The sequence below is a fragment of the Mesorhizobium sp. M0633 genome (assembly GCF_040320645.1).
Classification (GTDB): domain Bacteria; phylum Pseudomonadota; class Alphaproteobacteria; order Rhizobiales; family Rhizobiaceae; genus Mesorhizobium.
Genome location: NZ_JAMYQC010000027.1, coordinates 54,347 through 102,853 on the forward strand (window position 1 = coordinate 54,347; position 48,507 = coordinate 102,853).

Annotated in this window: 53 protein-coding genes, 1 tRNA gene and 2 pseudogenes (1 of these 56 running past the window's edge); 30 read left to right on the plus strand and 26 right to left on the minus strand. The window is 63.1% G+C overall.

The window, feature by feature from the left end; translation table 11 throughout:
- Positions 1–161: the 5' portion of a bifunctional diguanylate cyclase/phosphodiesterase gene (locus NKI47_RS24825; RefSeq protein WP_352593914.1), read on the minus strand. Its footprint begins 2,272 nt before the window's first position; 161 of the gene's 2,433 nt are visible here — the first part of the coding sequence; the start codon lies at positions 159–161; the stop codon falls past the left edge of the window.
- A 296-nt stretch (positions 162–457) separates the two neighbouring features.
- Between NKI47_RS24825 and ugpB the strand changes: the two genes are divergently transcribed.
- The 4 genes from ugpB (at position 458) to ugpC (ending at position 4,666) form a co-directional block, all read left to right on the plus strand.
- Positions 458–1,768 carry a sn-glycerol-3-phosphate ABC transporter substrate-binding protein UgpB gene (gene ugpB, locus NKI47_RS24830; protein ID WP_352593915.1) on the plus strand — a complete coding sequence of 437 codons (1,311 nt, stop codon included), beginning with the start codon at positions 458–460 and terminating at the stop codon, positions 1,766–1,768.
- Between the two features lie 81 nt (positions 1,769–1,849).
- Positions 1,850–2,734 carry a sn-glycerol-3-phosphate ABC transporter permease UgpA gene (gene ugpA, locus NKI47_RS24835; RefSeq protein WP_352593940.1) on the plus strand — a complete coding sequence of 295 codons (885 nt, stop codon included), beginning with the start codon at positions 1,850–1,852 and terminating at the stop codon, positions 2,732–2,734.
- A gap of 8 nt (positions 2,735–2,742) precedes the next feature.
- Positions 2,743–3,591 carry a sn-glycerol-3-phosphate ABC transporter permease UgpE gene (ugpE, locus tag NKI47_RS24840; protein ID WP_352593916.1) on the plus strand — a complete coding sequence of 283 codons (849 nt, stop codon included), beginning with the start codon at positions 2,743–2,745 and terminating at the stop codon, positions 3,589–3,591.
- 7 nt (positions 3,592–3,598) lie between these two features.
- A complete protein-coding gene (ugpC, locus tag NKI47_RS24845) occupies positions 3,599–4,666 on the plus strand; it encodes a sn-glycerol-3-phosphate ABC transporter ATP-binding protein UgpC (protein ID WP_352593917.1) in 1,068 nt (355 codons plus the stop codon).
- Positions 4,667–4,688: 22 nt separating this feature from the next.
- On the opposite strand, the gene NKI47_RS24850 is transcribed toward ugpC, so the two are convergent.
- From NKI47_RS24850 to NKI47_RS24860, 3 genes are all read right to left on the minus strand, one after another.
- Positions 4,689–5,771 carry an ABC transporter ATP-binding protein gene (locus NKI47_RS24850; RefSeq protein ID WP_352593918.1) on the minus strand — a complete coding sequence of 361 codons (1,083 nt, stop codon included), beginning with the start codon at positions 5,769–5,771 and terminating at the stop codon, positions 4,689–4,691.
- A complete protein-coding gene (locus NKI47_RS24855; protein WP_352577202.1) occupies positions 5,768–7,351 on the minus strand; it encodes an ABC transporter permease in 1,584 nt (527 codons plus the stop codon). The genes NKI47_RS24850 and NKI47_RS24855 overlap by 4 nt, the downstream gene beginning before the upstream one ends.
- Positions 7,352–7,520: 169 nt before the next feature.
- Positions 7,521–8,528, minus strand: a complete 1,008-nt coding sequence (locus NKI47_RS24860; RefSeq protein ID WP_352577252.1) for an iron ABC transporter substrate-binding protein — start codon at positions 8,526–8,528, stop codon at positions 7,521–7,523.
- 202 nt (positions 8,529–8,730) lie between these two features.
- Here NKI47_RS24860 and NKI47_RS24865 point away from each other — a divergent pair, with 202 nt between their 5' ends.
- Positions 8,731–9,273 (plus strand): sigma-70 family RNA polymerase sigma factor, encoded by a 543-nt coding sequence (locus tag NKI47_RS24865; RefSeq protein ID WP_352570551.1) that lies wholly within the window; start codon positions 8,731–8,733, stop codon positions 9,271–9,273.
- 1 nt (position 9,274) lies between these two features.
- Complete coding sequence (locus NKI47_RS24870) at positions 9,275–9,913, plus strand: NrsF family protein (protein ID WP_352593919.1); 639 nt, start codon at positions 9,275–9,277, stop codon at positions 9,911–9,913.
- 8 nt (positions 9,914–9,921) lie between these two features.
- Here NKI47_RS24870 and NKI47_RS24875 read toward each other — a convergent pair whose 3' ends face one another.
- From NKI47_RS24875 to NKI47_RS24905, 7 genes are all read right to left on the minus strand, one after another.
- On the minus strand, positions 9,922–10,800 hold the full coding sequence (locus NKI47_RS24875; protein ID WP_023721073.1) for a 3-hydroxybutyryl-CoA dehydrogenase: 879 nt from the start codon (positions 10,798–10,800) through the stop codon (positions 9,922–9,924).
- A gap of 114 nt (positions 10,801–10,914) precedes the next feature.
- A complete protein-coding gene (locus NKI47_RS24880) occupies positions 10,915–11,844 on the minus strand; it encodes an electron transfer flavoprotein subunit alpha/FixB family protein (protein WP_023677946.1) in 930 nt (309 codons plus the stop codon).
- Between the two features lie 155 nt (positions 11,845–11,999).
- Entirely contained in the window at positions 12,000–12,749 is a 750-nt protein-coding gene (locus NKI47_RS24885) for an electron transfer flavoprotein subunit beta/FixA family protein (RefSeq protein WP_023677947.1), read from the minus strand.
- Between the two features lie 208 nt (positions 12,750–12,957).
- Positions 12,958–13,761: a rhomboid family intramembrane serine protease gene (locus NKI47_RS24890; protein ID WP_352570548.1), complete on the minus strand. Its 804-nt coding sequence runs from the start codon at positions 13,759–13,761 to the stop codon at positions 12,958–12,960.
- A gap of 50 nt (positions 13,762–13,811) precedes the next feature.
- Complete coding sequence (locus NKI47_RS24895; protein ID WP_023677949.1) at positions 13,812–14,393, minus strand: cob(I)yrinic acid a,c-diamide adenosyltransferase; 582 nt, start codon at positions 14,391–14,393, stop codon at positions 13,812–13,814.
- A gap of 29 nt (positions 14,394–14,422) precedes the next feature.
- The gene (locus NKI47_RS24900) at positions 14,423–14,614 is read right to left on the minus strand and encodes a twin transmembrane helix small protein (RefSeq protein ID WP_023677950.1); all 192 of its coding nucleotides are present in this window, start codon (positions 14,612–14,614) and stop codon (positions 14,423–14,425) included.
- Positions 14,615–14,637: 23 nt separating this feature from the next.
- Positions 14,638–15,504, minus strand: a complete 867-nt coding sequence (locus tag NKI47_RS24905) for an SDR family oxidoreductase (protein WP_352577194.1) — start codon at positions 15,502–15,504, stop codon at positions 14,638–14,640.
- Between the two features lie 57 nt (positions 15,505–15,561).
- Between NKI47_RS24905 and NKI47_RS24910 the strand changes: the two genes are divergently transcribed.
- Positions 15,562–16,416: a YihY/virulence factor BrkB family protein gene (locus tag NKI47_RS24910; protein ID WP_292656768.1), complete on the plus strand. Its 855-nt coding sequence runs from the start codon at positions 15,562–15,564 to the stop codon at positions 16,414–16,416.
- Here NKI47_RS24910 and NKI47_RS24915 read toward each other — a convergent pair.
- Positions 16,383–17,273 carry a DMT family transporter gene (locus NKI47_RS24915; RefSeq protein WP_352593920.1) on the minus strand — a complete coding sequence of 297 codons (891 nt, stop codon included), beginning with the start codon at positions 17,271–17,273 and terminating at the stop codon, positions 16,383–16,385. The two genes, NKI47_RS24910 and NKI47_RS24915, sit on opposite strands and share 34 nt — an antisense overlap.
- Positions 17,274–17,422: 149 nt before the next feature.
- On the minus strand, positions 17,423–18,298 hold the full coding sequence (gene gluQRS / locus NKI47_RS24920; protein ID WP_352593921.1) for a tRNA glutamyl-Q(34) synthetase GluQRS: 876 nt from the start codon (positions 18,296–18,298) through the stop codon (positions 17,423–17,425).
- A 122-nt stretch (positions 18,299–18,420) separates the two neighbouring features.
- Between gluQRS and NKI47_RS24925 the strand changes: the two genes are divergently transcribed.
- Together NKI47_RS24925 and NKI47_RS24930 are read left to right on the plus strand one after the other, a co-directional pair.
- Positions 18,421–19,062, plus strand: coding sequence for a DNA-3-methyladenine glycosylase family protein (locus tag NKI47_RS24925; protein ID WP_352593922.1), 642 nt, complete (start codon positions 18,421–18,423; stop codon positions 19,060–19,062).
- Between the two features lie 129 nt (positions 19,063–19,191).
- On the plus strand, positions 19,192–19,749 hold the full coding sequence (locus NKI47_RS24930; RefSeq protein ID WP_023677956.1) for an HNH endonuclease: 558 nt from the start codon (positions 19,192–19,194) through the stop codon (positions 19,747–19,749).
- 151 nt (positions 19,750–19,900) lie between these two features.
- Here NKI47_RS24930 and NKI47_RS24935 read toward each other — a convergent pair whose 3' ends face one another.
- Together NKI47_RS24935 and NKI47_RS24940 are read right to left on the minus strand one after the other, a co-directional pair.
- Positions 19,901–20,419 (minus strand): disulfide bond formation protein B, encoded by a 519-nt coding sequence (locus tag NKI47_RS24935; protein WP_352593923.1) that lies wholly within the window; start codon positions 20,417–20,419, stop codon positions 19,901–19,903.
- Positions 20,420–20,448: 29 nt separating this feature from the next.
- A complete protein-coding gene (locus NKI47_RS24940) occupies positions 20,449–21,036 on the minus strand; it encodes a YqaA family protein (protein WP_023677958.1) in 588 nt (195 codons plus the stop codon).
- A gap of 373 nt (positions 21,037–21,409) precedes the next feature.
- Between NKI47_RS24940 and NKI47_RS24945 the strand changes: the two genes are divergently transcribed.
- The 3 genes from NKI47_RS24945 to NKI47_RS24955 all read left to right on the plus strand — a co-directional run bounded on the left by NKI47_RS24945 (position 21,410) and on the right by NKI47_RS24955 (position 24,419).
- Positions 21,410–23,209, plus strand: coding sequence for an ABC transporter ATP-binding protein (locus tag NKI47_RS24945; RefSeq protein ID WP_352593941.1), 1,800 nt, complete (start codon positions 21,410–21,412; stop codon positions 23,207–23,209).
- 187 nt (positions 23,210–23,396) lie between these two features.
- The gene (locus NKI47_RS24950; protein ID WP_352577190.1) at positions 23,397–24,176 is read left to right on the plus strand and encodes a CPBP family glutamic-type intramembrane protease; all 780 of its coding nucleotides are present in this window, start codon (positions 23,397–23,399) and stop codon (positions 24,174–24,176) included.
- Between the two features lie 158 nt (positions 24,177–24,334).
- Positions 24,335–24,419: transfer RNA gene (locus NKI47_RS24955), tRNA-Leu, on the plus strand.
- A gap of 376 nt (positions 24,420–24,795) precedes the next feature.
- Here NKI47_RS24955 and NKI47_RS24960 read toward each other — a convergent pair.
- Positions 24,796–25,227: a winged helix-turn-helix transcriptional regulator gene (locus tag NKI47_RS24960; protein WP_352456668.1), complete on the minus strand. Its 432-nt coding sequence runs from the start codon at positions 25,225–25,227 to the stop codon at positions 24,796–24,798.
- 150 nt (positions 25,228–25,377) lie between these two features.
- On the opposite strand from NKI47_RS24960, the gene NKI47_RS24965 reads away from it, so the two are divergent.
- Both NKI47_RS24965 and NKI47_RS24970 read left to right on the plus strand, forming a co-directional pair.
- Complete coding sequence (locus tag NKI47_RS24965) at positions 25,378–26,196, plus strand: antibiotic biosynthesis monooxygenase (RefSeq protein WP_352570538.1); 819 nt, start codon at positions 25,378–25,380, stop codon at positions 26,194–26,196.
- A gap of 149 nt (positions 26,197–26,345) precedes the next feature.
- Positions 26,346–27,083: an SDR family NAD(P)-dependent oxidoreductase gene (locus NKI47_RS24970; RefSeq protein ID WP_245274743.1), complete on the plus strand. Its 738-nt coding sequence runs from the start codon at positions 26,346–26,348 to the stop codon at positions 27,081–27,083.
- Between the two features lie 94 nt (positions 27,084–27,177).
- On the opposite strand, the gene NKI47_RS24975 is transcribed toward NKI47_RS24970, so the two are convergent.
- The 5 genes from NKI47_RS24975 to NKI47_RS24995 all read right to left on the minus strand — a co-directional run bounded on the left by NKI47_RS24975 (position 27,178) and on the right by NKI47_RS24995 (position 31,747).
- Positions 27,178–27,384 (minus strand): hypothetical protein, encoded by a 207-nt coding sequence (locus NKI47_RS24975; protein WP_023677964.1) that lies wholly within the window; start codon positions 27,382–27,384, stop codon positions 27,178–27,180.
- A 182-nt stretch (positions 27,385–27,566) separates the two neighbouring features.
- On the minus strand, positions 27,567–28,043 hold the full coding sequence (locus tag NKI47_RS24980) for a hypothetical protein (protein ID WP_352593924.1): 477 nt from the start codon (positions 28,041–28,043) through the stop codon (positions 27,567–27,569).
- Between the two features lie 205 nt (positions 28,044–28,248).
- Positions 28,249–28,857 carry a hypothetical protein gene (locus NKI47_RS24985; RefSeq protein WP_352593925.1) on the minus strand — a complete coding sequence of 203 codons (609 nt, stop codon included), beginning with the start codon at positions 28,855–28,857 and terminating at the stop codon, positions 28,249–28,251.
- A 209-nt stretch (positions 28,858–29,066) separates the two neighbouring features.
- Positions 29,067–30,347 carry a GNAT family N-acetyltransferase gene (locus tag NKI47_RS24990; RefSeq protein WP_352593926.1) on the minus strand — a complete coding sequence of 427 codons (1,281 nt, stop codon included), beginning with the start codon at positions 30,345–30,347 and terminating at the stop codon, positions 29,067–29,069.
- Positions 30,347–31,747: a lipopolysaccharide biosynthesis protein gene (locus tag NKI47_RS24995; RefSeq protein WP_352593942.1), complete on the minus strand. Its 1,401-nt coding sequence runs from the start codon at positions 31,745–31,747 to the stop codon at positions 30,347–30,349. Before NKI47_RS24995 ends, NKI47_RS24990 begins: the two co-directional genes overlap by 1 nt.
- 270 nt (positions 31,748–32,017) lie before the next feature.
- Between NKI47_RS24995 and NKI47_RS25000 the strand changes: the two genes are divergently transcribed.
- The 4 genes and pseudogenes from NKI47_RS25000 to NKI47_RS25015 all read left to right on the plus strand — a co-directional run bounded on the left by NKI47_RS25000 (position 32,018) and on the right by NKI47_RS25015 (position 33,593).
- On the plus strand, positions 32,018–32,203 hold the full coding sequence (locus tag NKI47_RS25000; RefSeq protein ID WP_352456662.1) for a hypothetical protein: 186 nt from the start codon (positions 32,018–32,020) through the stop codon (positions 32,201–32,203).
- Positions 32,204–32,256: 53 nt separating this feature from the next.
- Positions 32,257–32,414, plus strand: a pseudogene (locus tag NKI47_RS25005) (IS1380-like element ISCARN79 family transposase); the annotation flags it as partial.
- Positions 32,415–32,462: 48 nt separating this feature from the next.
- Entirely contained in the window at positions 32,463–32,618 is a 156-nt protein-coding gene (locus NKI47_RS25010) for a hypothetical protein (protein WP_352456661.1), read from the plus strand.
- 24 nt (positions 32,619–32,642) lie between these two features.
- Entirely contained in the window at positions 32,643–33,593 is a 951-nt protein-coding gene (locus NKI47_RS25015) for a 2-hydroxyacid dehydrogenase (RefSeq protein ID WP_352456660.1), read from the plus strand.
- 287 nt (positions 33,594–33,880) lie between these two features.
- On the opposite strand, the gene secA is transcribed toward NKI47_RS25015, so the two are convergent.
- Entirely contained in the window at positions 33,881–36,613 is a 2,733-nt protein-coding gene (secA, locus tag NKI47_RS25020) for a preprotein translocase subunit SecA (RefSeq protein WP_352593927.1), read from the minus strand.
- Positions 36,614–36,866: 253 nt separating this feature from the next.
- On the opposite strand from secA, the gene NKI47_RS25025 reads away from it, so the two are divergent.
- Positions 36,867–37,784, plus strand: a complete 918-nt coding sequence (locus NKI47_RS25025; RefSeq protein WP_352456658.1) for a peptidylprolyl isomerase — start codon at positions 36,867–36,869, stop codon at positions 37,782–37,784.
- Between the two features lie 69 nt (positions 37,785–37,853).
- On the opposite strand, the gene NKI47_RS25030 is transcribed toward NKI47_RS25025, so the two are convergent.
- The gene (locus NKI47_RS25030; RefSeq protein ID WP_352593943.1) at positions 37,854–38,510 is read right to left on the minus strand and encodes a TetR/AcrR family transcriptional regulator; all 657 of its coding nucleotides are present in this window, start codon (positions 38,508–38,510) and stop codon (positions 37,854–37,856) included.
- Positions 38,511–38,620: 110 nt separating this feature from the next.
- Between NKI47_RS25030 and NKI47_RS25035 the strand changes: the two genes are divergently transcribed.
- Positions 38,621–38,857 carry a putative antibiotic biosynthesis monooxygenase gene (locus NKI47_RS25035; protein ID WP_352593928.1) on the plus strand — a complete coding sequence of 79 codons (237 nt, stop codon included), beginning with the start codon at positions 38,621–38,623 and terminating at the stop codon, positions 38,855–38,857.
- A 3-nt stretch (positions 38,858–38,860) separates the two neighbouring features.
- On the opposite strand, the gene NKI47_RS25040 is transcribed toward NKI47_RS25035, so the two are convergent.
- Positions 38,861–40,087: a caspase family protein gene (locus tag NKI47_RS25040; RefSeq protein WP_352593929.1), complete on the minus strand. Its 1,227-nt coding sequence runs from the start codon at positions 40,085–40,087 to the stop codon at positions 38,861–38,863.
- Positions 40,088–40,266: 179 nt separating this feature from the next.
- On the opposite strand from NKI47_RS25040, the gene argJ reads away from it, so the two are divergent.
- The 5 genes from argJ to NKI47_RS25065 all read left to right on the plus strand — a co-directional run bounded on the left by argJ (position 40,267) and on the right by NKI47_RS25065 (position 43,445).
- Positions 40,267–41,508 (plus strand): bifunctional glutamate N-acetyltransferase/amino-acid acetyltransferase ArgJ, encoded by a 1,242-nt coding sequence (argJ, locus tag NKI47_RS25045; protein ID WP_352593930.1) that lies wholly within the window; start codon positions 40,267–40,269, stop codon positions 41,506–41,508.
- Complete coding sequence (locus NKI47_RS25050; RefSeq protein ID WP_352593931.1) at positions 41,508–42,287, plus strand: GNAT family N-acetyltransferase; 780 nt, start codon at positions 41,508–41,510, stop codon at positions 42,285–42,287. Before argJ ends, NKI47_RS25050 begins: the two co-directional genes overlap by 1 nt.
- Positions 42,284–42,706 (plus strand): (deoxy)nucleoside triphosphate pyrophosphohydrolase, encoded by a 423-nt coding sequence (locus NKI47_RS25055; protein ID WP_023677979.1) that lies wholly within the window; start codon positions 42,284–42,286, stop codon positions 42,704–42,706. The genes NKI47_RS25050 and NKI47_RS25055 overlap by 4 nt, the downstream gene beginning before the upstream one ends.
- A 127-nt stretch (positions 42,707–42,833) precedes the next feature.
- A complete protein-coding gene (locus NKI47_RS25060; protein WP_023677980.1) occupies positions 42,834–43,139 on the plus strand; it encodes a hypothetical protein in 306 nt (101 codons plus the stop codon).
- A 126-nt stretch (positions 43,140–43,265) separates the two neighbouring features.
- Positions 43,266–43,445: a Flp family type IVb pilin gene (locus tag NKI47_RS25065; RefSeq protein WP_023677981.1), complete on the plus strand. Its 180-nt coding sequence runs from the start codon at positions 43,266–43,268 to the stop codon at positions 43,443–43,445.
- A gap of 50 nt (positions 43,446–43,495) precedes the next feature.
- On the opposite strand, the gene NKI47_RS25070 is transcribed toward NKI47_RS25065, so the two are convergent.
- Positions 43,496–44,368, minus strand: a complete 873-nt coding sequence (locus NKI47_RS25070) for a methyltransferase domain-containing protein (RefSeq protein WP_352593932.1) — start codon at positions 44,366–44,368, stop codon at positions 43,496–43,498.
- A gap of 54 nt (positions 44,369–44,422) precedes the next feature.
- Between NKI47_RS25070 and NKI47_RS25075 the strand changes: the two genes are divergently transcribed.
- From NKI47_RS25075 to NKI47_RS25090, 4 genes are read left to right on the plus strand one after another with little or no spacing between them, the layout of a single operon-like run.
- Positions 44,423–45,223, plus strand: coding sequence for a ComF family protein (locus NKI47_RS25075; protein WP_352593933.1), 801 nt, complete (start codon positions 44,423–44,425; stop codon positions 45,221–45,223).
- A 37-nt stretch (positions 45,224–45,260) separates the two neighbouring features.
- The gene (gene grxC / locus NKI47_RS25080; protein ID WP_023677983.1) at positions 45,261–45,530 is read left to right on the plus strand and encodes a glutaredoxin 3; all 270 of its coding nucleotides are present in this window, start codon (positions 45,261–45,263) and stop codon (positions 45,528–45,530) included.
- A gap of 10 nt (positions 45,531–45,540) precedes the next feature.
- Positions 45,541–46,407, plus strand: coding sequence for a carbon-nitrogen hydrolase family protein (locus NKI47_RS25085; RefSeq protein WP_352593934.1), 867 nt, complete (start codon positions 45,541–45,543; stop codon positions 46,405–46,407).
- Positions 46,404–46,829: a DUF1178 family protein gene (locus tag NKI47_RS25090; RefSeq protein WP_352593935.1), complete on the plus strand. Its 426-nt coding sequence runs from the start codon at positions 46,404–46,406 to the stop codon at positions 46,827–46,829. Before NKI47_RS25085 ends, NKI47_RS25090 begins: the two co-directional genes overlap by 4 nt.
- Before the next feature lie 114 nt (positions 46,830–46,943).
- On the opposite strand, the gene NKI47_RS25095 is transcribed toward NKI47_RS25090, so the two are convergent.
- Complete coding sequence (locus NKI47_RS25095) at positions 46,944–47,744, minus strand: SDR family NAD(P)-dependent oxidoreductase (RefSeq protein ID WP_352593936.1); 801 nt, start codon at positions 47,742–47,744, stop codon at positions 46,944–46,946.
- A gap of 180 nt (positions 47,745–47,924) precedes the next feature.
- On the opposite strand from NKI47_RS25095, the pseudogene NKI47_RS25100 reads away from it, so the two are divergent.
- Positions 47,925–48,507 (plus strand): annotated as a pseudogene (locus tag NKI47_RS25100) (helix-turn-helix domain-containing protein); the annotation flags it as partial.

A 48,507-nucleotide genomic window follows, 5' to 3' on the forward strand; every position in this document is an offset into this window, starting at 1 on the left:
GCGGCGATCATCAGCCAGACAAGCCGGTTTCGCTCGGTCGATCGGCCGACATGCTTAAGGAGATTAACCGCTGAGAAGCAAGAAATTCCACAGACGAGTGCGGCAAGCGCAACCAGTCTCGGATCGTGCTGACTTACAATACAATTATAGACCGTCAGCATCCTGGTTCACTCGGTCTGCCAAAACTAACAGGGGAGGTGTGACTGATTAGCTCTTGGAGATTTTAACGAATGGTTAACCCGCGGGCCATGAGGCGGGTCTTTTCGGGGGAAAACCGACGCCGCTGCGCCGAAAAGACGGTGATGTGATTTCTGGCGCCCGGTTTCGGTAGCGAGTGCACTTTAGGAAGGAATGATGTTCATTGATCCGCAATAAAACCGTTGTCCGATTGTCATCAGCGCCACATATTGGCTTTGCGGAAGTGCCCCTTTCGCCAATGACAAACGGGAGATGAAACATGAAGTTCTTCGGCTTTGCGGCCGGTATCGCCGCCACCGTGACCCTGCTTTCCACCACCTCCGCCTTCGCCGTCACGCAGATCAGCTGGTGGCACGCCATGACCGGCGCCAACGCCGAGGTCGTCGCCAAGATCTCCAAGGATTTCAACGCCAGCCAGAGCGACTATGAGCTCGTTCCGGTGTTCAAGGGCACCTATCCGGAGACGCTGAATGCCGGCATCGCTGCCTTTCGTGCCGGGCAAGCGCCCGATATCCTCCAGGTGTTCGACGTCGGCACCGGCGTGATGATGGCGGCCGAGGGTGCGATAAAGCCGGTGGCCGATGTGATGACCGGCGCCGGGATGACTTTCGACAAGAGCCAGTATCTGCCCGGCATCGTCGGCTATTATTCGAAGCCGGACGGCACCATGCTATCGTTCCCCTACAACTCTTCCTCGCCGATCCTCTACTACAACAAGGACATCTTCCAGAAGGCAGGCCTCGACGTGAACAATCCGCCCAAGACGTGGAACGAGGTGTGGGAAGCTGCCAAGAAGATCAAGACGAGCGGCGCCGCCCCTTGCGGCTATACCTCGACCTGGCTGACCTGGATCCACCTGGAGAATTTCGCGGGGTGGAATGACGTGCCTTGGGCCACCCAGCAGAATGGCCTGGCTGGAGGTGATGTCGAACTCAAGATCAATGCGCCGATTTTCGTCAACCACTTCCAGGCGCTCGCTGACCTGGCCAAGGACGGCACGTTCAAATATGGCGGACGCACCTCCGAAGCCAAGCAGATATTCCTCGCCGGCGAATGCGGCATCTTCACCGAATCGTCGGGCGGCCTCGGCGATATCGTCAAGTCCGGCATGAACTATGGCATCGGCCAGCTTCCTTACGACAGTGACGCCAAGGGTGCCCCGCAGAACACGACGCCGGGCGGTGCCAGCCTGTGGGTGTTCGGCAACAAGTCGGACGAGGAATACAAGGGCGTCGCGGCCTTCTTTGTCTATCTGTCCAAGACCGATGTGCAGGAATATCTGCACCAGAAGTCGGGATACCTGCCTGTGACGCTCGCCGCATACGAGGCGACCAAGAAATCAGGCTTCTATGACAAAAACCCCGGCCGCGAGACACCCATCCTGCAGATGACAGGCAAGGCGCCGACCGACAACTCGAAGGGCGTGCGCCTGCCGAATCTGCCGCAGGTGCGTGATATCCAGAACGAGGAGATCGAGAAGATGCTGGCTGGCCAGCAAACCGCTCAGCAGGCGCTCGACAATGCCGTCGCGCGCGGCAACGCGGCGATCAAGGAAGCGCTGGAGAACTGACGGGATTATCTCGGTTAGTCGGTTGGAATATCGCCCACGCGGGCTCGCGTGGGCGACACCTGGATAGCGAGGGAAATCAGCCTGTCTCCACGCGTCGTCTTTCCCAACAAGATCCTGCCCTACCTGCTGGTGGCGCCACAACTCGCCATCACCCTGGTTTTCTTCTACTGGCCGGCCGGTCAGGCGCTTTACCAGTCGATGCTCAGGCAAGACCCGTTCGGGCTGAAGAGCAGGTTCGTCTGGTTTGCCAATTTCCGGAAGGTGCTGGCCGATCCGGCCTACCTCAACTCGATCAAGGTCACCGTAGTGTTCTCTCTTGCGACCGCGATCGTTGCCATGGTTGTCGCCCTGCTGCTCGCGGTCATGGCCGAGAAGGCCGTGCGCGGCAAAGGCCTCTACCGCACACTGTTGATATGGCCTTACGCCGTGGCGCCGGCGATTGCCGGCATGCTTTGGCTTTTCCTGTTCAATCCCTCGATCGGCTCGTTGGCCTATTTGCTGAGAAGCTTCGGCATCGTATGGGACCCGCTGCTCAACGGCACCCACGCCATGATCCTGCTGGTGTCGGCTGCTGCCTGGAAGCAGATCAGCTATAACTTCCTGTTCTTCGTCGCCGGCCTGCAGGCGGTGCCGAAAACGCTGATCGAAGCGGCGGCCATGGACGGCGCCGGCGAAACCAAGCGCTTCTGGACCATCGTCTTCCCGCTGCTTGCGCCGACAACCTTTTTCCTGCTGGTCGTCAACACCGTCTATGCCCTGTTCGACACGTTCGGCATCGTTCATGCCGTCACCGGCGGCGGGCCCGGCAAGACGACCGAGACGCTGGTCTACAAGGTCTACAATGACGGCTTCGTCAATCTGATCCTGGGCGATTCGGCGGCGCAGTCGGTCATCCTGATGGCCATCGTCATTGCGCTCACAGCGATCCAGTTCCGCTATGTGGAACGCAAAGTCCATTACGGCTGAGGGAAGCGATGATCGGCCAGTCCCCGCTCCGCACCTTCATCGCCCATGCCGTGCTCATCCTCGGCATATTGATCGTGGCTTTTCCGATCTACTACACCTTCGTTGCCTCGACGCACACGCTGCAAACGATCCTCAGGCCGCCCCTGCCGCTCTTGCCCGGCGGCCAGCTATGGAACAATTACAACGAGGCGCTGTTCGGCGGCATCGGTCGTATCGGCGGCGTCAGCGTCGGCAGGCTGCTCCTCAACACCACGATCATGGCGCTCGGCGTTGCGGTGGGAAAGATCTTCATCTCGATCCTGTCGGCCTACGCGATCGTGTTCTTTCGCTTTCCGCTGCGCATGACCTTCTTCTGGCTGATCTTCATCACCTTGATGCTTCCAGTCGAGGTGCGCATCCTGCCGACCTACAAGGTGATGGTCGATCTCGGCATGATCGACACCTATGCCGGCCTGATCGTCCCGCTGATCGCCTCGGCCACCGCAACGCTGCTGTTTCGCCAGTTCTTCATGACCATACCGGGCGAATTGGTCGAGGCGGCGCGTGTCGACGGTGCCGGGCCATGGCGCTTCTTTTTCGATATTCTGGTGCCGCTGTCGCGGACAAACATCGCCGCGCTGTTCGTGATCCTCTTCATCTATGGCTGGACGCAGTATCTTTGGCCGCTGCTCGTCACCAACAGCAACGACATGAACACCATCGTCATCGCGCTGAGAAAGATGGTTTCCTTCGCCGATGCCGACACCCAATGGCACCTCGTGATGGTCACGGCAATGCTGGCCATCGTGCCGCCGATCCTGGTGGTCGTGCTGATGCAACGCTGGTTCGTGCGCGGTCTGGTCGAATCCGAAAAGTGAGAAGCCGATGGCGACCGTGGATCTGAAGGATGTCAGGAAAATCTATCCCAGCGGCGTCGAAGCCGTGAAGGGCGTTTCCATCGCCATTCCCGACAAGGAGCTTTGCGTGCTGGTCGGCCCCTCCGGCTGCGGCAAGTCTACGCTGCTGAGGATGATCGCCGGGCTGGAGACGATTTCTGCCGGTACAGTCGCCATCGACTGCAAGGTGGTCAACGCCATTGGCCCGACCGAGCGCGACATCGCCATGGTGTTCCAGAACTACGCGCTTTATCCACATATGAAGGTCTACGACAACATGGCCTATGGCCTGCGCAACCGCGGCACGCCGAATGACGAGATCGACAGCAGGGTACGCTCGACTGCCAAGGTGCTGGAGCTTTCGGCGCTGCTCGACCGGCGCCCGCGCGAGCTTTCCGGCGGTCAGCGCCAGCGCGTCGCCATGGGTCGCGCCATCGTGCGCAACCCGAAGGTCTTCCTGTTCGACGAACCGCTGTCCAACCTCGATGCGAAATTGCGCGGGCAGATGCGCATCGAGATCAAGAATCTGCAGCGCTCGCTTGGCGTCACCTCGGTTTATGTCACGCACGACCAGCTTGAGGCGATGACGCTGGCCGACATCCTCGTCGTCATGAACGCCGGCCTGGTCGAGCAGACCGGCGCGCCGCTTGATGTGTACGAAAAACCGGCCTCGACCTTCGTCGCCTCGTTCATAGGCGCACCGCCGATGAATCTGCTGGCGCTCACAGGGGCCTCCCCAAGCTCGGTATTGGCGGACGGTACTGTGATTGGCTTGGCGCCTCGACAGGGCAAGGCAGTGACACTAGGCTTTCGTCCGGAGGACGCCGACATCACCTTCGCGGCAGAGGCGCCGGCCGGCGCGCTCGCGCTGCCGGCAACAGTGGAAGCGGTCGAACCGGTCGGTGCCGAAAGCTTTCTCCATTGCGTGGCAGCCGGCAGCCGCATCGTGGTGCGCGTCTCAGGCCGCGCCAGCGCCAAGCCAGGCGACCAGTTGCGCGTCGTGGCCAGGTCCGAAAAGCTGCATTGGTTCGATCAGGCGGGCAAACGGGTCGATTGAAGTCGGCCTTGCGCAAAACCGTTCAGGCAAACACATGCGCCTTGCCCGACACGGTCAGCCGGACGATCTCGCCGATCGCCGGCGCGTCCATGCCCGGCTTGCGCAGGATCAACGGCGTATTGCCGATGGCGGCGGCGTCGGGCGGATCGGGGCTGTTCAACAGACGCACCCCGATGGTGCACATCGAGCCGGCGAACTCCGATTCCGTCACCTCGCCGAACAGCATGTCCGGCGTGCCGGACATGCCTTCACGCGATGTGCGTTTCAGCAACACCTGCTCCGGCCGCAGCATGATGCGGGCGACGTCGCGCCGCTCCGAGCTGTCGACAGCGATGCGGCCGAGCGGCGAGATGGCGAAGCCATCGGCGATCCTTGCCGGCAGGACGATGGCGTCGCCAAGGAACTCGGCGACCATCCTGTCCTTCGGCTTGAAATAGAGCTCGCGCGGCGTGCCGACCTGCGAGAATTTGCCGTCGCGCATCACCGCGACCTGGCTGGCGAAAGACAGCGCCTCGGCCTGGTCGTGGGTGACCAGGATGGTGGTGATGCCGGCGGTTTCAAGGAGCTCGGCCACGGCCTTGCGCATCGAGGCGCGCAGGCCGGTGTCGAGCGCCGAGAACGGCTCGTCGAGCAGCATCAGCCGCGGCTTCATGGCCATGGCGCGGGCGAGCGCGACGCGCTGCTGCTGGCCACCGGAGAGTTCGTGCGGACGGCGCTTCAGGATACCTTTGTCCAGCCCGACGACATAGGCGAGCTCGGCGATGCGCTCACTGCGCTTTTCCTCGTGACGCCCCATGCCGAAGCCGATATTGGCGGCGATGCTCAGATGCGGGAATAGAGCGCCGTCCTGCGCCACCAGCCCGATGCCGCGGCGATGCGCCGGCACGGCCGTGTCGCCATCGGCCAGCACCTCGCCATCAAGCACGATGCGGCCCTGGTCCGGCGCCTCGAAGCCGGCGATCAGCCGCAGCAAGGTGGTCTTGCCGCAACCGGACGGCCCGACGACAGCCGTACGGCTGCCGCTGGCCACGCTGAGGTCGACGCCGGCAAGTGCTGCGACCGGCCCGTAGTGCTTGTGGATGCCGCTCAGCTCGAGAAAGCTCATCGCCCGGCCATCCGCTTCGACTGGACGTAGAGCAACCAGGTCAAAGGCAGCGACATCGCCACCATGATCAGGGCATAAGGCGCCGCCGACGCATAGTCGATCTCGCCGCTATAGGACCAGAACGCCATGGCCAGCGTGCGGGTGCCGTTGGGCGCCAGCATCTGGGTTGCGGTCAATTCGTTCATGATACCCAGCGCGACCAACGCCATGCCGGCTGCGGCGCCCGGCGCCGACAGGCGGATGGTCGTCGACCACAGCGCCTTGAGCGGCGACCGGCCGAGGCTGGAGGCGGCGCGTTCGAGCTCGACCGGCGCCTGTGCGATCGACGCCCTGAGGCTAATCAGGGCGCGCGGCAGGAACATCAGCGCATAGGCGACCAGGATGGTGAACAGGGTCTGGTAGAGCGGCATGGCGATACGCACGGCGATGGTGACCAGCGCCAGGGCGATGACAACGCCGGGCAACGCGCCGACGATATAGTTGCAGCCCTCCAGGACGCGTTGCAGCCGCCCCGGCGCGCGGATCGAAATCCACGCCATCGGCATTGCCGCGACGGTGGCGAGCAGCGCGCCGGCAATTGCTAGGAACAGCGTTTGGCCAAGCGCCAGGCCGATCTCGTCGAGCCGCCAGACATCGGCGCCGCCGGCCATGAGCCAGCGGCCGATAGTGGCGAACGGCACGCCGAGCGCCAGCAGCGTGGTAATGGCAGGCAGCAGCAGGCAAGGAATGGTGGCGCGCCCAAGGCCCGTGCGCTGCTGCTGGCGCGCAGCACCCGAACCGACGCGGGCATAGCGCTCCTCGCCGCGCACCAGCACCTCCAGCCCGAGCAGCACAAGGCAGCAGGTCACCAGCACGCCGGCCAGCATGTTGGCGGCGGGACCGTTGAAGGTCGACTGGAACTGGTCGACGATCGCGGTGGTGAAGGTGTCGAAGCGGATGAAGACATAGAGCCCGTATTCGGCCAGGAGATGCAGGCCGACCAGCAGGGAGCCGCCGCAAATGGCGAGCCGGAGCTGCGGCAGCACGACACGCCTGAACACACGCCACGGGCCGAGACCAAGGGCTGCCGCTGCATCCTCGAGAGCGGGATCGAGCCGGCGCAATGCCGCCGCCACCGGCAGATAAAGGAAGGGGAAATAGGCGATGACCGACACAAGCACGCCGGCCCACAGGCCGTGCAGTCTGGGCACCATGGTGACCCAGGCGTAACTGTGGACGAAGGCCGGAATGGCGAGCGGCGCCACCGACAGCCAGGCCCATAGGCGGGCACCCGGCAGATCGCTGCGCTCGGTCAGCCAGGCCAGCATGACCGACAGCACGATCGAGATCGGCACCGCCAACACCACCAGCAGGCTGGTGTTGACCAGAAGTTCGCCGACGCGCGGCCTGAACACCAGCGCCGCCACCGTTTCCCAGCCGGTCTGCACCGCCACCCAGACGATGAAGGCAAGCGGCAGCAGCGCGAAAAGCGAGACAAAGACGGCAGCCAACGCAATCCATGAGACCGACCAACGACGTGCCCGCACGGCCGTGGCGTCGGCCGGCAAGCCTGGGCGTGCGAGATCGATCGCGGATTGCATCAGATCAGACGTTGCGCCAGCTCCGCCCGGAGGCGGAAACGATCGGCGGCGGATAATCTCGCGGGTAGCTTGTGGTCATAGGCAAATGCCATCTTGAAAACAGAGCGCTCCTGTGGAAAGCGAATTCCCACAGGAGCGCAGTCGGTTGCCCTTTTAGGACGAACGCCGGCTAAAGCAAGCCGGCCGCCGTCATCAGGTCGGTCACCTTTTTCGAGTTCAGCGTCGTCGGGTCGACTTTCGGCGCCTGCAGATCGGCCAGCGGCACCAGCTTCGGATTGGACTCGGCGCCCTTGCCGACTGCGTATTCGAACGAATCGCCTGTTTTCAGCACGTCCTGGCCGCCATTGCCGGTGACCCATTTCAGGAAAGCCTGCGCTTCCTTCGGGTGCTTGCTCGAGGCCAGCACGCCGCCGCCGGAAATCGAGACGAAAGCACCGGGATCCTGATGCTTGAAATAGTGCAACTCGACGTTCTTGCTGTTCTCGCCGGTCTTGGCCTGATCGCCGTAGTAGTAATAGTGATAGATCACGCCGCCTTCGACCTCGCCGGCATTGACCGCCTTCATCACCGTGCTGTTGCCCTTATAGGCGGTAAAATTCTCCTTCATCGCCTTCAGCCATTCGGCCGTCGCCGCCTCACCCTTGAGCTGCAGAAGCGCGCTGACGATCGCCTGGAAATCGGCGCCGGAGGGCGAAGCGGCCCAGCGGCCCTTCCAGCTCGGATCGGCGAGATCGAGCAGCGATTTGGGCAGCTGGTCGGCGCTCAGCTTGGTCTTGTTGTAGGCAAAGACGGTGCTGCGCGCGGCGACGCCGACCCATTTGCCGCTCGCCGGCTGGTACTCCTGCGGAACCTGGGCCAGCGTCTCGGTGCCGACCGGTGCGAACAGGCCGGCCGCCTCGACTAATGCCATGGCCGGCGAATTCTCCGTCAGGAATACATCGGCGGGCGAAGCGGTGCCTTCCGCAACGATCTGATTGGAGAAATCGCTGTCGCCGCCATTGCGGACGGTAACCTTGATGCCGGTTTCCTTGGTGAATCCCTCCGCCCAGGCCTTGGTCAGGTTTTCGTGCTGGGCGTTGTAGACGACGATGCCCTCGTCCTCTGCTATTGCCGGGCCGGCGATCAGGCTGATTGCAAGTGCTGTCGCACCGGCAAGGGCGGAAAGAGCATATTTCATGGCGTCGTCCTCGATTTCGATGGTCTTTGGCTTGGCACGCTGCACCTACCAATACCTGACTGGTGCAGTCAACATTGCTGGCCCACTCAATCGCTCAAAAGGAGCAAACTTTCGTGATGCTCAGCTAATTTGCCTTGGACATTATTTCGCCGGCCCCGTAACAAATCAGCGCCGAGACGCGAATATCGGGGAGTGAACTCTTGTGAGCGGCAAGGACGAAGCCGAGCTTTCACGCCTGCTGCGGGCCGCGATCGCCGGAGACGAAAGGGCCTATGCCGACTTTCTGCACCGGATCGCCGCGCTCGTTCGTGGCTTTGCCCGGCGCAAGATCGTGCAGGGCGGGGTGGATCCCGAGGATGTCGTGCAGGAAACCTTGCTGGCCATTCATGTGAAACGACACACCTGGCGCCATGATGCGCCGGTGCTGCCTTGGGTCTATGCAATAGCCCGCTTCAAGCTGATCGATGCGTTCCGGCGGCGCGGTCGGCGGATCGAGATCGAGATCGACGAAATCGCCGAGACCTTTGCCGAGCCGGAATCGGAGACGGTGAGCGAGCGCGACATCAACCGGGCGCTCGACAGCCTGTCGCCGGCACAGCGTTCCGTCGTCTCGGCCGTATCGGTCGAAGGCCGGTCAATCGGTGAGACCGCGGCCAAATTCGGCATCAGCGAGACGGCTGTGCGGGTGTCACTGCACCGCGGGCTTGCCGCCATTGCCAAACGGTTCAGGGCGGGGCGGGAATAACATGAGGACCGAAGATCTCATCAAGGCGCTCGACGCCGATGCCCGCAGCAAGGCGCTGCCGCTAGGCACCACCTGGTGGCTTGCCACCGGCGCGGCCATCGTGATCGCGGCCGCGGTTTTCTGGCTGACGATCGGCCCGCGCCCCGACATCGCGATCGCCATGCACACGATGCGGTTCCTGTCCAAATTCGTCTTCACGATTGCTCTTGCCGCCAGCGCCTTTGTCCTGGTGCGTGGGCTGTCGACGCCCGGTGCATCGACCGGCCGGGCGGTGAGCTGGATGGTCGCCGCGCCGCTGCTGGTGATTGTGGCTGTGATTCTCGAACTCTTCGCCGTGCCTGCGTCCGACTGGGGCACGCGCCTGGTCGGCACGAACATGGTCATCTGCCTGACCTTCATTCCGTTGATCGGGATCGGCCCGCTTGCCGTCTTTCTCGCGGTGCTGCGCCATGGCGCGCCGACAAGGCCGGTGCTTGCCGGTGCGGCCGCGGGCCTGCTTGCCGGCGGGCTGGCGGCGACCTTCTATGCGGCGCATTGCTTCGACGATTCGCCGCTTTTCGTCGGCACCTGGTATACGATCGCGGTCGCCATCCTTGCCGTGCTCGGGGCGCTCGGCGGACGACTTTTTGTGCGCTGGTAGCGAGGCGATCAGCGTGTCGGAACGGGATGCTCGCCGCGATAGTCGTAGAAGCCGCGGCCGGTCTTGCGGCCGAGCCAGCCAGCCTCGACATATTTGACCAGCAGCGGGCAGGGGCGGTATTTCGAATCCGACAGCCCGTCATGCAGCACCTGCATGATCGACAGGCAGGTATCGAGCCCGATGAAATCGGCAAGCTGCAGCGGCCCCATCGGATGGTTGGCGCCGAGCTTCATGGCGGTATCGATGGCGTCGACCGAGCCGACACCTTCATAGAGCGTGTAGATCGCCTCGTTGATCATCGGCAGCAGGATGCGGTTGACGATGAAGGCCGGGAAATCCTCCGAGACGGTGATCGTCTTGTCGAGCTGCTTCACATAGGTTTTTGCCGCCTCGAAGGTCTGGTCCTCGGTGGCGATGCCGCGCACCAGCTCGACCAGCTTCATCACCGGAACCGGATTCATGAAATGTATGCCGATGAAGCGTTCCGGCCGGTCGGTCTGCGAAGCCAGCCGTGTGATCGAGATCGATGACGTGTTCGTCGCCAGGATGGCCTCGGGGTTGAGCTGCGGGCAGAGCTGGGCATAGATCTTGCGCTTGACCGTCTCGTCCTCGGTCGCTGCTTCGATCACCAGATCGGCGCCCGCAAGGTCGGCCATGGCCGGTGCCGCCGAAATGCGCGCCATCGCCTCATTGCGCAGCTTTTCCTCGAGTTTGCCGGAGCCGACCTGACGGGCCATGTTGCCGCTGACCGTGGCGATGCCCTTTTCGATGCGGTCGGGCGAAATATCGTAAACCAGCACCTTATAGCCCGCCAGCGCCGACACATGGGCGATGCCGCCACCCATCTGGCCCGCGCCGATGATGCCGATCGTCTCGATCTTGCTCATTACCCGATCCCGTCGAGGCCTTTGCGGCCCGTTTTTTGTGCAATGCAAACTAAAAGGGCGGGGCGACTTCGTCTACCCCACCCCTCAGAATTTAATACGCTTTGGCAGAAGGCGTCAAAGCGCCTTTTGCAGTTCCGGCAGAATGACGAAGAGATCGCCGACGAGACCGTAGTCGGCGACCTGGAAGATCGGCGCTTCCTCGTCCTTGTTGATGGCAACGATCACCTTCGAATCCTTCATGCCGGCAAGGTGCTGGATGGCACCGGAGATGCCGACGGCAATATAAAGGTCTGGCGCTACCACCTTGCCGGTCTGGCCGACCTGCCAGTCGTTCGGCGCATAGCCGGCATCGACGGCGGCGCGAGATGCGCCAACCGCCGCACCGAGCTTGTCGGCGACCGGCAGGATGACCTCCTGGAACTTCTCGGAGGAGCCCAGCGCACGGCCGCCCGAGATGATGATCTTGGCCGAGGTCAGCTCTGGACGGTCGGTCTCGGAGAGCTTGTTCTCGACAAAGCTCGACAGGCCGGGATTGGCCGCCGCCTGGACCGTCTCGACCGGCGCGGAACCGCCCTCGGGTGCTGCCTGGAAGGAAGCGGTACGCACCGTGATGACCTTCTTGGCGTCACTGGACTGCACCGTCTGGATGGCGTTGCCGGCATAGATCGGCCGCTTGAAGGTGTCGGGCGACACGACTTCGATGATTTCAGATATCTGGGCGACATCGAGCAGCGCCGCCACGCGGGGCGCGACGTTCTTGCCCGACGAGGTCGCCGGCGCGATGATCGTCTCGTATGGCTCAGCAAGCGAAACGACGAGTGCCGCCAGCGGTTCGGCGAGACGCTCGGTCAGTTCGTCGGCGTCGGCGAGCAGCACCTTGGTGACGCCCTTGAGCTTGGCGGCGGCGTCCGCTGCCGGCTTGGCACCTTTGCCGGCAACCAGCACATGCACGTCCGAACCGATCTGCAGCGCCGCCGAAAGCGCCTTGGCGGTCTGGTCGGAAAGCGCAGCGTTGTCGTGTTCGGCAATCAGAAGAATAGCCATGATGTTTTCCTGACTTTCGTCTTCGAGGCTCCTGAAATCCGGTCAGGCCGAGTCGAAAACGGTTGGTTTCGAGAACCGGAGCGGAGCGTACTTCAGTACGTGAGCACCGGAAGCGGAGAAACCGGCCGTTTGCAGGCCGGCCTCATCGGATTTCCTTAGAGCACGCCGGCTTCGTTCTTCAGCTTGTCTACCAGTTCGGCGACGCTCTTGACCTTGACGCCCGCCTTGCGGCCGCCCGGCTCCTCGGTCTTGATCACTTTAAGCCGCGGCTTGACATCGGCGCCGTAATCGGCAGGGCTCTTCTCGTCGAGCGGCTTCTTCTTGGCCTTCATGATGTTGGGCAGAGACGCGTAGCGTGGCTGGTTCAGCCGCAAATCGGCCGTGACGATCGCCGGCATCTTCAGTTCCAGCGTCTGCAGGCCGCCATCGACCTCGCGCGTCACCGTGGCCTTGTCACCGTCGAGCACGATCTTGGAGGCGAAGGTGCCCTGCGCCCAGCCGAGAAGTGCGGCCAGCATCTGGCCGGTCTGGTTGGAATCGTCGTCGATCGCCTGCTTGCCGAGAATGACAAGGCCGGGCTGTTCTGCCTCGACGACGCCCTTCAGCACCTTGGCGACGCCCAGCGGCTCAGTCTGCTCGTCGGTCTTGACCAGGATGGCGCGGTCGGCGCCCATGGCGAGCGCCGTGCGCAAGGTCTCCTGTGCCTGCTGCGGCCCGATCGACACGACGATGATCTCTTCGGCCTTGCCAGCTTCCTTCAGCCGGATCGCCTCTTCGACCGCAATCTCGTCGAACGGGTTCATCGCCATCTTGACGTTGGCGAGTTCCACCGCCGAACCGTCCGCCTTCACCCGGACCTTGACGTTCGCATCCACAACCCGCTTCACGGGCACAAGGATCTTCATTTGCCTGTCACCTCTTTCACGATAGTCTCTTCACGCTCGTCGGGCGCGCTATAGCAGCGTGCACCTCTTCAGAGTTGTCGAAAGCCGACATTCCGGACGGAATTCTGGTCTTCGCCACGCCAGTAGGGTGGCGCTTCCGTAGTTGCGGCGACCCCGCGCGTCAATATCCGGGGCGCACTCGGATGCTCGGCGAAGCACTCAAATCGGTTCAGTCCGGACCGGAAACGGTCCCCCGGCCCCAGCGCGGCGCCGGCTGCGCAGGTTGTGGGTCGCTTGGCGCCGGCTCCACGGCTACGGGCACCGGACCGGCGACCACGGCCGGCTCCTCGTCTGCGCCGGCGAGTAGCGGTACGCCGCGGCTGCGCAAGACAAGCACCAGCACGGCTCCAGCGATGATGCCGCCAATATGGCAGGCCCAGGAAACCTGATCCTCGCCCCCCTGGGCGAACATGAAGATCTGGAACAGGATCCACAGGATCAGCGGGATGAAGGCCGGGATGCGCAACGGGATGCGCGCGAAGACCAGCACCCATACCTTCACCCGCGGATAAAGGATCAGATAGGCGGCGACCACACCGGCGATGGCGCCCGACGCGCCAATCAGCGGCACCGGCGAATCCCAGGCAACCAGACCCTGGAAGAAAGCGCCGGCGATGGCGCAAAGCAGGTAGAAGACGAGGTAGCGGACATGGCCGAGTGCATCCTCGACATTGTCGCCGAACACCCACAGGAACAGCATGTTGCCGCCGAGGTGGAAGATATCCGCGTGCAGGAAGGAATAGGTCAGATAGCTCAGGCTCTCCGGAATGACGACAAATTGGGGAGCGAGCTCGACGCTGTCATGCACAACCGACGGGATGAAACCGAGGCCCAGCACCGCGGCGTTGGCGAAATCCTCGCCGCCCAGTGTGGTGACAAAGTAGATCAGCACGTTGAGCGCGATCAGGCTGATCGTCACATATTGCAGCTTGATGTGCCGCAGCCGGTTGGTGTCGTAAAGCGGGATAAACATCAGGCCTCTCCCGCTTCCAAAACCTGAAGATCGTGGATGACCCGGCAGATTCAGCGGTTCTTGCCGGGAACCCATAGCACGTCGGCATTTCCGTTGTCATTGACCGCGCGTGCGGCGACGAACAGAAAGTCCGAGACACGGTTGATGTATCTTATCGCCTCGCGGTTGACGTGCTCGTCCGGGTCTTGCGACAGCGCCACCATGATGCGCTCGGCGCGGCGGGCCACCGTGCGGGCGAGGTGAAGGGCAGCCGCTGCCGGCGTACCGCCGTTGAGCACGAAGGATTTGAGCGGCTCAAGGTCCTTGTTGAGGAGATCGATATCCTGTTCGATGCGGTCGGTCTGCGAGGCGATGATGCGCAACGGCTCGTAGTCGAGCGGCTTGCCATTATCGGGGACTGCCAGATCGGCGCCGAGGTCGAAAAGGTCGTTCTGGATGCGGCCGAGCATCGCATCGATCGCCGGATTTACTGCCGCGGTATGAATGCGGGCCATGCCGATGCAGGCATTGGCCTCGTCGACCGTGCCGTAGGCGTCGATGCGAAGGTCGGATTTCAGCCGCCGCTCGCCAGAGCCGAGGCCTGTGGTGCCATCGTCGCCAGTGCGGGTGTAGATCTTGTTGAGCTTGACCACGGGTTACCTCCCGGCTGGTGGCTGCTGCGTCACTTACGGGTGAAATACACCGCCAGCATGATCAGCACCAAGGCCACGAACTGCAAGAGCACGCGCGTCTGCATCAGTTTGTTGGAGGTCATGCTGGAGCCGCCGCGCATCATGTTGATGAGGCCGCGGATCAGTACGATCACCACGGCGACCATAACGAGAACGGCGAGGATGTTGAAGACGGTTGCCATGGTGTGTTCCAGTTGGATTGCGTTCAGGCGCGTTTGGCGAGCAGACGGTAGAGTGCCGAGGACGGCAGGATGCGTTTAAGGATCGCGCCGATCCTGGCCGGCACAGTTACCACATAATGCGGGCGCGGGCGCCGCGACAGAAGCGCATGATGCAAGGCGGAATAAACCACCTCCGGCCCGGGCTTCAGCCGCGATGTGCTGCCGCCGGCCCGCAGCCGTTTGAGTTGCGCCGCATAGGCGAGGCGATGAACGGACTTCTCGTGATCGATATTTGCCAGGAACCACGCAAGGCTGTTGCTGGCGATCTTCGATTTCACCGGCCCCGGCTCGATCAGCGAAACATGGATTCCGCTGCCGAGGAGTTCTTGGTAGAGGGACAGCATCAGCCCTTCGATAGCGTGCTTCGATGCCGAGTAGGCGCCGCGGAAAGGCACCGGCGCCAGGCCGAGGATCGACGAGCAATGAACGAGACGACCATGGCCTTGGCGGCGCATCACCGGTACGACACGGCGAGTGAGGTCATGCCAGCCAAAGACATTGGCCTCGAACTGCTGCCGTAAAGCCTCGACCGGCAGGTCCTCGACGGCGCCGGGCTGTCCGTAGGCGCCATTGTTGAAGAGCGCATCGAGCCGGCCGTCGGTCCGTTCCAGCACCGACGTCACCAGCGCCTCGATCGATCCGGACTCGGTGTAGTCCAGATAAAAGGCCTCGATGCCGTCGGCCTCGAGCGCAGCGATATCTTCGGGCTTTCGGGCCGTTGCGAACACCCGCCAGCCTTCCTTCTTAAGAGCATGGGCGCAATAGGCGCCTATACCGGAAGAGGCACCTGTGACAATGATGGTGCGCAACTCTTCTCCGGGAGGAATGGTGGTTTGACCTAGGGTTGTCATTTACCGCAAACCCTTCCCATATTCGCGGCGTCGGGACAATCGAAGGGAACGCGGTTCTTGTTGCGGAAGATCGTAGCCCTCAAACGCGTCCTCTACGACGCGCTCGGCCATTTCAACACCGACGACGGCTGGGCAATGGCCAGCCATCTGGCGATCACCGCGCTGATGGCGCTTTTTCCTTTCCTGATCTTCGCCACGACGCTGGCGAGTTTTTTCGGCGCGCAGGCTTTCGCCGACACCGCCGTGCACCTTGTGTTCGACACATGGCCCGAGCAGATCGCCAAACCGATCGCGCGCGAGGTGCTCAACGTGCTTACCGTCCGGCGCAGCGACCTGTTGACCTACGGTATCGTGCTTGCCGGATATTTCGCCTCGAACGGCATCGAGGCGCTGCGCACCTCGCTCAACCGGGCCTATCGCGTCTCGGAAACGCGCGGCATCATCTACCGGCGGGTGCAGAGCATCATCTTCGTGCTGATCGCGACGGCCGGGTTTTTGGCCATCAGCGTGCTGCTGGTCTTCGCGCCATTGCTGGCACGGCTGGCCGAGTCGCATTTCGAATGGATAAAACCCTATATGGGCACGATCACGCTGTGGCGTTACGTCATCGCCTCGGTAGTCATCATCGGCGGCCTGTTCGCCGTGCATTTCTGGTTGCCGGCCGGCAAGCGCCGCTTCGTTTCGATCGTGCCTGGCATCATCTTCACGCTGGTCGGCTGGCTCATCGGGTCGACCATCTTCGCCGCCTATCTCGATCATTTCTCGTCCTATGTGACGACCTATGCCGGCCTCGCCTCGATCATGATCGCCGTCGTGTTCCTCTATATCGTCTCAGCGATCTTCATCCTCGGTGGCGAGCTCAACGCCGCGATCAGCCGCTATTTAGAGGCGCGTGCCCGCGTCGGCGGCTGAGCCGTCGCCAGCCCGACGCCGAGCGTCGCGATCGCCATGCCGGCGATCTGGAGCGGGCTCAAGTGCTCACCGAACAATGCCCAGGCGATGACCGCGGTGACAGCCGGCACGAGGTAAAACAGCGAGGCGACCTTCGACATTTCGCCGTCGCGGATCATCACCATCAACAGGAAGATGGCGCCGATCGACAGCACCAGCACGAGCCAGGCCATGGCGAAGATCAGTTCGCCGTTGACGATGACCGTTCGGGTCTCGAAGGCGAGCGAGGCCAGAGCCATCACCGATGCGCCGCCGACATATTGCCAGAACGTGGCAGCCACCAGATCGCCGCCGGAAGCAAAGCGCTTCTGCCAGATGGTGCCGGCGCTCATGCCGAGTACCGAGACCAGCGAGGCGCCCAGTGTCTCGGCCGTCACGCCGCCGCCGAGCGCACCGAGCTTCGGCCAAAGCACGATCACCACGCCGATCAACCCGAGGCCGAGACCGGCCCAGTGGCGCGGCAGGATGGCCTCGCCGAGAAGCCGGCCGGCGAGCACTGCCGTGATCAGCGGCTGCAGGCCGACGATCAGGGCTGAAAGTCCGGCGGGCATGCCCCGGTGGATTGCCCAGAACACGCCGCCGAGATAGATGCCATGCATCAGGATGCCGGCACCGGTCGCGTGCAGCGCCTCATCGCGGGTGGCGCGGCTCGAACCAAGTGCGGCCATCAAAGCGACAAGCAGGATTGCGGCCAGGACAAAGCGCGCGGCCAGGAACGTAAAGGGCTCCGCCCACGGCATGGCATAGCGCGCGCCGATGAAGCCGGTCGCCCACAGGGCGACGAAAGAGGCGGGGATGAACCGCTTGAGGCTGTGCATTTCCGGAGGCCGCGATGAATTCGGGTGAGGGATCGACTGCGGCGACTGCTTAATGCCGTTCGGGCCGGCAAGCAAAACCAAACGGTTGATCCATAGAGTCATTTGAATTGAAGGAGCGCCGTTGATGGCCGCGAGCTCACCGGTCTAGTCTAGAGACCGACCAGCCGCTTGAGATCGGCGGGCGATGCGCCCGCCTTACGCTGGGCGGCAAGGCCGGTATCGCCAAGGCTCTTCGACAGTTTTCGTCCGTCCGGGCCCAGGATCAGGCGATGGTGAAAATAGGCCGGCTGCGGCAGGCCAAGCAGTTGCTGAAGCAGCCGCTGCACGCTGGTCGCGGAATAAAGGTCCTGGCCGCGCACGACATGGCTGACGCCCTGCAGCGCGTCGTCCATGGTGACGGCGAGGTGATAACTGGTCGGGATTTCGCGGCGCGCCACGACCACGTCGCCCCAATCCTGCGGATGGGCTTCGACACGACGCGTCGCGGAGAGCGTCTCGTCCGTGTGTTCGGCCCATGACAGGTCCTTGCCGGCGCGCGCTATTGCCGCATCGACGTCCAGCCGCCAGGCAAATGGCACATTTTCGGCGACGCGCCGCTTGCGTTCGCTCGCCGTCAACGCCTTGTCGGCGGCGGGATAGAGCGGCACGCCGTCCGGGTCGCGAGGCCAGTCGCGGCCGCGCTTTTCGCTGTCGGCGATGAAGGCGCGGATCTCACTTCTGCTCATGAAGGCCGGATAGACAAGCTCCGCTTCGATCAGCCGCTCGAGCATCGCCCGATATTCGGCAAAATGCTCGGACTGGCGGCGCACCGGTTCCTCCCAGCCAAGCCCAAGCCATTTCAGGTCGCGAAAAATGCCTGCCTCGAATTCCGGCGTGCAGCGCGTCGTGTCGATATCCTCGATGCGCAGCAGCAGGCGTCCGCCCGCCGCCTTTGCCAATTTCTGATTGAGCAGCGCCGAATAGGCATGGCCGAGATGCAGTTCGCCGTTCGGGCTCGGCGCGAAGCGGAATGTCAGCAGTGTCATTGTCCGGCGGCAATCGGGTTGTGTGGCGCTTTCGCCAATTGCTACTTTGCGCCGGTGGCGTCGTGCGTCCAGAGGGACACGTGACGAAGCGTGCGGCACTTTTGATTTTGGAACAAGCAGACATGCAACGCATCGCCAGTCTCGACGACATTGCGCAAGGGCTGGATAGGCTATGCTTACTCGACCCACGCCTGGAAAAAGTGCGCGGCATGGCCGGCGAGGTGCCGCTCAGGCTGTCGGAGCCGGGGTTCAGGAGCCTTGCCTCGATCGTCGTTTCACAACAAGTGTCCCGCGCGAGCGCCGATGCCATCTTCGGCCGGCTGACGAAACTGCTCGATCCGCTGACGCCGCAGGCGATACTAGCCGCCGATGAGGCGGTCTTCCGCGAGGCCGGGCTATCGCGGCCCAAGCAGCGCGGCCTGGTTGCCGTCGCCCGGGCGGTGGCCGAGGGACTCGATCTCGATCACCTGTGCCGGCTCGATGCAAGCGAGGCGATCGCGGCCATGACCAAGGTGCCGGGCATCGGCTCGTGGACGGCTGAAGTCTACCTTTTGTTTGCCGCCGGACACCCAGATATCTTTCCGGCGCGCGACGTTGCATTGCAGAGCGCGGTCGGCCATGCACTCGGCATCGACCCGCGTCCGCCGGAGAAAATGCTGATCCGGCTTGCCGAATCATGGAGCCCGTGGCGCGGTGTCGCATCGCGGCTTTTCTGGGCTTATTATCGCGAATTGAAGGGCAGGGATGCCGCGCCTCCGGCCTGAATCCGCAAAAAAGCATTGAAATCATGCGTTTTTGAGACCCGGCATGATCGACAATCCGCTTCACATCCCTGTCATGTCGGGCTTACAGTATCCGCGTCGACCGGTTCTAGGGTGAAGGAGGTCAACGACGTGACGGTTGCCGTATCTCCGGATGGGCTTCCAGCGCTGGTGCTGAATGCGGATTACCGTCCGCTCAGCTATTACCCCCTGTCGCTCTGGTCCTGGCAGGATGCCATCAAGGCGGTGTTCCTCGAGAGGGTGAACATCGTCGCCGAATACGAACACGCCGTCTCTTCACCGACCTTTTCGATGAAGCTGCCGAGCGTCGTCAGCCTGAAGGCTTACGTGAAGCCGTCGAGGCATCCGGCGTTTACCCGTTTCAACGTCTTCCTGCGTGACCGTTTCCAATGCCAATATTGCGGCACGCCGGACGATCTGACGTTCGACCATGTCATTCCTCGCCATCGCGGCGGCGCCACGACCTGGGAGAATGTCGTCGCTGCCTGCTCGCCCTGCAATCTGAGGAAGGGCGGCATGATGCCGGCCCACGCCAAGATGTGGCCGCTGCAGAAGCCCTACCAGCCGACGGTGCATGATTTGCATAATAACGGCCGGCTGTTCCCGCCCAACCATCTACACGAAAGCTGGATGGATTATCTGTACTGGGATGTCGAACTCGAGCCGTGAGATCATCCGATAATTCGGGAGGCTGGCCGTCTGAAGCGATTTTCTGCGCTTCCGATGCTCACGGACCAATGTCCGCTCCGCTTCGGTTCTCGACAATCACTCCACCCGACTCAGCCTGCCGAATTCTTGGATGATCTCGTGTCGCGCTAAATCAGTCGCGGGCGAAGGCGCTGCGGAAGGCTACGACTGCCAGGACAAAGCTGGCGATGGCGTTCCAGCCGGCCAGCGACAGGCCGAGGATGCGGAGCGCCGCCTTGTCGCAGGAGGGCGGGACGAATTTGTCGAGCGCATCGAGCACGCCCTTGCCGCCGGTGTCCACCGGCCCGGCGGCTGCGGTGCAATCGGTCGGGCCTGGCCACCACGCCCATTCGACGCCGGAGTGATAAACGCCGAGATAGACGCCGTAGAGCATCAGCAGGCCGCCAACAGCCAGCAGGCCACGGCTTACCCAGGCTGGCGCGTGAAGAGCCGACGCAAGCACCGCCAGCAGCATCAAGGGCACGCCGACGTAGTAAGGCGTGCGCTGCTCGAGGCAGAGCTTGCAGGGGATATAGCCGCCGAGATACTGGAAGGCCAGCGCCGAGCCGACCGTGGCGGCCATGGCGACAGCGAGAAACAGGGCGGTGCGCAGCCGCTGGCGTCCGGTATCGGCATTCACGGTCGCTGTCATCGGACTCAGTCCATTCGGTTCGATGTCGTTCAGACGGCGTATTTGACGACGATATAGAGCAAAATCAGGGCAGCGGCGGCGGCGCCTGCAATCTGGCCAAGGCGCTTTTCGATGAAGTGGCGGATCGGCTCGCCATAGCGGCGCAAGAGCCAGGCGAGAAACAGGAAGCGAGCACCGCGCGCCACGATTGCCAGCACGATGAACAGCAGCAAAGGAACACCGATGACGCCCGACAGGATCGTCACAACCTTGATCGGCGGCAGATGGGCGAGGCCGGAGGTGACCAGCATCAGGATGATGAAGCCGACACCCGATGAGACGCGCATCGCTTCGAACTCGTCATATTTGCCATAAAATTCGAGGATCGGCCGCGCCACCGCATCATAGGCATAATGGCCGATGAACCAGCCGGCGATGCCGCCCAGCACCGAGGCGACGGTGGCGACCAGCGCGTAACGATAGGCGCGATCCGGCCGTGACAGCGCCATCGGCAGATAGAGGACGTCGGCCGGCACCAGGAACACCGAGCTCTCGACGAAGGCGATGAAGGCCAGCCACCATTCGGCGGATTTGCTCGCCGCCAGCGACAAGGTCCAGTCGTAAAGTCCGCGAAGCATCGGCACTCCTAATGCACGCCCAAACCAGAAGCGGTCTTGGGATCACGACATGTACAAACAAGACTTGGAAGCGCCCCGCATCAACCTCGTCGGACAAGGTGCGCTTCAATGACATGCGCCGCCTGTCTAGAAAGATTTTCCGCGCTGCACAATGGCAGCTGCTTCACGAAATCGAAAGGCTGAGGCTTGAGCGAGCCCAGATGTCGGGATTTGGCCAGTTGACGAGCAAGCCATGGCGTCGAACACTTGCCCGCTGAAGTGCGTCAAGGCAGTTTCCAATTACATCGTGGGTTTTCCGGTCGAACACGATCCGTGTTTAAATACCGGCGATTCCTGTCGCATCCTCTCTCCCTGCTTCGCCCTTTGCGCCGCCATGTCGTTGTCTGATTTCATTTATCGCCCCTTTGAGAAGCTCATCCGTCCGCTGGATATTCCACCCGCGCCGCTGCCTGCGAGCGGGCCGTTTGCACTGCTCCTGCATTTTGCGCGGATCTTCCGCGGCACCCTTGCGGCCATTACCGTCCTGATGATGGCGGTCGAGGGGATCAACCTTGCGACGATTTGGGGGGCCTCGTTCGTCGTCGATGGGGTGAGCGCGAAGGGCGCGGCGGTTTTCCTGCAGGAGGACTGGCCGACGCTGGTCGTGCTCGGCGTGCTGGTTTTCCCCGTGCTGCCGTTGCTCATCTTCGTGGGCAATGCGCTGAACTCGCAGACGGTGGCCGTATGCATGCCGGCGGCGATGCAGTGGCAGGGCCACAAGGCGGTGGAACGTCAGGATCTTGCCTTCTTCCACGACCTCTTCGCAGGTCAGGTGGCGTCGCGCATTTCGCAAGTCGCATCCGCCGTGCAGCAGCAGATCGTCGTGGCCTTCTACAGAATACCGCTGTTTCTGGTGCAACTCGTCGGGTCGCTCGTTCTGCTTGGCGCGTTGTCCTGGCCGCTGGCGCTTCCGGTTTTCCTCTGGATCTCCGCCAACATCGCCATTGCGGTGGTGGCGGTACCCCAATATTCCGAGCGGTCGCGCCGCTCGGCGCGGGGGCGAAGCCTCGTGGTCGGCGCCATGACCGACCTCTACAGCAACATTCAGATGGTCAAGCTGTTTGCGGCGGAAGACAGCGAGGCGGGCGCGATGCGGACCGTGATGGAAAACGCCATCGAGACCCAGCAGCGCGAAAGGCGCATCTATCTGACGACCGATATGGGCGTCGTCCTGCTCAACGTTGCCCTCTTTCTCACCAACGTTGCCATAGGGCTCTGGGGATTTGTCGCCGGCTTCGTCACGGTTGGTCAGTTCGCCGCTTCGATCGCCATCGTGCAGCGGCTCAATGCCAACTCCCGTGCCTTCCTGCAGATGGGCCAGCAGATTTTCCAGGCGGTGGGCACGATCCGCGACGCAATGCCGGTCGTGACGACGCCGCCGACCATAAAAGACGCGCCGAACGCTAAGCCGCTCGACGTCACGGCCGGCGAAGTCGAGTTCAAGAACATCCAGTTCGAATACCGCGAGGGGCAACGGGTGATCGAAGACCTGTCTCTCACCGTGCGCGCCGGCGAGAAGGTCGGGCTCGGCGGCCTCTCCGGGGCCGGCAAGTCGACCCTTGTCAGCCTGCTCCTGAGGTTCTTCGAGCTGAAGGGCGGCGCGATCCTGATCGATGGGCAGGATCTCCGCAGCGTGACCCAGGCCAGCCTTCGGGAGAGCATCGGCGTCGTCACCCAGGACGTCTCACTGCTGCATCGCTCCGTCGGCGACAACATCCGTTATGGCCGGCCCGATGCCCCGCCGGAGGCGTTGGAGCGCGCCGCGATGCTGGCCGAGGCCGACGGCTTCATCGCCGATCTCAGAGATGGCGAAGGCCGCACCGGCTACGACGCTTTCGTCGGCGACCGCGGGGTGAAACTTTCCGGCGGCCAGCGTCAGCGCGTCGCGATCGCCCGGGTGTTGCTCAAGGACGCGCCAATCCTGGTTCTCGATGAGGCGACGTCCGCATTGGACAGCGAGGCCGAGGCGGCGGTCCAGGACAAGCTCGCTCTTCTGATGGAAGGCAAAACTGTGATCGCCATCGCCCATCGCCTGTCGACGATTGCCAGGATGGACCGGATCGTCGTCCTCGACAAAGGCCGCATCGTCGAGGAGGGAAAACCATCGGCGCTGCTGGAGCGCGACGGGCTCTAAGCCCGACTGTGGAAGCTTCAGACCGGCGGCTATATTGCCGACGCCCTCGAGGAGATGTGAGCCGCCCTCGGTGATGATGTTTTTGCTCATGGCCGGCTCGATACATTCTGCTTTCACTCCGGAAACCGGACTTGGCTGAACTCGTTTCCACCATAGCGTTCGGAAGCCGATCCCAACTTCATCGATCATGAGCGAAGCCATAATCCCGAACTCCCGTGCCGCCATTCTCGAGCGGCGATCTGCCGGCGCGCTGACATGGTCCGGCCCCGCCCTGATGTTGTTCGCGCGGTCGGCTTTCGCTGTTGCCGCGCAGGGCCTGGTTGCGGCCGTGTACGCTGCGCACGGTTCGGCGACGCCCTGGCGCGACGCAGGGGCTTGGCTGCCGGTATACGGCAGCTTGATCGACGCGGGCTGCCTTGGACTCCTTTGGTGCCTTGCGCGGCGCGAGGGCATCACGTTGCTCGATTTGGTCGGTTTCGATCGCAACCGCTTGGGGCGCGATCTGTTGTTGGGCGTTGCGCTCATCCTCCCGAGCCTCGTTTTCATCTACGTTGGGATCACCGCCAGCAGCCTGTTGGTCTATGGCAACCCTGACGCACCGCAAATATACGGACCTTTGCCGCTCTTGCCTGCGCTCTACGGGGTGCTGATCTTTCCGTTGGTCTGGGGCATTACGGAGCAGACCACCTATAACGGCTATCTTCTGCCGCGTTTCCAAGTCTTGTCGGGAAGCACGGGATTTGCCGTTGCCGTCGTAGCGTTTTCCTGGTCGTTTCAGCATGCGGTGATGCCGCTGACGTTCGACCCGCATTTCATGCTCTACCGGCTCTTGGCACCCATCGCGCATTCGACATTCATCACCCTCGTGTACCTGCGCGTGCGCCGCATCCTGCCGCTGGCGACGGCGCATTGGCTCATGGATGGGGCGTCGGTATTCATCGGCATTCTGTGGCCGCTGTTGCGGTAGAAGGGTTCAAACGGGACGAGATGCCCGCTATCGATCGAAGCGCCGTATCACGAGAACCGAAAGGCTGGGCTCGAGCTAGATGGGATCTCGGGAATTGGCCAGTTGACGAACAGGCCTCCAACCGTATAGTCCGCGCCCATCCAGGCCGCCCGGCCTGAGCCCCTATGGCGGAATTGGTAGACGCGCTCGACTCAAAATCGAGTTCCGCAAGGAGTGCTGGTTCGATCCCGGCTAGGGGCACCACTTTTTAAATTCCCACCCACTTCTTATTGAACCTAATGGCGTGGATGGGATCGTCCAGCGACGCGCCCGACCGTGGCCGAATGATTGCACCTTGCCTGCTGCCGCGAGCTGCTCGAGCTTCCGCTGAACGGTGCGCGGACCAGCCCCAAGCGCAAATCTGGCGTTCCTCACCGCACGCGATCAGGCGTGCCGCGGTCCCGCAAAAAGACGTTGCCGCAAAGTCGATCGCTGCCCGACGGACATGTTTCCTCCCGCGAACTACCCACCAGACCCGGCCCACGGATGCAACCTCGGGAGGTGAGATATGCGGGCATTATGGCACGATGCGAAACAGCTTCGTCTTGGATCGTGCTGCGGGCCGGAGCCGCCGCCGTGCCTAGCGCAGGGCCGCCACGACGTCGGCGAAGTCGGCCCGCTTGCCATTGCCGGCGCGACGCAATTGCACCTCGACCGGCTTGCCGTCGGATTGGTCGCAGTAGACGATGGGTCCGGGCCGCACCCATTTGTCGCCCCACTCGGTCAGCGCGATAATGACCGTTTTGAATTCCAGCCCCTTCCGGGTCAGGACGTAGTCGGCCTGCTCGCCGGCGGCACCCGGGCGACGGTCCATCAGGCCGGCCTCGACGAAATCCTCGAGGCGCTTGGCCAGGATGTTGGTGGCGATCCCCAGGCTCTTCTGGAATTGCGAAAAGCGCGTGCAGCCGCCGAATATCGCGTCGCGCAGGATCAACAGGCTCCAGCGCTCGCCGACCAGTTCCAGGGCGCGTGAGGCCGAGCAGTTTTGTTTTTCATAGAGACGACCAAGCATGGTGTGAACATACCCTATTGACTTGCATCATGCAAGTATGCATTGTGCTTGCATGATGCAAGCGACAGAGGTCGAGAGAGTGTCGCTCCACTTCATCGCCCGAGATTTCGGGTGTCCATCAACCAATCAGATCCAGACAGGAGATATGTTATGAAAAAGGAAGAAGATTACACGACGTCATTCGTCGTTAAGCAAAGCCCCGAAGAGGTTTTTGCCGCGGTTGTCAATCCGCGAGCCTGGTGGTCGGAAGATATAGATGGCGATACCAACAAGCTCGGTGCGATATTCTACTATCATTTCAAGGATATCCACCGCGGCACATTCAAGGTCACGGAGCTTGTGCCTGGCAAGAAGGTCGTCTGGCACGTCGTCCAGAACTACTTCAACTTCGTCAAGGATGCGACCGAGTGGACCGGCACGGACGTGGTCTTCGAGATCGCGCCGACCGAAAAGGGGACCGAGCTGCGTTTCACCCATGTCGGGCTGACGCCGAGTGAAGAATGCTACGATGTCTGCCATGACTCGTGGCGCTTCTATGTCGCGAGTCTCCGCGACCTGATTTCGACGGGCAAGGGGCAACCCAACAAGGGCGAAGAGAACGCCAACCCAACGGTTGTGCCGCAAAACGAGGATCTCGGCGCCGTCGAGCGCAAGGCGGCAGGCGATGGCGCCGAGATGATCGTCATGACGACGGCAGCGGCGAAGCCCGGCATCGAAAGCAAGGTGCGGAATGCCCTGCGGGACGTGGCGGGGGCGGCCCGCAAGCAAAGCGGGTGCATCGACTATAGCGTCTTTCGCTCGGAGGCAGAGCCCAACGTTACCATCTGCGTCGAGCGCTGGGCATCGAAGCAGGAGCGCGACGCTTTTCTACGCTCGGCGGACGCGAAGAATTTCGTTTCGGCCATAACCGGCGCCTTCCTGGAGCGGCCTTCGCCGATCTCCTACACGACGTTGGAAGTCGGGTCCTAGTTGCAAGGTTCGCCCGGTCACGGCGCCGGCTGCCCTGGAGCAATGCAACGGGGCAGACGGCGTCCAAGCGTGGGAACAGAAAACCATAGCCTACTTGCATGATGCAAGAACGAATGGCTTGCATTCATGCAAGAGGAAGAGAGATCGCCGTGCCGAAATCGATGGAAGTCACAAACAAAGCCGTTCTCGTGACCGGGGCCAATCGCGGCCTCGGCAAGGCGCTGGTCGAGGAAATATTGAGGCGGGGTGCCAAGCGCGTCTATGCCGGCGCGCGCAAACCGCTCGCCCACGCGGATCGGCGCGTCACGCCGCTGATCCTGGACGTGACCGATGCGGTGCAGATTGGGGCGGCTGTCGAGCGGATCGGGTCTCTCGATATCCTCATCAACAACGCCGGCATCGGGCTCTACGACGATCTTGGCGATCGTGCTGCGCTCGAGCGACACCTCGCCGTCAACCTGCTCGGCGTGCATGGCGTAACCCACGCATTCCTGCCGCTGCTCACGCATTCGCGCGGCGCCGTGGTCAACATCCTGTCGGAAGCGGCTCTCGTTCCCTTCCCGATTATTCCGTCTTACTCACTATCGAAGGCCGCCGCGTTTTCCATGACGCAATCGCTGCGTGCTCTCGCCGGCGCTCGTGGCGTGAGCGTTCATGCAGTCCTGTCCGGTCCCATAGACACCGACATGAGCAGAGACGCCGATATACCGAAGAGCTCCGCGGAGAGCGTCGCGAAAGGCATCCTGGACGGCATGGCGCGAGGGGAAGAGGAAATCTTCCCTGATCCAAAATCGGCATCCATGGCCGAGAGCTGGCGCGGAAGCGCGTTCAAAGCGCTCGAACGCCAGATGGCGGCCTTCGTCCAAGCCATGCCCGCCAAGCCATAGGCGACCGCCGCCATCGATGCGCTGCCAGCATTTGCAATTCAGCGCCCCACAGTGGAGCGGAACATCATGCTGTTGAACGCAACTTCCCCGGTTTTCACCAGCGGATCACGATGACTTTGTCGGTCCCGTTGGCGAGTTCGACAGCTTCGGTGCCATCCGGTTTGCGGCTTTGGATTCTGGCGCTCTCGACAGCTTCAACGCCAACAACGTTGACTGCAAAGGCTTCATCGATTTCGGCGGCACAGACCAAGGTGTCCGGCGGCAGGTCCTTTACTTGATCCAACAACTCGCGAAGCTTCATGGTCGAATCTCCTTGGCGATAGCAGGAATGAGCAGCACGCTTTCGCCGCACATTCGGAACCATGTCCCTTGAGAAAGGTTCCCGATGAGGTGGAGATGCCGCAGAATGGGACGAGCGCGGCGATCCGCCCGTCGCGATGATGTGAACGCGCCGTGCGAAGCATCTGTCTCAAATCCCTGTCCCTAATGCTGCCGGCGCAATTCCTTGTTGATCATGCCGCCCATCGCTAGACCGACCGCCATCACCGCAAAAGTCGCCGCGATAGATCGCTTCGGCAGCACCGTCTCCCAACCTGGCGTCAACCGCTTCGGCACGAAGCCATAATCTGTTGCCGCGGCAATGGCCGCTGCCGCCAACGCATCGCGAAATATCAGAAGCGACGGACGCGGCGGCCTCGAGGCGAGCCATAATTCGAAAAGGAATGCCCAGAAGATGGAGGAAGCGTGATGCGTGCCATAGCCGACGAGCGTGTGCGCCACGTCACCGCGCCGCACTGACGCGGCCTGTTCGCCGTAGAGCCAGTGGCTGGTCGCATTCGTGGGCTGCAGGGCGCCTTTGCCTTCCCGCCTGGCAAGCAGGGCCAATGCAGCTGTCGTGGCGAGGCTGACGATCGTACCCGAAACGGCTGCGGACAATCCTGTCTGGATCAGACTTTTCACTTGGTCCTCCGTCGTTTCGCGGTCGGCTCCTTGGAACGCCTTTGTGAATTCGCGGCAGTGTCGTGATTGCCAAAACGGCAAAACGAGTCCGAAGTTCCGAGCACGGACTTTTGGTTGGACGTTATCCCAGGAGCGTCCTCCGGGATAACGCCTTTGAGGTCCGGCTGCCTTTCCTGGTAGGCTCGGATCGGACCCTGAGCCGCTATTACATCGGCCCCGGCACCATCTTGGTCGGCTGCTCAGGCATCGGAAACGGATAGTTGTCGCATTTCACGTCCGGGTTCGTCGGGCTGAACATTCCGAGCGGGTTGTCCTTGAACAGCCAGGCGTGAAGGTCGTAGTGGTGGAACTCCTTCGGGATGAGCGGGTAATGCCCCTCCATCGGCCCCTGGAATGTCTGGCCGAAGAGCTTCGGCGGCTCCTTTGTGTCCGGCGTCAAGGGCACGAGCCATTCCGCGCCGACCAGGCGCAATTCGCCGCCGACCGGCTCATAGATCAGCACATTGGGGCGCGTCGGATCCGCGGTCGGGCCGACAGTCGTGACGTTGACGAAATGGATGCCCATCGCGCCCTTCGGGTAGTCCATCGCCCCCTCTACCTTTTCGCCGCTGTAGAAGACGCATCCTACCGTCGATAGATAAAGCTCGCGAATGGCAACCTTGTAGTCTTCATACCTGGACAGCGATTTACGCAGGGCATCGATCTCGGCTTTGTCGGGTTCGGCCGCCCGAGGAGTGGCGGCGTTCAGACACGCGCCAATGAGACCTGCCAAGGCGAGGATACCGACACGCCAGAGGTGAGTTGTTTTCATCATGCATTCCTCCCAGATTTTTTTCTTCTGGCCGTGCAGGACCGAGGCGGCAGTGATGCTGGACGCGCGGCCGTAATTGATCGCCTCATCCCGGTTGGGACTGCGTCGATGCTAATCCTTTCCGCTGATCGGGAGAATTAACCCTGACGACCTAGGCCCGAGCGGGCCGACGGTGCGGAGACGGACGGCCAGGCCCGCTTTGGACCGATGCACTAGCGCCGGCGCAGCAGGCTCCTCATCCGGTTGCGCAGCAGGCGCGCCATGTTGCGGGTTTCGCGGTAGAGGTGAAGCTGCGACGCCGCCTGGCGGGCGGGGCGGTCGGCATCCGGCGTCAGCCCGATCACCAGCGTGCCCATCGGCTTGCGTTCGCTCCACAGCCGGCTCATCACCGGATGGTCGGGCACCGCGCAGGAATCGGTCATCATGATGTTGGGGTCGTCGAGATGCTGCCTGGTCACCTCGATCATCAGCAGCGTGCCCGGCGAATAGGCGGCGAGCGTCTCGTCATAGGCGGTCTTCCAGGTGTAGGCGACGCCGGCCTCGACGAAGACGATCAGGCAGGCAATGGTGCGGCCGTCGAGCGTCAGCGAATGGATGCGGCAGAGATCCTGCTCGGCCAGCCGGTGCACCGCCTCGCGGGCGAAGGCGGCGCGGTAGCGGTCGATCGCCATGGCAGTGCGCTCGCGGCCTTTCCAGCCGGCAGCCTCCAGCGTCAGGAAATTTTCGATGGCGTGGCGGATCTCGTCAGGCCCGCGCGCCACGACATGCTCCAGTCGGCCGAGGTCGGCGAGGCGGCGCTTCAGGCGGCGGAACTCGCGATAATGGTGGGCGCGCAGCGAAGCCTTCAGATATTCCTCGCCGTCGAGCGCGCTTTCGAGCACCGGGCGCTCGGCCTTGCCGGTGGTGACCAGCGTCAGGCCGCGCGTTTCGGCGACGCTGGCGAGCAGGCTCGCCACCGGGCCGTCCAGCCTTATGTCGGGCAGCACGAAGACCTTCGGCAGTTTGAGATGCGGCCTCGACAGCATCGCGAAGAAATCCTCGATGACGCCGATCGGATCATCGCGGTCGACCAGCGGCGTGCCGATCGGGCCGAACGGGCTCGACCAGGTGCGCATGACTGGAACCCCGAGCGGCACCGCCGGCCGCTCGACCGAGAACGGCACCAGCAGGCGCAGCCGGTTGCGATACTGGTCGCCGTCGCGGATGACGGCCAGCCGCACCTCGCGGTCCTCCAGCCTGGGCATGGCCGGCGCCAGGAAGCGCGGATTGAAGAAGACGTTGGGCTCGATCGTGCGGGTGCAGAGATAGTCGAGCTCCTCGACCAGGTCGAAGCCGGCGGAGGCCGGATAGATGGCAAGCTTGCGCTCGGGCCGGTTGTTGGCGAGGATCTCGACATGGGCGGGGTCGGGTTCGCGGGCAAGCCCGGCAAGGCCGGACACCATGGCGCCGGCCGGGCCGCCGCTGGTTTCCTCGAGCAAGGGGACGGCAGCCATCAGGCGGCTCCTTTGGCGGGCACGAAAATGACCATGGCGATGCCGAGCTTGCGCCAGACCGTAAAGGACAGCGCGCCGGCCTCGAAGATCATGGCGAAGACGGTGGCCATCGCCGCGCCCCACAGACCGAAGAGCGGGATCAGCACGACGCTAAGCGCGATGTTGAAGGCCAGCGTCATGGCATAGACAGCGGCACAGATATTCTGGTTGCCGCTCATGGTGAGCAGGCTTTCGCAAGGGCCGACGGCGGCCCGCGCGACGACGCCGAGCACCAGCAGGAACAGCAGCGGATAGCCGGCGGAAAATTCCGGGCCGAACAGGGTCAGCATCGGCTCGCCCAGGGCCAGCACGAGCAGCGCCATCGCCAGCGACGGCCAGAAGGTCCACGACACGGTTTCGCGGGCGAAGGCGGCGAGCTTTTGCGGCTCGCCATGGGTGAACTGCGCATAGCGCTGGGCGACGCCGGCCTTGACCGCGAAATAGACGAAATGCACCAGCGCCAGCGTCTTGACGGTGGCGAAATAGACGGCGACGTCGTTGGGATCGAGATAGGCGCCGACCATCAGCACGTCGGCATTGGTGAGCAGGAAGAAGAAGCTCTCGACCAGGAAGATCGGCAGCGAGACGATGAACCATTGGCCGAAATGCAATTTCATCGGTCCGGCCGGAATTCTTTTGTCGATGCGCGACGTCACGCCGACGAGCTGACCGAGCGTGGTGGCGTAGGTGGCGGCGATCGCGGCGAAGATCGCCGTTCTGGCATCCGGCGCGTAGCCCGCCAGCAGCATCAGCGCCATGAACGCCAGGATCAGCAGCGGCCGCACCAGGAATGTCGGCGACAGCGCAAACAGCGCCCAGGAATTGGCCCGCGCCAGCCCTTGCAGCAGGTCGGACATGGCGATCATCGGCAGGCAGATGATGCCGAGGATGAACGGCACGACATAATAGTTCTCGATAAAGGGCGACAGCAGCCAGACGCCGAGCGCGCCGAGGCCGGCGATCACCGTCGAGGCAATCAGCACGAACAGCCGGCTGGCCCGCACGATGCCGCGCAATTCGGCCAGCATGCCGCGCTCGCGATATTCGGGAATGAAGCGGATGATCGAGGTGTGGAAGCCGAGGCAGGCGAGATTGCCGACGATGACCATCGTCACCCAGACGAGGACGAAAATGCCGTATTCGAACGACCCCATCCAGCGCGCCATCAAAACCTGGCTGACGAAGGCTATGACGGCGCTGACGATGCGGACCGAAAAGGCGATCAGCGACATGCGGCCGGCCTCGCCGCGCGCGCCGGCGCTGAACAGCACGGCATCGATCAGGCCAAGCAGCGGCCTTATGCGCAGCGCAAGGCGCTGCGGCAGGAACCGCCCGGCTGTCGTCGCCGCGGAAAAGCGCACCCCGATCACACTCCGTTTTCCGCCAATTTACAGGGTGTTGGTGTAGCGGAGACACATTAAGAAACGGTTGGGTGGGCTTTCCTTCGCCCCGTCTCGGGGAGAAGGCGCCGGCAGGCGGATGAGGGGCGGGTGCGCTGCTTCATATTCATCATTCGCGCAACCCTTCACCCTGCTCGGTAGTGTCTCAGTTTGAAATACGCGGAAACGCCTATCTCGTTTGCCCCATATGCCAAAACGCCTATATGCTTAGCGGAACGCATGGCAGCAACAATGGTCTACACTGTCATCTGGTATGGAAGGCAGGGCATCGTCGACAAGGTGATCTTCGACGAGGAGAAGACCGCGAAAGATCATGCAACCTCCATGTTCCAAACCCGAAAGGGTGACGATGGAATCGTGTCCGTTGAAGTTCGTAAGGACAACGGCGCTGTCGTCTTTAGCCATGCGGAGAACTAGGAATGCCAACCGGACCTAAAGGCCAGGAAGGATGTTCTGCCACCACTTACCAGCTCACAAACAAGCTCATCAAGATCGGTGCCGAGGTTATCAGCCATGGGTGTTATGTCGCCTTCCAGATGCGGAGGTCGCTATCCCGAGGCAACTCTTCCCCGACATCCTGCGGCTGATCGCGGAACTCCGGCCATCGCCCTATCCATCACCGGCGTGACCGGCCCGGTTGTCATGCGTTTCAGCAAAACCAGGGGAGAACTATGCCTTGAAGAAAGCGAAATCGACATCCTCGGCCAGCAGCGGGCAGACATCACGACTTTGGCCGATCACCAACGCCATTTTTGCCGGGTCTGGTCTTGCAACTGGTGCCAGTTTGCGCAAACCTCAGTCTCAACAGACCGGTAATCCGGTGGATGCCTGATTACCTGAATCTGGGAGGGGCGAAGTGTTAGGCGAGCCCATTACCGTTCTGATGGTCAATGAGTATCCTGACTACATTGATGCACAAGTGTGGGCTGCTGAGCTGAAAACCCGTGTGCCGCAGCTGGAGTTCAGGCTTTGGCCAGACGCCGGGAACAAAAGTGACATAGATATTGTGCTGATCGACAAGGGCGCCAGTCCTGGCTTTTTTGATGCCATGACGGGGCTAAGCGCCGTCGTCTATTTGGGAGCTGGTGTCGAGGGTATTGATCTTCAGAGCTTTCCCAAGAGTGTTCCGCTCATCAGGCTCGCAACGCGTGAGCAGGCTTCGGAAGTGGTGCAGTACATCGTCCTTCGCGTTCTCTGCCAGCAACGGCATGTTGCGGATTACATTAGTCTACAAGCCCGCAAGTTGTGGAATCCGATCGCGCCGCGGAAGATCTCCGAGACAAGAATAGTTGTGCTGGGTGCGGGCCGGATCGGTGGCTGGGCCGCAAAGCTGTTTGCGGACTTGGGCTACGACACAGCAGTCTGGTCTCGTCATCAAAAGACGCTTCCTGGTATACACAGTTACTTTGGCCGTGCCCAGCTTGCGGACGCACTCACAAGTCGGGACTACGTTATCTGTTCACTTCCCCTGACTGGTGACACTCGTGGGATACTGAACTCGAGTGCCTTTGGAAAAATGAAGCGAGGTGCCTACCTTGTGAATGTCGGCAGGGGCGCGCATGTCAACGAAGCCGACCTGATCCGCGCTCTCGACGAAGGTCAGCTTTCTGGTGCTTGTCTTGACGTGTTTGAGCGTGAACCGCTGGAGGCTTCATCGCCGTTGTGGACTCATCCCAAGGTGACCGTCACACCTCATGTCGCGAGCTTCTGGGTGGATTCTGGAATCGACCAGGCCGCAGATCTCTGCGGTCAAGTCGCAAGAGGAGAGCCTCTGTCCAACAAGATCGACCTCGAACGGGGTTATTGAATCGAAGTAGTGTCTTTACCCACTTTAGCAAGTTCCGATCTTCATGAAGCGCGGACATCAGCGCGTGCGTCACCCGGCTATTAGATTTCAAACTGAAACACCACCGACGGTCGAGATACAGAAAATTCGAAATGCGTATTTTGGTGTCGGCGGGACAGCGCCCCCTGTGGCCTGCCGGCCATCTCCCCCTCAAATGGGGAGATCGACTAGTCGCCAACGCCTCTGCTGCCCCTCATCGCCCTTTCGGGCACCTTCTCCCCGTATGACGGGAGAAGGAAAGTAGGCGCTTACGCAAACGCCCCATGACAATGCTTGTATTTTTTCCCTGACCCGCACGGGCAAGCCTCGTTGCGGCCGACCTTGCCCCAGGTCGCCGGGTTCTTCGGGTCGCGGTCTTCGGGGGCGACGATGGCGTTGGTCTCCTGGCGGACCAGCACGGCCGTCTCGCCGCCTTCGAAGTCGTCCTCGCCGGTGAAGCCGTCGATATGGCTGCCGAACATGTCGGGCGCTTCGGGCGGCGGCGCTTCGGCCGCCTGGCGGACCAGCTCAACGCGCATCAATTGCGCCGTGACGGCCTGGCGCAGATTGCCCAGCATCGCCTGGAACAGCTCGAACGCCTCGCCCTTGTACTCCTGCAGCGGATCGCGCTGGGCATAGCCGCGGAAGCCGACGACCGAGCGCAGATGGTCGAGATTGACGATGTGCTCGCGCCACAAATGGTCGAGCGTCTGCAGCACCACGGAGCGCTCGACATAGGTCATCACGTCGGGGCCGAAGCGCTCCGCGCGCTCTTTTGCGGCGCCCTCGGCGGCCTGGCTGACGCGCTCGCGGATGTCGTCCTCGGCGATGCCTTCTTCCTTGACCCAGTTCTCGACCGGCAGATCGAGATTGAGGAATTCGGCGATCTCGGCCTTGAGGCCGGCGACGTTCCACTGCTCGGCATAGGCGTTTTCGGGAATGTTCTTGGCGACGATCTCCTCGATGACGCCTTCGCGCATCTCTGTGATGGTCTCGGACAGGCCCTCGCCGTCCATCAGCTCGATGCGCTGTTCGAACACCACCTTGCGCTGGTCGTTCGAGACATCGTCATATTTCAGCAGGTTCTTGCGGATGTCGAAGTTGCGCGCCTCGACCTTCTTCTGCGCCTTTTCCAGCGCCTTGTTGATCCACGGATGGATGATCGCCTCGTCTTCCTTGAGGCCGAGCTTCTGCAGCATGCCGTCCATGCGCTCGGAACCGAAGATGCGCATCAAATCGTCCTGCAGCGACAGGAAGAATTTCGAGCGGCCCGGATCGCCCTGGCGGCCCGAGCGGCCGCGCAACTGGTTGTCGATGCGGCGCGATTCATGGCGTTCGGTGGCCAGCACGTAGAGGCCGCCGGCGGCGAGCGCCTTTTCCTTCAGCCGGGCGATGTCGTCGCGGATTTCCTTTTCCCTCGCCTCGCGCTCGGGGCCGGCCGGCATGTCGCCAAGCTCGTCGGCGATGCGCATGTCGGCATTGCCGCCGAGCTGGATGTCGGTGCCGCGGCCGGCCATGTTGGTGGCGATGGTGATGGCGCCGGGCTTGCCGGCCTGGGCGACGATCGCCGCCTCGCGCTCGTGGTGGCGGGCGTTCAGCACCTCGAAATCCTTAAAACCTTCCTTGCGCAGGCGTTCGGCCAGCTGCTCGGACTTCTCGATGGAAGTCGTGCCGACCAGCGTCGGCTGACCCTTGGCGCGGGCTTCCTTGATCTCCTTGACGATCGCCTTGTATTTCTCCTCGACCGTCCGGTAGACCTCGTCGTCTTCGTCAATGCGGATGACCGGCAGGTTGGTCGGGATCTCGGTGACGTCGAGATTGTAGATGTTGGCGAATTCCTCGGCCTCGGTCAGCGCCGTGCCGGTCATGCCGGCGAGCTTCTTGTAGAGGCGGAAATAGTTCTGGAAGGTGACCGAGGCGAGCGTCTGGTTCTCCGGCTGGATCGCCACATGCTCCTTGGCTTCGAGCGCCTGGTGCAGGCCCTCCGAATAGCGGCGGCCGGGCATCATGCGGCCGGTGAACTCGTCGATTATGACGATCTCGCCGTTGCGCACGATATAGTCCTTGTCCCGCTGGAACAGCCGGTGCGCCTTCAGCGCGTTGTTGACGTGGTGGACGATGGCGACGTTCTCGACGTCGTAGAGCGACTCGCCCTTGAGCAAGCCGGCATCGCGCAGCATGTTCTCCAGCTTCTCGGTGCCTTCCTCGGTGAAGATCGAGGTCTTTTGCTTCTCGTCGATCTCGTAGTCCTGCGGCTGCAGCTGGATGATGAAGGTGTCGATAGTATTGTACATTTCCGAACGGTCCTCGAGCGGACCGGAAATGATCAGCGGCGTGCGGGCTTCGTCGACCAGGATGGAATCGACCTCGTCGACGATGGCGTAGCTGTGTCCGCGCTGCACCATCTGGGCGCGCTCGTACTTCATGTTGTCGCGCAGATAGTCGAAGCCAAGCTCGTTGTTGGTGGCGTAGGTGACGTCGGCGGCGTAGGCGACGCGGCGCTCCTCGTCGGACAGGCCATGGACGATGACGCCGACTTTGAGGCCGAGGAATTTGTAGACGCGGCCCATCCATTCGGAGTCGCGCGTGGCCAGGTAATCGTTGACCGTGACGACATGGACGCCGTTGCCGGCGAGCGCGTTGAGGTAGACCGGCAACGTCGCCACCAGCGTCTTGCCTTCGCCGGTGCGCATCTCGGCGATGCCGCCATTGTGCAGCACCATGCCGCCGATCAGCTGCACGTCGAACGGCCGCATGCCGAGCACGCGGCGGGCGGCCTCACGCACGGTGGCGAAGGCCGGCACCAGGAGGTCGTCGAGACTGGCGCCGTTGGCGATGTCCTGGCGGAATTTGTCCGTGCGGGCCTGAAGCTCGGCGTCGGAAAGCGCCCGCATCTCGTTTTCCATGGCATTAATCGCCTCGACGCGCGGCCGGGTCGATTTGACCCGACGATCGTTGGAGGAGCCGAAAACCTTACGGGCGAGACCGCCGAGACTGACCATCCAATGGCCCTTTCGATAGCATTCCAAGTCATTGCGACGGGCGCCGGCCGGCCCCCATCAAATGCGCGTGAACGCGGACAAACGCAAAAAGCGCCCGGAAAACGGTTCTGGACGCAAAGTCGTTGGACAGATAAGAGGGGGCTCATTCGATGTCAACGCCGCGCTCGCCCTGTCGACCGCGCCAAATTCCGCCACAATCTTGCTGGTCTGGAAGCCATTCCGCTCTAGCTACCCCGCTTTGGAGATAATCGTAATGTCAGTATTGTTCCGCCGCGCGTCGCTCGCCAGCCTTGGTCTGGCATTCGGGCTATCGGCCCTCTCGCTGTCGCCGCTGATGGCACAGGAGGCCGCCCCTGCCCAGCCGGCAGCACCCGCTCCGGCGGCCAAGCCGGTCGATCCGAACGCCGTGGTCGCCACCATCAACGGCCAGACGCTGACCGAGGCAGACCTTGGGCTTGCCGAGGGCGAGCTGTCACAGCAGTTCGCGCAGCTTCCGCCCGAGCAGCGCCGCGCCGCGGCGCTTTCGGCGGCGATCGAAATCCGCGTGATGGCGGCTCAGGCGGTGACCACCGGCCTCGACAAGGATCCCGACTTCCAGCGCCGCATGGCCTTCCTGCAGCAGCGCGCGCTGCATGGCGAAATGGTCGAGAAGGGCGTCGTCGACAAGGTTACCGATGCCGAGGTCCGCGCCCGCTACGACCAGGAAATCGCCAACACGCCGCCCACCAATGAGGTGCACGCCCGTCACATCCTCGTGAAGACGAAGGAAGAGGCAGACGCCATCATCAAGCAGCTCGACGGCGGCGCCGACTTCCAGAAGCTTGCCAACGAGCACACCAGCGATCCGAGCGGCAAGACCAGCGGCGGCGATCTCGGCTGGTTCGGACCTGGCCAGATGGTGCCGGAATTCGACAAGGCGGTGTTTGCGCTGGCGGTCGGCAAATATACCGACCAGCCGGTGCAGTCACAGTTCGGCTGGCATGTCATCAAGGTCGAGGACAAGCGCACCAAGCAGCCGCCGGCGTTCGACCAGGTCAAGGACCAGGCGCGCCAGGCGGTCATCCGCGACAAGTATTTCGCGCTGGTCAAGTCGCTGCGCGCCAACGCCAAGGTCGACATCCCCGATGCGAACCTGAAGAAGACGGTCGACGCGCTGGAAAGCGCCAAATAGGCCAGCCTGCGGGGCCGACCCGGTCCCCCGGATTGGGCTACGACAGGGCGCGCTGCAGCCCTGTCGCTTCTATTTGGTAGGGCGAGCGATGATGCGTCGACGCCGCCGCCGGACCGCCGTGGCGTCGCCGGCATCGTCGGCGACTATGCCTTTCAAGACATAGCCGACCGCCCTGCGCAGCGTCGCTTCGTCCTCGTCCAGGCGGTTCGTCAGAAGATGCGTCCAGCCGAACGAGGCGATCAGGTCGGCGACGACAGTGGCATCGACGTCGGCTGCCACCTCTCCCCTTGCCTTGGCGCGTTCGATCATCTGGCCGGTATGGACACGACGCCCTCTTGCGTATTCGGCGAGGGCGGCGGCGGCTTTTTCGTCCGACTGCGCCTCGGCAATCAGCGATCTGAACACGCTGCCCGACGATGTGTCGCGCCAATGCGCGAACAAGCTCTTCAGGAAGCCGACGAGATCCTCCGCAAGGTTCCCGGTATCGGGATTGTCGACGCGCTTTTGCCGCTGGTAAACATCGAGCAGCAAGGCGGCCTTGCTTGGCCACCAGCGATAGATCGTCGGTTTTCCGGCGCGTGCGCGGCGCGCCACCGCCTCGATCGAGAAGCCGGAATAGCCGGCTTCGACCAGTACCGCCTCGGCGGCATCGAGAATGGCATCGGCGCTTTCCGGGCTGCGCCGTGCGCCAGCCGACTTGCGCCCGGGATCGGTGATTTCGCCCATCTCTTCTTCCTTACCCGCGATTTCAGCAGCCATCATATACAACTCTTGACGAAACGAAACGATCCGTTTTATATGTAACGAAACGTTCCGTAACGATAAGGAGGACAGCAATGACTTCGACCGCCGCCACGCGTTTTTCGCGCCTGCGCTTCGCCCTGCTGGTGCTGCTCGGCGTGTATCCGCTGATCACTGCCATTCTGTACGTGGTTTTTCCGCTGACGCAGGAATGGCAAATCTGGCAGCGCACGCTGGTCATCGCGCCGCTGATGGTCTCGATCATGATCTGGGGGCTGATTCCGGGCGTGCAGCGGGTGTTTCGCGGGTTCATCAACCCAGCGGTCCGCTGATGTTCATTCCTGCGCTTGCGACGTCTCCGACGCAACGCGCCACGCGCCATCGGCCAGCACGAGTTCCAGCGTCACCCGCGCCTTGCCGGTCAGGCGCTGCGCCGATTTGTCTTTCGGCACATAGTCGTAGCGCATGGCGAAAACCACGTCGGCACGGTCCTGGCCGTGCGGCGTCACCTCAAGGCTGCCGGGTTCGAGACCGAACGACCACGATGCCCATTGCGCGAACCAGTCGGTCTTGACCTTGACGATCGCCTCGCTGTCGTAGCGCGTGCCGTAGATGGTGGCCGACGCACCGTAGAGCCGCTTGACGGTTTCGCGCATTCTCCTGGCATCAGGCGCCAGATAGTTTTCGCGCAAGAATTTTTCGATGGCACCCTCGTCGCCGACGGAGCGTTCGAGCGCAGCCACCTGCGACGCGGGAGCCGGGCTGACGGCCGGTTTCGGTTGCTGGGCAGTGTCTCCGCCCGGAACGAATTCGAAACGCTCGAGCAGCGACCCCTGCTCCCAGGGACGCTGCGCCTCGCGCGTTGCGGAAACGACGTCGCGGCGCACTGCGATCATCATGTCGTTGATGCTTTGTCCGGGCTCGGCCATATGCCGCAAAAGAGCCGCCGCAAAGGGCGAGTTGCGCCCCGTCCCGTCCATTGCGACGGCGCCGGGCGCAGTCGAGAAGGCGATGAACGAGCCGCGTGTCGACTCGAACTGGGCGAGGCCGGCGAGAGCCGTCGCCGAGCGCGTCGTGGCCCTGCGGCTGAGACTTCGCGCAAACGGGTTGTTGCGGCAGGCATCGAGGAAGACCAGGCTGACCTTGGTCTGCTGCTCCATGATGTCGAGAACCTCGTCGATCGGCACCGCCTCGAGCTGCAGCTTGACCGGCATATCCAGCCGGGCGTCGACCGGCACGATGAAGTTGCGCCCGTCGACCTGCAGGCCGTGGCCGGCATAGTAGAACAGCCCGGCACCGGCGCCTTGCAGCGCATCGGAGAATTCGCCGATCTTGCGTTCGAGCTCGCGCTTGCCGAGATCGTTGCCTTCGATCACCTCGAAACCGATGGCGCGCAGCTTGTCGGCGATGTCGAGCGCATCGTTGACGGGATTGGCCAGCGTGCCGGCTTCGGCGTAGCTGCCGTTGCCGACCACAAGCGCCACGCGCCGCGCCGTCTGCGCATCGGCGCGCAGCAGCAGAAAGCCCAGAAACGCCAGTGCCAAGACCACAAGCCTGCCCATGGGGCATGATCATAGCGCTATCGGTCGCAGCGACGCCAACAAATTTGCAACAGCCTGCTTGCGGCCGCGGCAGGTGTCAGGCTTCCGGCACCCGTAACGGCTGTGAAACGCCTTGCGCCGGCGCGTGCTATCGGGCAAACCGGCGTTCCTTTCGCGATTTTTCCCGCCCGGGGTCTTCCATGTCCACACAGGTTTCGCCGCTCGCGCCGAAGAAATATGCCAAGATGCCGGCCATCGAGGGTGTGCGCATCGCCACCGCCGAGGCCGGCATAAAATACAAGAACCGTACCGACCTGCTGGCCATGGTGTTCGACGCCGGCACCACCGTCGCCGGCGTGTTCACCAGGTCGAAATGCCCGTCGGCGCCAGTTGATTTCTGCCGGCAGAACCTCGTGGCTGGCAAAGCACGCGTGCTGGTCGTCAATTCCGGCAATGCCAATGCCTTTACCGGCCAGAAGGGCCGCGCCTCGACGGCACTCACGGGCGAGGTGGCGGCGAAGGCGGCCGCCTGCACAGCGGGCGAGGTGTTCCTGGCCTCGACCGGCGTGATCGGCGAACCGCTCGACGCCGGCAAGTTCAGCCATCTGCTGGCCGGTCTGGTCAAGGACGGCAAGCCGGAATTGTGGACCGAAGCCGCCAAGGCGATCATGACCACCGACACCTATCCCAAACTGGCGACCGCGACGGTCAAGCTCGGCGATGCCGACGTCACCATCAACGGTATCGCCAAGGGCGCCGGCATGATCGCGCCCGACATGGCGACGATGCTTTCCTTCATCGCCACCGATGCGCCGATCGCAGCACCCGTGCTACAGGACCTCCTGTCGCGCGGCACGGCCAAGACCTTCAACGCGGTTACCGTCGATAGTGACACCTCGACCAGCGACACGCTGCTGATGTTCGCCACGGGTGCTGCCGCCAGGCGCAGCGCGCCGGCAATTTCCGACCCCAAGGATGCGCGCCTCGGCGCCTTCCGCCGTGCCCTTGGCAAGGTGCTGAAATCGCTGGCACTGCAGGTGGTGCGCGACGGCGAGGGCGCCCGCAAGCAGGTCGAGGTCACCGTCACCGGAGCCAAATCGGCCCGCTCGGCCAAGCGCATCGCGCTGTCGATCGCCAATTCGCCGCTGGTCAAGACGGCAGTCGCCGGCGAGGACGCCAATTGGGGCCGCGTCGTCATGGCCGTCGGCAAGGCCGGCGAACCGGCCGACCGCGACCTTCTGTCGATCTGGTTCGGCGACAACCGCCTGGCCTATCAGGGCGAGCGCGACGCCGCCTATTCCGAGGAGGCGACTTCGGCGTATATGAAGCGCGACGAGATCCGCATCCGCGCCGATATCGGCATCGGCCGCGGCAAGGCGACGGTGTGGACCTGCGATCTCACCAAGGAATATGTCGCCATAAACGGCGATTATCGGAGCTGATGGCGTTGGCTTCCAGACATCCGGCAAGCGTGTTGGCGATCGTGCGCCGCTATGAGGCGGCCGGCTTTCGCGCCTGGCCGGCGGCCGCCGTCCATTATGACGGCACCTGGGTGGTTCGGCTGACGGCCGGCCACCCGGCCAAGCGGCTGAACTCGGTCAATCCGCTCGATCCGGGCGACATCCAGCACATTGCCGAGCGCATCGGCCGCGCCAGCCGCCGCTTCGACGCCTATGGCAGGCCGCTGACCTTTCGCATCTCGCCGCTGTCGGGGCCGGATCTTTCGAAGTACCTCGACGGCGAGGGCTGGAGCATATTCGCGGAGTCGCTGGTCATGCGGCTGCCGCTGGCGGACGCCATGCTCGACGACGCCATGGACCAGATTCCGTTGAAGGACATCAGCCGTTTCATCGGCGCGGCGCTCAAGGTGAGCGGCTCGGATGTGTCGCTGCGGCCGGGCCTGTCGGAGATCATCGGCGCCATCCAGCCGGAGGCCGGGCTGTTTGCGCTGGAGGCCGGCAGCGAACCGCTGGCAACGTTGATCTGCGTGCATGACGGCGACCTTGCCGGCCTGTTCGAGATCGCCACCGACAGGTCGGTGCGCAACCAGGGCCATGGCCGCCATCTCATCCGGTCGGCGCTGAAATGGGCGCGGCTGCGCGGGGCGCGGGAAGCCTGGCTGCAGGTCGAGGCGGACAACGCGCCGGCGCTGGCGCTCTACCGTTCGCTCGGATTCGACGAAGTCTATCGCTATCGCTATCGCCGGCCACCCGGCGCATGAGCGGCTTGGATACGATCGGCAAACGCCTGCTCCTGGTCGCGGCCTGCGCGCTGGTCGATGCCGACGGGCGCGTGCTTTTGGCGCAGCGGCCCGAAGGCAAGCAACTCGCCGGCCTGTGGGAGTTTCCGGGCGGCAAGGTCGAGCCCGGTGAGACGCCGGAACAATGCCTGATCCGCGAATTGTACGAGGAGATCGGCATCGAAACCGACATCCCTTGCCTGGCGCCACTCACCTTCGCCAGCCATTCCTACGATGATTTTCACCTGCTGATGCCGCTGTTCGTCTGCCGTCGATTCCGCGGCATTGCCCAGCCGAAGGAAGGCCAGGTGCTGAAATGGGTGCGGCCGCGCCAGATGCGCGATTTTCCAATGCCGCCGGCCGATGCCCCGCTGATCCAGTTCCTCATCGATCTGCTGTAACGGCCGACCTGCCGTAAATCGGGCAGCGCTGCAACGCGCTGGCAGCAGCGTTAATGAAAGATTTATCTGACCGTGAAAAATTGACGCTAGGCGGTTACGCCGATTCCACCGCTGGGGAGCGATTTGCATGAGCCTTGAAAAGGACTGGGACTCGCCTTGGCCCGACCGCCTTCCTGGCGCCGCCAATGCCGGCATGGGAATATTGCGCATCGCCCTCTTGTTCGGCTCGGCCGCGGTGGCTCTGGCCTTGATCGCGACGCCCTACCTCGACAGCCGGACCCGCTCGCAGTTTGCCCGCGACGGGCTTGATACGATGAGCACCGGCTCGATCGGCCAGCGCGATAGCTATACGCTACGCAAGAGCGTGCTGCAGCCGCTGCCCAGTTCGGTCTGCGTTATACGGGCCGATGGCAGAAGCAGCGGCGACTGCTGACTCCTCAACAGATCTCTAGGATTCGGCTGTTTCCTAGAATGCAGCTGGTTCACCGCGCGTTAAGCCTGTCGCATTAACCTTTCTTAACGGGTCGGCGCTAGGTTCGGGCAAGAGGGATAGGCGCCCATGAAAATGTTGCTGCAACGATTTTTAGAAGACGAGAGGGGTGCGACGGCTATCGAATATGGTTTGATCGTCGCCGTTCTGTCGCTTGCCATTGTCGCTGGTATTGGCCAGGCTGCCGGCGCCATCCAGTGGTTGTTCAGCGACAACAGCAGCAAGCTTGCCAACGCTTTTGCACAGTGACCCGCTTAGCTTTTGCGTGGGATACGCTTAGCTTTTGCGCAAGGATCCGCTCAGGGGCCGCCGGGGTTTTCCAGGATTGTCTTCAGCGATATTTTTGCGGAGCCCGGCTTCAGCGGCTTTTGCTGAGAGGCATCGGGCGCCCAGCCTGACATCCAGACCACCGAGAAACTCGCCCTGACGCGGCCATCGGAATCCGAAAACCGCTCCGCATAGATTTCGGCGGCGCGCGCGAACAGCGCTCGCGTGCCCGGCCGCCTGCTGCGGTCGACAAGCGCGCTGGTCTCGCCCATGGCGCGCAGGTCGGCGACCAGGCCAAATAGCGAATCGTAGCGCACCGTGATCGTGTCGACGTCGGCAACCGGCAGTGCCAGGCCGGCGCGTTGCAGCAGCGCGCCGGCGTCGCGGACGTCGGTGAACGGGATCACACGCGGGCTGGCGCCGCCATAGAGCTCGGTCTCGGCGGCAAGCAGGCTTTCGCGCAGTTCGGAGAGCGTGCCTGTGCCGGCGAAGGCGCCGAGGAAAAGCCCGTCCGGCTTTAGCGCCCGGCGGACCTGCACCAGCATGCCAGGAATGTCGTTCATCGCCTGCAGCGACAGCAGCGAGACTGCGAGGTCGAGGCTTTCCGGCTCGAATGGCACGGTTTCCAACGGTGCCAACAGTCCTGGCTGGCCACCCAGGAAAGCGGCGTCGGCCTCGACGCGCACGTTTTCCGTCACCTTGCCGCTTTCGGCGAGCACCTCTGCTGCTGCCGGCGTCTGGCAAAACAATGAGGCCGCCTTGCCGAACCTGCGTTCGACGGCGCCGAGCCGGTCGGCAAGATCCTCGGCCGCCCGCCGCATGAGGAAATCCGCGCCGGCGATGGGATGGGCCATTGCCCGGCGCTTGCGCGCCAGCCAGAGCGAGGTGTCAATTACAGGCTGCAATGGGCAGGTCCTTGTGCTTCGCTCTCTGATATAGTGATGCGGAGGACCAACCACGTGGCCGATCCCATGCCAGAGATCAAGCGTATTGCGATCAAGAGCATTGCCCGCAAGGCATTGGGCTGGCCAGCGCGCCTTTTGTTCCCGCCGGTCTGTGCCGGCTGCCGCCGCCATGTCTCGCAGCCCGGCGTGTTGTGCGGCGCCTGCTGGCCGAAACTCAGGCTGCTGGAACGGCCATGGTGCCCGGTGATGGGCACGCCGTTCACCCACAATATGGGTGAAGGGTTCCTTTCGGCGGAGGCGATAGCCGACCCGCCGCCGTTCGAGCGCGCGCGGGCGGCGGTCGCCTATTCCGGCGTTGCCCGCCAGATGGTGCAAGGGCTGAAATACCAGGACCGCACCGATCTGGCGCCGTGGATGGCGCGCTGGATGCTTCGCGCCGGTGCCGAGCTCATCGCCGAGGCCGACGTGGTCGTGCCGGTGCCGCTGCACTGGCGGCGTTTCTTCAGGCGGCAGTTCAACCAGTCGGCGGAACTGGCGCGGGCGGTGGCGCAGCTCGGGGAGCGGCCCTTCGCGCCATCAGCCATCAGGCGCGTCAAACTCACGCGCCAGCAGGTCGGGCTTGAGCGGCGGGAACGCGAGGAAAATGTTCGCGCCGCATTCAAAGTGCCTGATGAGGCGGAGATCGAAATCGCCGGCCGCCGGGTGCTGTTGATCGACGATGTCTACACCACCGGCGCCACCGTCCGCGCGGTCGCCAGGGCATTGACGAAGGGCGGTGCCGGCGCGGTCGACGTACTGACCTTCGCGCGTGTGCTGCCGGGGGACTTTCGGGCCGACGAATCGGCGCCTATATAGCCTAGATGACAGCGGAACGAGGCAGGGTTGCTGACCGATGGTCGATGTGACGATCTACACGCGGATGATGTGCGGCTATTGCACCGCGGCCAAGCGGCTGCTCGACAGGAAGGGTGTGACCTACACCGAGCACGACGCCTCCTTCTCGCCGGAGCTGCGCCAGGAGATGATCTCCCGCGCTCACGGCCGTTCCACCTTTCCGCAGATATTCATCGGCGACACGCATGTCGGCGGCTCCGACGATCTCCACGAATTGGAGGCGGAAGGACGGCTGGACGGATTGCTCGCCAACGGCTCGGCCAGATAGGGACATGAGGATGGGTGGTTTCAAGGCGGCGGCGATCCAGATGCGTTCGGGAACCAGCCCGGAGCGCAATGCGGTCGATCTGGAACGGCTGGTGCGCGAGGCGGCAGGCCTTGGCGCGACCTACATCCAGACCCCGGAAATGACCGGCGCGCTGATCCGCGACAGCCAGGCGCGGGCCGCTTCCTTCACCTCCGAAGACAAGGACATCGTCGTCTCGACGTCGCGGAGGCTGGCCAGCGAGCTCGGCATCTTCCTGCATATCGGCTCGACCGCCATTCTACGCGCCGATGGCAAGCTTGCCAACCGCGCCCTTCTGTTCGGGCCGGACGGTGCCACCATTGCCACCTACGACAAGATCCACATGTTCGACGTCGATCTCGACAATGGCGAGAGCTGGCGCGAATCCGCCGCCTATGAGCCTGGCACCGAGGCTGTCGTCACCGAAATCGAGGGCGCGAAGCTGGGCTTTGCCGTCTGCTACGATCTGCGCTTTCCGCAGCTGTTCCGTGCCGAGGCGCTGGCCGGCGCCGATCTGCTTTCGGTGCCCGCCGCCTTCACCCGCCAGACCGGCGAAGCGCATTGGCACGTGCTGCTCAGGGCGCGTGCCATCGAGAACGGCGCCTATGTCGTTGCCGCCGCGCAAGGCGGCGTGCACGAGGACGGCCGCGAAACCTATGGCCATTCGCTGATCGTCGATCCCTGGGGCCGCATTATCGCCGAGGCGGCGCATGAGGAGCCGGCAGTGATCGTCGCCGAGATCGACCCGGGGCAGTCAGTCGCTGCGCGCAAGAAGATACCGAATCTCAAAAACGCACGCGATTTTGCGGTAAACGCCGGTTCGGCGGAGGCAATGCCGCTCAGGGGTGCCGCCTCTTGATCCGCTTTTCCCTGATCTGCGAACACGAGCACGAATTCGAGGCCTGGTTCCGCAGCAACGACGATTTCGACACACAGAAGAGGCGCGGTTTCGTCGATTGCCCGGCCTGCGGCTCGCACAAGGTCGAGAAGGCGCTGATGGCGCCTGCCGTCTCCACCGGGCGCAAGCGCGAAAGCATCGCGCTGGCCATGGGCGAGGCGCAGAAGCAGGCGCTGGCGCAGCTCAAGGCCATGGCCGACAAGGTGCGCGAGAATGCCGACTATGTCGGCGACAAATTCGCCGAGGAAGCGCGCAAGATCCATTTCGGTGAAAGCGATCCGCGCGGCATCTATGGCGAGGCGACGCTGGAGGAGGCCAAGAGCCTGGCCGAGGACGGCGTCGAGTTCTTGCCGATTCCAAGTTTCCCCGACGACCGCAACTGATCCGTCAACCTGCTCCGTACATAGCGAGGCATCTCTTCGCCAGGCAGCGCCGTGAAGGTCGGGGCGGCGCCGAAGGGCGGCGATGCCGCCACCCCCGCACAGGCGTCTACAGTTTCAGGCCGAGCAGCAAGGATGGGCCTCGCGGGCAATCGTTTCGCTGCTTCTTTCATGCCCACTGCCTGACGGGCTTGCTTCACTTGACGGGCTTGCTTCCGCATAGGCTGCAAACTGGCGTTCAAGCGCCTTGACTGCACTGCTGCGCCAGCCTTCCGCCAGGGATTCCGACATGGGATCGGGGAAGATTTCCTCTTCGCCGTTCTCCACTCCGTCCAGGATCGCCCGCGCGACAGACTCCGGAGAGGCCTTCGCGATGTCCAGGCCCCGTGTCATGTCCGTGTCCACCGGGCCGGGAAGGACCCTGTGGACGCTGACACCCCGTCCGGCCAAAAGGGTGCGCAACGACTGCGACAGCGAGAATGAGGCCGCCTTCGAGATCGAATAAGCCGGACTGAACGGCACGGCGGCAATCGAGGCCAGCGACAGAATGTTGACGATGGCTCCCCGCGACCGGGCCAGCAACGGCAGCAGAGCCTGGGTAACGTCATACGAGCCGAAGAGGTTTACGGCGAGCTGTTGTTCGAGCACACGACGGTCGCTGAGGTCATCGAAGGGCGATACGCCGGCGTTGTTGATGAGGATATCGAGAGTATCGATCTTCTCGACCGCCTCCCGGATCTGCGCAGCGTTGGTCACATCCATGGTCAGGGACGTCACACGCCGGTCCGGGTGGGCCATGGCTTGGCGGGTTGCGGCGAAGACGCGCTTTACGCCTCTGCTCAGGGCTTCCTCGACCAGTGCCCGACCGATGCCCCGATTGGCTCCAGTCACCAGGATGGTTGTACCTTCGATCTTCATTGCGTCTCTCCTAGTGCTTATCGTTGTGTTCGAGCCCAGTGCACAATCTAGCCGCGACTCAAGGTTGGCGCGCCGCAACTCAGGTTGGCTACAGTCACCGTTGTCGATACGACTGGTTAGTGAGATGGACTTAGCGCCGGATGTCGAAGCCATGGGAGTGACAAGTGTGACGGGATTCCGATGGACTCGCTAATCACGGCGGCGGCGCATGCGCTTGCGGCGGGCGATCCGCTCGGCGCCTTGAAGCGGGTTGCGCTGCGCGACGATGCGCCGGCACTGGCGTTGCGCGGTATCGCGATGGCGCAGCTTGGCGACCTGAATAGGGCGAAGGTTCTCCTCAAGAGGGCGGCGCACGCATTCAGCCCGAGGGAGGCCGTGGCCCGCGCGCGGTGTATCGTCGCCGAGGCCGAGATCGCGCTCGTCTCGCGCGACCTTACCTGGCCGGCCAAGGCACTCGACGCCGCACGGGCGACGCTTGAAAAGCATGGCGACCGCGTCAACGCCGCGCATGCGCGCAACCTCGACGTTCGGCGCCTGCTGCTGATCGGCCATCTCGACGAAGCCGAGCGCAGGCTGGACGGCTTCGATCCCTCGCCGCTGCCGCCGGCATCGCGGGCCGCCCACGAGCTGGCTGTCGCCGGCATCGCCATCCGCCGCTTGCGGACCGGCCCTGCGCGCGCCGCGCTTGGCCTGGCGGCGCGGGCGGCGCGCGCGTCCGGCATCCCCGCGCTGATCGCGGAGGTGGAGAGCGCATCGCTGGTGC

Excerpts from the sequence above, each read along its gene's own strand:
- ugpB (WP_352593915.1), top strand. The coding sequence starts at position 458 with ATGAAGTTCTTCGGCTTTGCGGCCGGTATCGCCGCCACCGTGACCCTG.
- ugpE (WP_352593916.1), top strand. The coding sequence starts at position 2,743 with ATGATCGGCCAGTCCCCGCTCCGCACCTTCATCGCCCATGCCGTGCTC.
- ugpC (WP_352593917.1), top strand. The coding sequence starts at position 3,599 with ATGGCGACCGTGGATCTGAAGGATGTCAGGAAAATCTATCCCAGCGGC.
- NKI47_RS24850 (WP_352593918.1), bottom strand. The coding sequence starts at position 5,771 with ATGAGCTTTCTCGAGCTGAGCGGCATCCACAAGCACTACGGGCCGGTC.
- NKI47_RS24855 (WP_352577202.1), bottom strand. The coding sequence starts at position 7,351 with ATGCAATCCGCGATCGATCTCGCACGCCCAGGCTTGCCGGCCGACGCC.
- NKI47_RS24860 (WP_352577252.1), bottom strand. The coding sequence starts at position 8,528 with ATGAAATATGCTCTTTCCGCCCTTGCCGGTGCGACAGCACTTGCAATC.
- NKI47_RS24870 (WP_352593919.1), top strand. The coding sequence starts at position 9,275 with ATGAGGACCGAAGATCTCATCAAGGCGCTCGACGCCGATGCCCGCAGC.
- NKI47_RS24875 (WP_023721073.1), bottom strand. The coding sequence starts at position 10,800 with ATGAGCAAGATCGAGACGATCGGCATCATCGGCGCGGGCCAGATGGGT.
- NKI47_RS24880 (WP_023677946.1), bottom strand. The coding sequence starts at position 11,844 with ATGGCTATTCTTCTGATTGCCGAACACGACAACGCTGCGCTTTCCGAC.
- NKI47_RS24885 (WP_023677947.1), bottom strand. The coding sequence starts at position 12,749 with ATGAAGATCCTTGTGCCCGTGAAGCGGGTTGTGGATGCGAACGTCAAG.
- NKI47_RS24890 (WP_352570548.1), bottom strand. The coding sequence starts at position 13,761 with ATGTTTATCCCGCTTTACGACACCAACCGGCTGCGGCACATCAAGCTG.
- NKI47_RS24900 (WP_023677950.1), bottom strand. The coding sequence starts at position 14,614 with ATGGCAACCGTCTTCAACATCCTCGCCGTTCTCGTTATGGTCGCCGTG.
- NKI47_RS24905 (WP_352577194.1), bottom strand. The coding sequence starts at position 15,504 with ATGACAACCCTAGGTCAAACCACCATTCCTCCCGGAGAAGAGTTGCGC.
- NKI47_RS24915 (WP_352593920.1), bottom strand. The coding sequence starts at position 17,273 with ATGCACAGCCTCAAGCGGTTCATCCCCGCCTCTTTCGTCGCCCTGTGG.
- gluQRS (WP_352593921.1), bottom strand. The coding sequence starts at position 18,298 with ATGACACTGCTGACATTCCGCTTCGCGCCGAGCCCGAACGGCGAACTG.
- NKI47_RS24925 (WP_352593922.1), top strand. The coding sequence starts at position 18,421 with ATGCAACGCATCGCCAGTCTCGACGACATTGCGCAAGGGCTGGATAGG.
- NKI47_RS24935 (WP_352593923.1), bottom strand. The coding sequence starts at position 20,419 with ATGACAGCGACCGTGAATGCCGATACCGGACGCCAGCGGCTGCGCACC.
- NKI47_RS24940 (WP_023677958.1), bottom strand. The coding sequence starts at position 21,036 with ATGCTTCGCGGACTTTACGACTGGACCTTGTCGCTGGCGGCGAGCAAA.
- NKI47_RS24945 (WP_352593941.1), top strand. The coding sequence starts at position 21,410 with ATGTCGTTGTCTGATTTCATTTATCGCCCCTTTGAGAAGCTCATCCGT.
- NKI47_RS24950 (WP_352577190.1), top strand. The coding sequence starts at position 23,397 with ATGAGCGAAGCCATAATCCCGAACTCCCGTGCCGCCATTCTCGAGCGG.
- NKI47_RS24960 (WP_352456668.1), bottom strand. The coding sequence starts at position 25,227 with ATGCTTGGTCGTCTCTATGAAAAACAAAACTGCTCGGCCTCACGCGCC.
- NKI47_RS24965 (WP_352570538.1), top strand. The coding sequence starts at position 25,378 with ATGAAAAAGGAAGAAGATTACACGACGTCATTCGTCGTTAAGCAAAGC.
- NKI47_RS24975 (WP_023677964.1), bottom strand. The coding sequence starts at position 27,384 with ATGAAGCTTCGCGAGTTGTTGGATCAAGTAAAGGACCTGCCGCCGGAC.
- NKI47_RS24985 (WP_352593925.1), bottom strand. The coding sequence starts at position 28,857 with ATGATGAAAACAACTCACCTCTGGCGTGTCGGTATCCTCGCCTTGGCA.
- NKI47_RS24990 (WP_352593926.1), bottom strand. The coding sequence starts at position 30,347 with ATGGCTGCCGTCCCCTTGCTCGAGGAAACCAGCGGCGGCCCGGCCGGC.
- NKI47_RS25000 (WP_352456662.1), top strand. The coding sequence starts at position 32,018 with ATGGTCTACACTGTCATCTGGTATGGAAGGCAGGGCATCGTCGACAAG.
- secA (WP_352593927.1), bottom strand. The coding sequence starts at position 36,613 with ATGGTCAGTCTCGGCGGTCTCGCCCGTAAGGTTTTCGGCTCCTCCAAC.
- NKI47_RS25025 (WP_352456658.1), top strand. The coding sequence starts at position 36,867 with ATGTCAGTATTGTTCCGCCGCGCGTCGCTCGCCAGCCTTGGTCTGGCA.
- NKI47_RS25030 (WP_352593943.1), bottom strand. The coding sequence starts at position 38,510 with ATGGGCGAAATCACCGATCCCGGGCGCAAGTCGGCTGGCGCACGGCGC.
- NKI47_RS25035 (WP_352593928.1), top strand. The coding sequence starts at position 38,621 with ATGACTTCGACCGCCGCCACGCGTTTTTCGCGCCTGCGCTTCGCCCTG.
- NKI47_RS25040 (WP_352593929.1), bottom strand. The coding sequence starts at position 40,087 with ATGGGCAGGCTTGTGGTCTTGGCACTGGCGTTTCTGGGCTTTCTGCTG.
- argJ (WP_352593930.1), top strand. The coding sequence starts at position 40,267 with ATGTCCACACAGGTTTCGCCGCTCGCGCCGAAGAAATATGCCAAGATG.
- NKI47_RS25050 (WP_352593931.1), top strand. The coding sequence starts at position 41,508 with ATGGCGTTGGCTTCCAGACATCCGGCAAGCGTGTTGGCGATCGTGCGC.
- NKI47_RS25055 (WP_023677979.1), top strand. The coding sequence starts at position 42,284 with ATGAGCGGCTTGGATACGATCGGCAAACGCCTGCTCCTGGTCGCGGCC.
- NKI47_RS25060 (WP_023677980.1), top strand. The coding sequence starts at position 42,834 with ATGAGCCTTGAAAAGGACTGGGACTCGCCTTGGCCCGACCGCCTTCCT.
- NKI47_RS25065 (WP_023677981.1), top strand. The coding sequence starts at position 43,266 with ATGAAAATGTTGCTGCAACGATTTTTAGAAGACGAGAGGGGTGCGACG.
- grxC (WP_023677983.1), top strand. The coding sequence starts at position 45,261 with ATGGTCGATGTGACGATCTACACGCGGATGATGTGCGGCTATTGCACC.
- NKI47_RS25085 (WP_352593934.1), top strand. The coding sequence starts at position 45,541 with ATGGGTGGTTTCAAGGCGGCGGCGATCCAGATGCGTTCGGGAACCAGC.
- NKI47_RS25095 (WP_352593936.1), bottom strand. The coding sequence starts at position 47,744 with ATGAAGATCGAAGGTACAACCATCCTGGTGACTGGAGCCAATCGGGGC.